The following is a 57,671-nucleotide window of genomic DNA, read 5'->3' on the forward strand; positions in this document are numbered from 1 at the left end:
TTTAAAAGATCGTGGAAAAACTCTTTTTTTCTTGAAGTTTTATCCATATCAAGCTCAGAGAGAAGATTTTCATGATCCTGCAGGATTCCTGTAACCACTTCCCCCATGTTCTGATAACTGCCTGTGGCATTGCCGGAGGAAGATAAAATCCCAAGGATTTCATTAATCGGCTTTCCTTTTTTTACTGCAAGGAGGACAGAAACCAGGCAGCCGGTTAAAATGGCAAAGGTACTTAAACTAAACACCAGATTCCGCAATGCCTCAAATCTTAAAAGCGCAGCTTTTTTAGGCACGGATAGAACATAATCCCATTTGTTCTTATTAGATGTCACACGAATAACGCTCTGCCCTTCCTTTTCAAAATATCCCTGGGCATCAAAAGCATTCTCAATGAGTTGCTGAGCCTTCTGATCTCCATCGGACCAGAGTAAGTTCCTGTCCTGGTCAAAAACCAGTATGGCATAATCTTCCCCTGCATATACTTTTTGAAAATCCAGCAGTTCTTTTAAACTGGAATTCTTCAAACGGTATACAAGGACTCCTTCATTGTCTCCAACCAGATACTGAGAAAATGGCATTCGGTATTCGATGGTATCCCCCTGTCTTCCATATTCCGGAACACGGATATGGGGTGCTACTACTGTTTTCTTCCACTCTTTAAGATTCATACCCCAGTTTTCAAGATAACGTCCAAAGATCTCCGGTCTGTAATATGTTCTGTTATACAAAACCAGATCCACCCCAGGAAAGTACAGATCCCCTTCCTCTAAAAGGTCAATGCTTTGATACTGGGTAATATTATAGAATTCATTCACGCCCTGAAGCGCTGAAATGATGTAGCCTTTGTCATTCTTTTTAAGCCTTCCCATGGACTGGATGGCTGAATTCTGTGCAATCTGCAGTGCCATGCTCTCCATTCGCTCCAGATCATTATCAATGATATTCACACTGTGCTGAAGCATCTTTAAATGAGAATCTTTAATCTCCTCCTCTACAATCTCAAAGGACCTCTGAAATCCATAGCTCAACACAAGAAACGGTACTACCAGAACCAATATGTATGAAATGAGAAATTGTATAATTGAATTTCTCTGATATATATTCCATAATTTCTTCATGATCTTCCATTCCTGTTCTATTCCCCATACGCTCCTCATCGTAATCCGTAAAGGATATTCGTTGGCAATAAAACAGCTTTTCTAAATTTGTTATTATAATTGTATATCCTTTTTGCAATTATTACAACACAAAATAGTTAATATCTATACAAATATCTCTCTCACCTTTTATTACATGGTTACTTTGTACAAATAAAAGCAAAACAAAAAGGAAAATACCAGAGTTTTTTTAGATTAATTTTTCCCTTATTGAATGAAATTTATCAAAAAGCAAATTATACCAACATTTAACAATTATTTAACACAACTGAGGTCATAAATATATTATACTATACTGGGATCAGTTCAGCCACCTGTATACCACTAACCAGAATACACAAAGGAGAAACTATGGAACTAACTACCATACTAGGCGTTATCGTCGGCATTATTGCAGTTGTTGGCGCCATGATTTTTAAACACATTGAATTCACGGTTCTATTAAATCCTGCCGCCTTTTTTGTTATCGTGGTAGGTACGATTGCCACAATATTGATTTCCTTTCCCGGGCAGAATGTCAAAGTCATTGGTTCTCTTTTTGGAGTCCTCTTTACAAAGAAAAAAGGGCTTTCTGAAACAGAAATCATTGAAACAATCTATGAATTGTCAAAGCAGGCACGTACAGACGGATTTTTATCACTGGAATCCAAAGTAGAAGAACTGAAACACCCTTTCTTAAAGAAAGGCGTACGTCTGCTCGTTGACGGAACCAGCGGAGAGTTGATTGAAGATATTTTAGAAACGGAAATCGAGGCAATGGAAAAACGGCATGAAATCAATGCCAGTGTCTTTTCCTCCGCAGGTACTTATGCTCCCACCCTGGGCGTTTTAGGTGCGGTATTCGGTCTGATTGCTGCCATGTCCTCCATTAACGATACGGACAAGATGGCAGAAGCCATCGCAGCGGCGTTTGTTGCTACCATTCTTGGTATTTTTACAGGCTATGTATTATGGAACCCTTTTGCAAAAAAGCTGAAAGTAAAAAGCCAGCAGGAAGTAATGACAATGGAGCTGATCGTAAAAGGAGTGCTTTCCATGCAAAACGGCGACTCTCCTTTCATACTTAGGGAAAAATTACTTGCCTCTCTTCCCAAATCAAGACAAAAGAAACTTTCCGGGCAGTCTAAGTAAGGGATAAGGTGATTGGATATGTCAAAAAAAAGAAAACAGGTACATCAGGAAGAAGAAGCAGGGGAAGCATGGCTGCTCCCGTATTCAGATCTAATGACTCTTCTGCTTGCGGTTTTCATTGTACTTTTTGCAGTTAGTAAAATTGATGCGAAGAAGGCACAGGATATCTCCCAGAAATTCTCTGACACTATGATTAATGAACACTATGCACAGGGACAATCCTCAGGCGGCGGCAAAGGTGGCCCGCTGAATATTGAGACCCAGAGCCAGTTGGAAAGTTTCTTTGGAGAATATGAGCTTAAAAAGCTGGAGCATTTAAAGACAGAGCTGGATACAAAACTGGATGACAATCACATGGAAGATTCCGTATCAACCATGATTGATATGCGTGGCCTTGTAATCAGGCTGAATAATGCAGTACTCTTTGATTCAGGAAGTGCAAAGATCAATAAGCACGCAGACACACTGAATGAGGTTGCCGATATTCTCAATACCACAGATAATTATATCCGTATTGAAGGTCATACTGACAATGTTCCCATCAGCAAGAGTTCCTACTCTTCCAACTGGGAATTATCTACGGCAAGAGCTGTCAGCGTTGTAACTTATTTTATTGATGAATGTAATTTCCCTCCGGACAAACTCATCGCAGTGGGCTACGGGGAATTCAAGCCAGTTGCGGAAAATGACCGCGCGGAGGGAAGATCAAAGAACAGACGTATTGATATCATTGTTCTAAGCGAACAATATAACAATCTGGAAGAACACCTGGTTAAATAAACTTTGATTAACTGTAAGCTGGAAAGCAGCCATAATACGGCGCCTTTCCAGCTTATTTTATATCATGATGCAAGTATTTTGTTGGAAAGCAGCAACAGGGGTCCTCATAAGAAAGGGAAAAGAGTAGCAGAAGTAAAAAGAATTATATGAGGTATTCAGAAAAGCGATTCTTAAAGCTCTCATTGTCCAGTTTATCCGTGTGTAATACTAATTCCATCTTATTGGTTATGGAAGTCATAGAAAAAACTCCAATCAATGATTTTGCATCTGCAGCTTTATTGTAAAAATTTAAATCAGCATCAAATTTATATTGGCTGATAAGCCTTACAAAATCAATAATCTGATCTGCAGTGTGAAAGCGGATTTTAAAACGGTACATGTAGATTCCTTTCAATAAAATTCAACTTTTTTAGCGGGAATTGGAGCTATTGATACAAATAATCATATTATCAGATACCCACCCACTCTGAGTACGATTAGCAATTATATTACGATTCAAAACATATGTCAATAGAGAATCCCGTATTATTTAAACCAGTCCAAAACCCCTCTTAAAGTCTCAGCCAGTTAAAAAGTCCCAGGATGTCAATACTGCCATAACCCCAGACTGGATTTGGATATACCATAGAATTAGAACGGGATGCTCCCCTCACCAAAAGCCGACTCACATCTCTTCCTGTAATGGTGTCATAATTGCCTCTGATTATGCCCCACTCCAACACCATGGCAGCAATTCCGCAAGCATGTGCAGCAGCAGCTCCGGTTCCGGTTCCAGACCCATATCCTCCACCAGGCACGGGACATAATATCTGGTAACCTGGAGCTGCCAGATCAGGAACCGCCGTACGGGATGCGGAAAAGCCTCTGCTGGAATCCAGGAGAATGCTTTTATTCTGTTGATTATAGGCGGTTACTGTCAGGGGATTTATGGTATTACCAGGGGAAGTTACTGTCGTCTCCGGAGACGCTTCCAAAAAGTATGTTTCTTTGGAAATAATCTCACCGGAAGGAAGCCATACATCAAAGTCTGCAGGCCGAAAGTCAATATTGGAAACCTTGATTCTCCAGATTCCCTGCATGGCATTCTGGAACCGCACAACAATGAGCTGAGCACCGGTTTCTTCCTCTAAAATAAAATTGTTAACAAAAACAGTGGTGGGTCCAAAAACAAACTGAAACTTCAGGCACTCATCAAATCTTGGATGAATGACCTTGGTGGTTTCTCTGGTTGGGGTTGAAATGGATATATTCAGCCGATAAGGCTCATAGTTCCATAATTCAAAAAAGAACTCCTGATCTTTTTCCCCCACCCGGAGTTCAAAATCCCCTTCATAGCTTGGAGAAGATATCTTTCCTCGATAATGCCTCCTGTTATTTCCTTCATTGCCTGCTGATATACAGACTGCCGTTCCCGGATAAGTTGCCAGATTATTGATATAGTCTCCAAAAGGACCGCCTCCAATATGACCGCCCTGACTGGAACCTACCCCAATGCAGATCGCCAGGGGGCGTTTTAACTGTACTGCTACTCTGCGCAGATACTGAATTCCCAACATAATATCTGTTTCCAGATAACATTCCACCCCATCTCTGACGCAGAATATCTTCCGGTTGTATTTTTTTGCCTGCTTTAATTTAACCACTATCAGTTCTTGGAGGCAATTCCCCAAAAACCATGTTCCAACTCCTGACTTCCGGCTGCAATTCCTGCCAGCATGGTTCCATGCCCATTGTCATCCCTGCTAGGAACAATGGATGCCGGATCTGCAGATCTAAGGGCAAGATTAATTGATTCTTTTGTATACTCAGTTCCAAAGGAGAATCCTGCAGGCGGTTTTTCTGATTCAATTGTCTGATCCCATATGGAAACAATCCGGCTGCTTCCATCCCGGTTCAAAAAGGCTTTATGCCTGTAATCAATTCCTGTATCCACAAATCCCACTAATACCCCCTGCCCATACAGGGAAAAATTAGGATTACGCTGAATAGAGGGGACCTTTGATGCCTCCAGACTAAGCACCGAATTCAGGGTAAATATAAGTGGGAAAATGGTATATGGGTATTTTCCCATAAAACACATATGAAATTCGCTGACAGGCTCATAGAGGATGGAGTGTCTGTCATTAATTGGAGTCAGATTTCCATCCTCTCTATGATTTTCAGCGAATTCATTGTTAAGCATCAGATCAAAATAATTTTCATCAACAGCTTTCATCATCATCTCCCCTCTTTCATTAGAAAATAGAACTTTCCTTATTCTATGACAGAAGATAATCGGAAATGATAAATCGTCAGAGCCTTCTTTTCTTTTAAGAAATTACTTCTGCCACCTGCTCCATCTCCCCGCACATCAGTAAGAACGCTCCTGTTCCATGAAGGTCATTTTCACTGGTAGGCCGGTTGCAGTAATGTTTGTAATCTCCAACCCCGGTTCCCACACAGATTCCTCCTAAGATCAGATCCTCTCCCCTGTATGCCAGACGGTCTATGACCCCTTCAAAGGCTTTTCGTGCAGTCTTTAAGTGTCTTTTATCTAAAAATCCCATTCGTACACTTTTACAGATTGCCGCAGTAAAGAGACAGGTACAGGACGTTTCCAGCCAGTTATCTGGTAACTGCCCTTTATCAATCACCTGATACCAGAGTCCACTGGCATCCTGATATGACTCCAATGCCTCCAGAAGATTTATTACCAGTTTTTTCAGTTTCTCATATCCTTCATGAGCCTGTGGAATGCAATCCAGTTCTTCCAATACTGCCACAGGCACCCAGCCCATTGCTCTTCCCCAAAATTCCGGCGAACGGCCAGTGGATTGATCTGCCCAGGGTCTCTCCCCTATGCTGTCCCAGGCATGATACCAGAGACCTGTCTTTTCGTCTCTCGTCTTCTCTTCCATTAAAAGTGCCTGGAATACACAAAGATCAAAGCAGGATTCATCATGAAATGTTTTTCCATATAATGCAGTAAAAGGTCCTGCCATGTATAATCCATCTAGCCACATCTGTTCCCGGTTTTTCTTTTTATGCCAGAAACCGCCCTCCCGGTTCTTTGGAAAGTTCTTTACCACTTTCATCAGCGTATGAATGGCTTTTTCGTATCTGTCTGCCCCCGTTTCCTCATACATCCGGTATAAAAGCACTCCAGGCTGTACATCATCCAGTTCATCTGAATCAAAACCAGTAAGATCTCCTTCCGGCGTGATAAGGCTGTTCACCCAGGAATCAATATAGGTTCTATATTTCTTTTCCCTGCTGATCCGGTAAATCATCTCCATACCGGATAAAAATACTCCCTGATGATAATGAAAATGACCTTTGGGAGGCAGATCCTCAGGTTCAAACTTTCGCATCAAGGTATCACATGCCTCCATGGCACAAAAAAGAGGGGAATGCCCTTTATAATTATACTGATTCATTTGTTCCTCCTGGCTAATACGTCATTCCATTGTTCTGGCAGAAACGCCGCTGTATGGGTCAGCATCTGTGTTAATAATTCATGGGCCTGGTTCTTTTCTATCTTTGCCTTTGCATTTGGATCATTCATCAGTGCAGAAAGCGCAGCTTCAAAATCACAGTTCATGGCAGCATTTAAAATGACTTCCTGATTCTCCGCATGAGGAAGAACCAGTGAAAGAATGGATTCCGGAATTTCTCCTGCCAAAACCGGGCGAATATGATCTTTTGAAAATACGGCATTGGTTTCTACCACCGTTTCCTTTGAAAGATTTGGTATCTGCCCTCCAGTGTTTGGTATATTTACATTACTGATCCATCTGGTCAGTCCGCACAACGCCTTGATTAACATAACCCCCTCTTCTCCGGAAGGCTTTAATTCTATTTCTTCCTCTCCCCGGACCAGTCTCCCGCTTCTCTCCAGACGCTCTTTCCACTGATCTTTTCTGGAATCCACGGTGGTCAGGGAAAACATCCACTCTTTTACTGTCTCCGGATCTTTTAAGTACTCATCTCCTGGCATGAATTCTGCCAGATGCCGGTCTCCTGCCGCAGCAATGAAACCATATTTTAAAAAGAGATCAAACTTTACCCGCTGACCGCTGGAAAATGCCTGATTCAGCCAACTGTCATCGCCTTTTTTATATCCGGTCTGATAGTGGGAATCCACATATTTTCTGTATACGGGAAACAGGTCAATTCCTTTATAAGAAGCCTCTGTAAACCAGGTAAAATGATTGATTCCCACCACGTTTACCATGATTTCACTGCGCTTTACTCCGGTTATCGCTTGTTCATCCTGCAAAATATTGGCAAGCATCTTCTGGGTTCCAAATACTTCATGACAACAGCCAAATGCTTTGATCTGGGGAAAAACATGATACAGTGTCTTTATGCACAGACTCATGGGATTGGTGTAATTAATGACCCAGGCATTGGGTGCATATGCTTTAATTCCTCTGGCAATTTCCACATACATTGGAATCGTCCGCAACGCACGGACAATTCCCCCAGGTCCTACCGTATCCCCTACGGACTGCCAGATTCCATATTCCTCCGGCTGGTGTACATCAAAGTGCATCTCCTCCAGAGTTCCCGGAAGAATGGACAGAATAACAAAATCCGCTCCGGTTAATGCCTCCTCCATACCATCTGCCACTTCATAATCCCATTTGCCTGTCACATCCGTTCTGGCTGACAGACGGTTTCCTATGATTTCATTATACCTGGCTGCCGGTTTATCAATGTCATACAAAGAGATTTTTCCAGACAGCGCCGGCTCCATGGCAAGATCCGCCATCAGACGCCATGCCCAGCCTCTTGACCCTCCCCCAATATAGGCAATTTTACAGTCTTTGATGGTTCCTTCATATACGTTCATGGTTTCCTCCTTATTGATAGAAACGGGTCAATATTTTCATATTCCACAGTCCATTCTCCATTATCAGGGAATCCAGGAGTCTTGATATCTTCTCCTTCATATCCGGCTGTCATCAGTGCCGCTGCCAGAAGAAGCGAACCATTCCCGGGAAGATACAGAGGAAGATCACTTCTTGTAATCTGCATATTATTGCCATTTTCCAGATAAGCGTTTTTCGGAGTATCCATTAACAGAATATCCACAGCCAGTTCTGGTTCATGTAGCCGCACCGCAGTCATTGCCATCATGGCAAAATCCCAGCCCCATAAGGTCTCATAATTCCAGCACTCCAACACCTTTAAAAGAGTTCGTTTCATCACCTGACCATCAATCCGGTCACTGTCAATGAGACCGAAAGCACCAACCATGGAAGGATGATCCCGGTTATATTGTGTAAAGGTGTCCGGACAATGCTCGTGGGCAAGATACACTCCTTCCTGCTCCGTCAGACATGCCATATGCTCTGCAATCTCTTTCCATTTAGGGTCTGGAGTCTTATTTAAGCGGTTTGCCCACTCAAGTGCAATGTTAAGGGTAAAACGCCAGTATTCCACTTCAAAAGCCGGATTATGGGTCTTTGTCTCATTATGACATTCCTGAACCGGAATAACCGGGGATACAAGATCATAGCAGCCGGTCTTTGGATTCCAGAGAACAACATCAGCCATAAATACAGCCGTTTCCTCTACCAGCTTCCAGAAACGCTCCAGAAATTCTTTCCCGGGACTGTTTTTGTATGCCAGTTCCAGCATGTAGATCACATGAGGCTGCTGCCAGATCAAAAGAGGCGCCACCGCAGAAGGAGCATCAATCCCTTCTAATCCTATCATCTTTGGCCACCTTGCTCCCTGAAATCCATTTCTGGCTGCATTTTCTCTCGCCTCTTCCAGATGCTCCTCATACCATACCAGGCTTTTTTCCAAAAGATCGCTGTGATTCCAGAGAGGAAGCCAGGCACAGTGCCACAGATACATCTCCAGATGCATCTTTCCATACCAACTGTTACAGGTCAGCCCCGTTTCCTGAGGAGGGGCTGAACCGCTGGAATTCACTGCCATCAGATACTGGGACAGTATAATTCTTCTTTCCAGTTCTACTGCCCGTTTGTCTTTGCTCTGGTTGAGCCTTATGATTCCTCCCTTTTCCCAAAAATCTTCCCAGCCCTGACGGCTGTGATCAAATACCATGGGGGCATCCAGATTCACTTGGGGGCAGTCTTTCGAAAAGCTTAGTGTGAATTCAAGAACTCCTTCCCCTGGAATAATATAGAGCCTGTGATGTTCCAGATCCAGTTCCACGGTTCCATTGGTAACAATTCCGGCATAATAATGATCCTCATCAAGGGTTCGCTTTAATACCAGCCTGCCTTTTTCCAGAATGACACAACTGGTTGTATGTCTTTCTTCATGTTCCCAGTCAGAAGCAGAAATATGGGAAGAACCGTAAGGAAAATCAATCGCTGCCTTTACACTCCCTTTTTCTGCTGCCTGACCGGTTATTCGAAATCCAAGAATCTGATTTCCTTTGTTATCACAAGCGGTTTCTACCATTAACGGCTCTCCATTGATGGTAAATTGACTTTTTAATATTCCCTCATATAACTTCAATTCCTGATGAACAGAACCAATCATGGCCGCTGTAATGCTTTGCCCCTTGTATAAAAGCCTGACTCTGCCCAGATTCAGCCTGTGGGGATTTTCCCGAAGCCAGTCATACACTGCTTCATTACCAGGATACCTTCTTTTGGGATAACTGGTTTTTCTGCCGTGTAGGTCATACTCTGTCATGCTTAAATCTTCCAGGGAGTATTTACTTTTTTCTCCCTTTGACGGTGTTGTATGAAATCCCCACTGAGACATGGTACATAGCGGAACGGTGTTATATTCTTCATATAAGGTCTGCGTTCCTGTAACATCGGCGGTAAATGCCAGTTCTCCATTTCCAACGGTCAGAGGGGAATCAGCGGTTATTTCTGTCAGAACAGGATTATGCCGTTGGATTAATTTTTTTCTGTTAATCTTCAATTAAATTCTCCTTTTATCCTTTTACAGCTCCAAGCATGACACCTTTTTGAAAAAACTTCTGCAAAAACGGGTAAATGCAGATGATTGGAAGGCTGCTGACTACAATCAGTGCATATTTCAAAAGCTGCTGCACCTGAGGGGCTCTTGCTGCACCGATATCCTGCATCATATCTCCCATCTGGCTTTCCACTAAAATATTTCTTAGTACTAATTGCAGGGGATACTTGGATGGCGTCCTTAAATAAATGGATGCACTAAACCAGGAATTCCAGTGGCTTACGGCATAATAGAGCACCATCACCGCCAGAGTTGCTTTTACAAGGGGCAGCATGATCTTTCCAAGGATCTGAATGTGACTGGCTCCATCAATTCTGGCTGCCTCGGAAAGAGACTCCGGAACCGCCATAAAAGCACTTCGCATAATGATTAAATTGGAGGTGCCAATGGCACCAGGCAAAATCAGGGACCAGACGCTGTTTAACATTCCAAGTTCCTTCACATTTAGATAGGTCGGAATCAGTCCGCCGGAAAAATACATGGTTACAATGACCAGTATGGTCAGAAATCTTCGCAGCATCAGTTCCCGGATGGATAAGACGTAAGCTCCCAGCACCGTAAGAATCAGATTAAAGACCAGCCCTACAAACAGAATAAAAAAGGTATTGGCAAACCCGCTCATAACCAGTCGGTTTTTGAATACCATCTGATACCCTGCAAAGGTCAGATCTCCCAGTGGTTTAAGGAGCAATCCCCCATGTCGCATAAACGCATCGGGATCGCTGACTGAGGCGATTAAAACAAAATAAAACGGATACAGGCATGCTATGGCTATGGCAGTCAGAATTATATAATTTACAACGGTGAACATGCGGTATCCTCTGCTTCTTTCTTTCATCTGCCTCTCCCCTCTACCACAGTCCCATATCTGTGACTTTTTTGGTTATTTTGTTGGCGGTTACAACAAGAAACAAGTTAATGACGGAATTAAAGAAGCCTACTGCTGCTGCATAACTCCAATCTGCCTCCTGAAGCCCTTTTCGGTAAACATAGGAAGATATGACATCGGCAGTTTCATAGATTCCAGGATTATATAGCAGAATAATCTTTTCATAGCCTACACTCATTACCGTTCCGATTCTCATAATAAACATCATGATAATGGTCATCATAATGGCTGGCAGTGTAACATGAATGGTCTGTTTCCAACGGTTTGCTCCGTCAATTCTTGCTGCCTCGTACAGTTCCTGGTCCACTCCTGCCAGAGCAGAGATATAGATAATCGCACTCCAGCCAATGGTCTGCCACAATCCGGATAATACATAGATGGGGACGAAATAATTTTTATTTGACAACATGGACAGGTTCCCATCCACCAGTCCCAGACTTGAGAGCATCTGGGTAATGAATCCATTGTGATCCACAAACAACCGGACCATACTGCAGATTACTACCATGGATATAAAGTGGGGCAGATAGGTAAGGGTCTGAAGCATGCTTTTGTATTTCCTGCACCGTACTTCATTTAATAAAAGCGCCAGTATAATGGGAGCCGGAAATGTCACAAGGAGATTGGTGATACTGATGACCAGGGTGTTTTTGATCAGCCTTCCAAAATACACGGAGCTAAAAAAACTGATAAAATGCTTGAAACCAAAATCAGCCGCCCAAGGACTGTCTAAAATCCCTTTATAGGGTGTAAAATCCTTAAAGGCAATAATAAGACCATACATGGGTTTATAGCAGAATATCAGATAAAATGCTAAAACCGGCAGAAAGAGAACATATGCTGACCGGTTCTTTACCAGATCTTTTTTTAATCTGCTCATATAGGAACCTTTGGAATCCAGGGGTAACCGTTTTTTTCTTCTTATTAAGCTCTGCATGAAGTCCTCCATTCTTTCCTGTTTTACCTGGAATTGTATTCATCAACGGCCTTCTGGACAATCTCTCTGGCTCTTTCCACTCCCATGGAATTTAAATTATTTAAATAGAGATCAAAATGATCAAGGGATTCTTCCCCTCTGATAAACTTGATGACCATTTCATCCCGGTATGTCTGCAGCTCACTGATCAGACTGGAATATTCTCCTGACTGTTCCGCATTGATTGTAATTCTTGGAAGTTTGTATTTTTTCGCATCATTTTCTCCCCAGATCTCCAGCGCTTTTTTCTGGGCATCTTCTTTGTAATACTGGAGAAGATAGTCTTTATCCTGTACAAACGGACCATTGCCATATGCCAGTTCATATTCCGACAGCGCCTGCTGAATGGTCAGACCATCCGGGTTATCTAAAATCAGATCCGTAAATGTGGGGGCTCCGTCTTTCATCTCATAACTCTCGCCTTCGATTCCAAAGTTATAAAGCATATGCCCTTCATCCGTATAACCATAGTTAATAAACCTGGCGATCTTTTCCGGATCTTTACAAGCTGTGGTAATGACCGCAACACTGCCTACAACATCAGTATTGTAATGGCCATACATCGGGGTTTCTCCCTTTTTTGCAACCAGATTCTTTGTTCCTGCCAGAGAGAAGTTCTCTACATCTTTATTGGTGGTAAGCCATGTTCCGAGTACGCTTCCGCAGGCACCAGAGGAGGCACCGGACTTCCCGGTTAGCATATTGGCTGTAATGGTATCCTTGTCAAGGGTGGCAAAATTAGGGTCTAACAGCCCTTCGGAATAAAGTTTATTAAGCCACTCCAAAACCTTCTTAAATTCGGGCTGTGCATAGCCAATTTTCACCTGATCCTGATTCACATACATATCCATGGTTACAAGACCAAAGGGGGAAGTAATGATTCCTCGGTTCAGCAGACTGCCTAAAAAATCTGTATTGATACAAAGAGGAATCTCTGCACCTTTCTTTTCTTTGAATAATTTTAACATCTCATAATATTCATCTGCGGTCTCCGGCAGATCAATCCCCAGTTCCTTACACCAGTCGTCCCGGACGATCAGACCATACCCTCCTTTTAAAATCTCATCTCCAAGAATAAAGGCAAATCCATAGATATCTCCCTCCGGGGTCTTTACCTGCTTTAAGATCTCAGGGTCTGCACTGATAACCTTCCAGTAATCCGGTGCATTTTCTTTTACAAACTCTTCACTCATTGGGAAAATCAAACCGTCCTGAATGGCTTTTGCATCTCCGCCTGTATAATTTGCCAGGAAATTATAACTGATTACATCCGGCAGTTCCCCTGATGCCAGCAACAGATTCATTGCCTGTTTGTTTTCTACATGAATCATCTCCATGTCGAAGCCGGTTCTTTTTTCCAGCTCTTTCCCCAAAGGTATCTCATCAAAGGCATTGTACCTGTCACTCCATGCAGTGGAAAGGGTCATTCCAAACGTAAAGGAACCTGCATCTGGAACCGGGTAAGTGACCGGACCCCCATTTCCAGCCTGTACGGAACCACTTTGCGGCGTTTCTTTTCCTCCTGTCTGCACGGATCCCCCACCGCAGCCAGATAATACTGAAACAGCCAGTGCGCCTGCTGTTAACAGCGAAACTCCCTTTTTAAAACTCATCTTTCTTCTCATACAAAATACTCCTCCTATCTGTTTTTGCTGCTTATATTTCCAATATAGAGCAGAGGCAGTGTCTGTGGAAGTGGCAAAAAGAAAAAAGAACGGTCAGTATGTGGAATTTCCCTTTTTATCCGGCGTCCAGCACCGTCATTAGGTGTTTTTATAGTTCATGGCGGTCACTTTTGCTGCCTTCTGGAAGTTTCTTCGAAATGTCCGGGAATTGGCAAATCCTGTTTCTGCTGCGATCTCATCTACGGTTTTTGCTGTTGTTTTTAAAAGGACCTTTGCCCGCTCAATTCTCACGTCATTAATATAATTAAGGAGGTTCATTCCTGTCTGCTCTTTAAAAATCCTTGACATATATCTTGGTGTAATGCCAATGTGTTCTGCAATCGCAGAAATATTTACATTACAGTCGGTATAATGCTCCCGGACATACTGTTTGATGTCTTCTGAAAGCTGTCTGGAATTCTGGTTATCCTGATCCGCTCCCCTGCAGATCAGACGAAGGAATTGAGAAAAGGAATGGTGGAGGGCGCTGACCGATTCGGTCACTCTCATCTGCCCAAGTGCCATATCCAGTGCCTCTTCTCTTACTGTCTTGCTCTGTACCAGGCCAGACGACTCAAGGAGTACATGATTCACAATGGAAAGAACGTAATAAAGCGTGGTGTTAAAAGGTTTCTGACTGTGGTTTAATTCCTCAAACAGTTCCTTACTCAGCTTCTTTCCTTCATCCAGATCTCCTTCCGACACAATCGTCCCAAAGCGTTTTCCATAATATGAGAGTCTGCCAGAAGATGAAAAATCTACGGTACTCACCTCTTCTGCCCTTACCACTCCATCCGGCTGGGTATAATACCGCTGTTCGTTGATCTCTCCTATTTCTGCATAGGCAGATTCCACATATTCGAAATCAACAAATATTTTTCCAATTGTAATGGAAAGATCGGATTCCAGGCGATTTTGGAAAAACTCATTAAGCCACTGGAACTTTTCCATGCTGACTGTCTCCCAGGTTTCCATCGAGTCTTTAGGAATCAGAAATAAATAGACCAAAAGACCTCCATCTAGCGTCTTGATATAAGAATATTCCTCTCCTAAAATATCCATGGTGACATTGTTAATCAAAAAACATACAAGGCCTGTATCCATGGACACACCAAAAACAGAGGACCCGTCTTCCCCATCCACCCGGACCGTTACAAAGGCAAATCCTTTTTTCTGGTAATCCACACCGAGAAGCTCTTCTGTTCCCAGTTTACGAAAAAAATTATTGCTTCCTTTGATGGCAGAAAGCAGCCCAAGTTCCCGGTCATACTGCCGCCTGCTTTCAATGGAATCCTGCATGGACTGATTATCCTCATATAACTGTTTCAGCTTTTTTTCCAATAGTATGAATTCATCTCCCTGACTGCTGTCCGGCTCCGGCAGAATATTGACCAGACGGCGGACCGACCGGTAGTTTCTGCGCTGTAGAATAATCACCGCAGCCATGCCAATGACTGCTCCGCCAAACACAATGATCATGTTTACATCCCGGTTCTGATTGACTTCTTTCATGAACACCCGTTTGGGCATACACACCACATATCTCCAGTCGGTTACATTTGATTTTGTAAACGCTCCCACATATTCTTCTCCATGAACATAAAAAGCCAGTTTCTCCTTGCCTGGTTCCAGATCCAGCTTTCTGCCATCCAGATCCAGCTTTACACCATACTGACCTATCACCCGGTTTTCTTTGTCCACAATAAAAATGGTGTTTCCCATGTTTGTCTCTTTCTGCATCAACTGATCCAGGAATTCTGTTGATATGGATGCAATGAAATAACCAGCTTCTTTCGGACCAGAATACTGCATGGGGGTAACGTAAACCAGACTTTCTTTTCCATAATTTCCATAGCTCATATCCCTTGATATCATAAATCCGCTTTTCCCGCTGCCCGTCAGCTTTTTCTTCCATTCTTCCAAAGGAAGTGTGATGCTGCCTCTGGCTCTTAAGCTTCTGTATATGGAATCAATTTTATTGGCGGTTCGGGAACTTAACAGATATTCCTTTTCCCTGAGGTAAAGAATCAGTTCAATATCTGGATTGGAACCTTCCGTTAAACGCATTCTGTGATAACAGTTCAGCACCAGAGACTGAAAACGCTTTTCGTCCTTTGCGTTGAGAGCCGGAAGGGTGAAGTCCTTATCCAGCATATGATATCTGGTAGTCTCTAAAATATCACCCAGATTCTCATCAATGTTATACCGGATGGTTTCCAGCATAAACTGATTTACCTGATTGATCTTTCGTTCAACCAGACTTTTATTAATAAAATAATTGATGACCGCACATCCAATGGGTATCATAAGTGCAATGCAGCCTAACAGAATCCATTTGTAAAGCGTATGATGTTTCTTTATCCTAAACTTCTCTTTCATTTTCCACACCTTCACATCATTCCTGTTTTATTGGATTTCTTCCACTGCCTCATATTGGAACTCTTTTTCTGCTCCCAGGACTTCAACGTTTTGAAGGATCAGTTTCTTTACGTTTCGGACAAAGATTCCCTGTCTCCTGGTGGGGCTGCACTCCCTCATCATCGCAGCCTTTCCTTCTTTCGCATCCTGATGGTATGTAATTAAAATATTTTTCATGGAAACCGATTCAATCTTTTTCTCTGGAAGCCCATAAATACTGATTCCTGTATGATGGGCATTTTTACAGGTGATTTCAGAAAAAGACAGATTACGGATCTCAGGTGTCCGTTCATCAACCGCAACAGGTTCCTGAGTTGCCACATAATCAGACTTTCCATCGGGATCACAATAATAAAAGGAATTAACTACAAAAGGAGACTTTACTCCATCCATCGTAATTCTGCTGAAGTTTATTTCATCCACAATGGAATCTTTTCCTCTTCCCCTCCTTGTCTTAATCCGTAATCCCCGGTCCGTATTGGAAAATACACACTGAGATACCATTACCTGGCGGACACCTCCTGCAATCTCGCTTCCTATGGTAACCGCACCATGCCCCCGTTCCATGAGGCATTGGCGGATCACAATATTTTCAGAAGGCTGTCTGTATCTTTTCCCCATATAGATTTTTCCAGATTTTATGGCAATACAGTCATCTCCTACACTAAAATGCACCCCTGCAATCTCCACATTGCTGCAGGATTCCGGATCTATGCCATCTGTATTGTGTGAATTGTCCGGACTTTTAAGCGTAATTCCATAAATCCGGATATTCTCACTGAAATAGGGGTGAATATTCCAGGAAGGGGAATTCTGAATTGTAATTCCCTGAATCACAACATTCCGGCAGCGGTTTAAGAATATAACTCTGGGCCGGTAAGGGGGAATCCGGTTTATGTTACTGACCCACCATGTTTCAAAATCTCCACCGCCGTCAATGGTTCCTTCTCCGCATATCAGCACATGTTCAAGAGAAATTCCGGTAAGAATGGAGGCCATGGTATCAAGAGGATTGCCTTCCCATGAACCCAGGTTATAATCTTCTTTCTTATCATAGCTCTGAATAATTCCTGGAAGAACCGGATAATCTTCTCTTCCCTGAAATGCCTGTAACACAGCCCCTTTTCCCAGGTCCAATACCAGATTGCTCTTTAAAAAAAGATTTCGGATCCGATAGATCCCCGCAGGAACAAACACACGTCCATATTCCGGGCAACAGAGAATCGCTGCCTGTATCGAACCTGTGTCGTCTGTCTTTCCATCTCCTCTGGCTCCAAACTTCTTTACATTTAGTGTGACATATTCCGGTTTTGTATGAATATTTACTTCTGCCTCATCCCCATCCTTCCACTGAAACAGGATCTGATAACTGGTATCCGGTTTTAATCCGTTTATAATGGTAACCATCTTCTGGTCTTCTCTGAGAAATCTTCCATTGACCCATAACTCATAAGCCCTGGTTTCATACCGATCTTCTCCCACCAGTTCCAGTACCGCACTTCTTGCATTCTGCTGTAAAACTCTACACTCCATCATAAAGCCCCCACATCTCCTTCATTTTGTTCCAGTTAACTTCCGCTAAATCACAGAACGTATCCTCTCTGAATTCCCTGGCTTTTTTTAATCTTACATACCCGATCTCCCCATAATGATCTGCCAAAACCACATCCAGATTGCAGGCTTTTAAGATGGCAAGTGCCCCCAGTCCATCACAACTGTCATCTTTCTCCAGATAACTGTCTAACCTTTCCTGAAACAAATCCTGTAATGTTCGGTAATGTTCATAAATCATTCTTGTCATCTGTTCCAGAGTATCTGCCAGTGCTAATAATACCCAGCCCTCTGTATCCCCATCATAAGACTGCCATATTCGAGCAATTTCGGCATAAGCCTCTTTCTTCCCATAGATGGTATCCTTCATGGCGAGAAAAGGCAGCCTTAAAATAGATTCAAATCCGGCACACCCCATACATGCTTCCAAAGTCATTTCATTTGGAAGTTCTTTTTCTGCTCTTTTCCTGATTTCTTCGTACTCCAGTAAAATTGCTTCCATTTTGTCCCTGTCTTTCATTCTAATCCCTCCCAGTCTATTCCATTTCTATTTTAAAGAAAAGAAGAACATGCGTAAAGAGACAAAACAATCATCCTGCGGACAAAAAGGAAACAATAATGGGCAAGAACCATACAAAATGTCCTTGCCCATAAATTTATGAAATATTTACTGCACGTTCTTTTTGCCCCATCTTCTTTTTGACGGAAATGCAAAAAGAAAACAATCGTTCAAAAATAATACTTATGGCTGCGATGCAGAAAAATAACAGCCATGTTTCCTTTGTTGGAAGTTCTGCCTTTATGATCTCATGGAAGATCAGAACCGCTCCGTAATATCCGGCGGTCATGGTTGCAAAAACAAAAGTCCTCACTGCATCATAGGGGAGACATGCTTTAAATACCGCCTCAATGCTGACCGTTCCGATCATCAGATACTGGAGAATCGCTTCCTGTCCCCCTGTCAGACCAAAGGACGGTGCCAGAAGCCGGATTATGAGAAAGCATGCCACAATGGATAGGGCATTGGGAAGCGCTCTGCTGATAACTTCACGAAGGAAATGTCCCGGCACTTTTCTATGATCCGGCTGAAAGGACATGATAAAGGATGGATAACCTTCAATGGCAAGATCAATCAGGGTAATCTGAATCGGTACAAGGGGAAATGGATAATTTCCCAAAATACAGATTACAGACAGAATGATGGAATAAATGGTTTTAATAAAGAAAATACCGGCAGTTCTGGTTACATTATTAACAACTCTGCGTCCCTCTTTCATGACATCCGGAAGAACCCCAAAATCCGAATTGATCAACACCAGTCTGGATATCTGTCTTGCCGCATCACTTCCGTCTCCCATGGCAATGCTTAAATCTGCTTCTTTTAATGCCATTAAATCATTCACCCCGTCACCGGTCATGGCAACGGTATGTCCCTCTTTTTTCAAAGCCTGAACCAGTTGTTTTTTCTGTATCGGGGATACCCTTCCAAATACAGAACAGGTACGGGCTGCCTGTTTAATCTCTTCCTCTGTTTGAACCGTACTCATATCAATATACGTTCCGTTCTCCAGAAGCCCCGCTTTTTTTGCAACCGCAGCAACCGTTGCCGGATTATCCCCAGAGATCACCTTGATTTTAACCCCTTGTTCTTTAAAAAACTCCAGTGTTTCCGACGCATTCTCCCGAATTGGATCTGTGACACAGATCATTCCCAGAATCTGCAATCGGGGAAGAGGCTGTTTTAACCCCACTTCCTCTTTGGTGATTCCCACTAATAGAACCCGGTTTCCTTCTTCCATCTCCTCTTTTGCTTCGGCTGGAATCTCTTTTGTAAGACGTTCTGGGGCACCAACCACCAAAGTTCCAATCTGATCAAACGTTATGGCACTCCACTTCCGTTCCGACGAGAAAGGAATCTTTTCTATTACGGGAGCGAGGGTATTAGGAGTTACATACTCTTTTAAAGACTGGAACGTTGCATTGTTATCTTCCGAAGCCTGAACAAAACCTCCCAGAAGATCCATAAAAGGCAGCTCAGTCTGTTCCAGTTCTTTCATGTACTTTACTTTCATCCTTCCCTGGGTAATGGTGCCGGTTTTATCCAGGCAGAGAACATCCACATGGGACAAGGTCTCGAGAGCGAACAATTCCTGAACCAGAACCATTTTTTTGGAAAGAGCCACCGCTCCTGCTGCCAGACTGATACTGATTAATAAAACCAGCCCTTTGGGAAGCATTCCAAGAAGTGCTGCGGCTGTGGTAGTTACAGAGATAAAATTACCGGAATCCCGGAAAAAGAATGCCTGAATAAATAAAATCACTCCAAGAGGGGGGATTAAATATCCGGTAAACCGGGTAACCTTTGCCATGGAGTCCAAAAGTTCAGAATGAACCTTTTTCAGCTTCCCTGCTTCTTTTGTGAGATTTGCCACATAACTGTCTTCCCCCACATGGGTGACACTCGCCTGGCACTGACCGCTTATGACACTGCTTCCAGACATCAGCATATCTCCTGGCTGCTTCAGCACTGCATCTGATTCCCCTGTTAAAAGGGCTTCGTTGACTTCTACTCGTCCGCTTTCCACCTTTGCATCGGCGCAGATCTGCATTCCGCTCTTTAATACCATAATATCATCAAGAACCAGACCATCGGCTGGCATCTGCTTTGCCTGGCCATCCCGAATCACTTCTGCAACAGGCGCGGACAATATGGACAATCCCTCAATGAGCTTCTTTGCCCGGAATTCCTGTATGATTCCAATCAACGCATTTGATACAATAATCAGGAAAAACACCATATTGGACCAGGCACCCACAAAGGCAAGCGCAAGCGCAATCAGAACGTTATATAAATTAAATCTGGTGCATATGTTATCCTTTAAAATATCTCCCGTACTTTTTGTACTCCGCTCCGGCATTTTATTGCACTTTCCCTGGCGGATACGATCTTCCACCTGCTCCTGGGTCAGGCCTTCCTTTAAACTGACCGGGATTCCTTCTTTTTCTTTCATCCAAATTCCCTTCCTTTACTTTCGTACTGAATTTCATTGGGCCTTTAAAGATCAAGGGATATTTTTATCATTCCCAAATAAGACAATGTTATATCCTTAATTTATTTCTTTCATATGAATCATGACTGAAACAACAAGAACCGCTGCTGTTCATTATAGCATGGATCTTTATTTTCTCAACCAAAAATAGAATAAAATAAAAGAAATGTAAGAAAAAAACACCGCCGCACCACAGAGCATTTTCTGTGATACCACGGTATTGTTTTTCTACTTTCCAACCAGAAAAGGATGGGAAATATTTTAATTTAAAATATAATTTTTCAAGATTTCTTTCAGTTCCAGATCATTCTCCTGCATCCAGCTATTAAAGTCTTTTTTATATCTGGAAAGGCTTAAAGCAACATCATATAGAAAGGAAGGAACATCTTTTCTTAATATATCTCCACAGGAATCAGCCAGCTTTGCACTTCCTGCGCCAAGTCTTCCTCCTAAATGCAGTTCAAAAGCGTCTTTTGCTTCCCCCTGCACCTGCACCCGCTTTCCACAGAAACCGATTTTTCCAATCTGATGAGCACTGCAGGAATTGGTGCATCCGGAAATATGAATCTCAGGCAGTACATCTTCCTTAAAATCCTTTTCCTTGAAATAACGTATCACTTCTCTTAAAGTCTCCTGGCTGTCCAGCAGTCCCATCTGACAGACGGGCACTCCAATGCAGGCAACGGACTGTTCCAGACAGGTATCTCCCCCAATATGGGCAGTCTTTTCTAAAAGGTCTTCTGCTTCTTTTCCATCTAAATTCCTTATGTACAGACCTTCTGTCATTGCCAGACGAATCTGGGAATCTTTGATTTTTGATGTCTCGTCAAGAATCATCTTTAAATCAGCTAATGGGAGCTGTCCTCCAACAGGGTGAACATAGACACTGTACAGCCCCTCCTGCTTCTGTTCCGTTAAACGACTGCTTGAAATCTCTGTCTTTGATCCCGATTTGGTGTACTGTTCTTTGCAGACAGACAGTTTTAAGTCCTGGCTTTCTTTTGCCTTTTTTAAATGTTCCCGGTAACAGGATAAAAACGCTTCCGCTCCCATACGTTCTACAATATATCGCATGCGGGCTTTGTTTTTATTCTGGTAGTCTCCCTCACTGATAAAAAGCTGGGTTGCTGCTTCCACATGATAAAGAACGTCCTCTGGCTCCACAGGTTCCGGGAATTCGACTCCAAGTCTTGCATTTCTACCCATGCCGCCTGCTATGTATACCTTAAAATATTCCTTTTCCCCTTCCCTCATTGCCACAAATCCCAGATCCACCGCACCTGCATGAGGCTGATCCTTTGCACTGTTGGAAAATGCAACTTTTAATTTTCTGGGAAGCTTGTAGGTATATATCTTTTGAAGAAAATAATCTCCGATTGCCAGTGCATAGGGAGATACGTCAAATGCCTCTCCTTTTTCCACTCCTGATAAGGGGGATATGGCAACATTTCTCGGAAAATTTCCGCCTGCCCCTCTTGAGTATATTCCATTTTTAATTCCTGCTTCCATGACTTCACAGACCTGGTCTATGCTGATTCCATGAAGCTGAATTGCCTGGCGGGTCGTTAAGTGAATGGTGTCTGCACCGTATTTCTCTGCATAATCATAAATAAACCGGAGTGCTTTTTCCTGTGCAATCCCCGATGGAATGCGGAACCGGATCATGAAATCGGTTTTATTGCGATGGGCATAAACTCCCATCCCCCCGGAGGCGCCTTTAAAATCCATCTTGCTCACTTCACCGCTTAAAAACTTATGTCCAAGTTCCTTAAAACCCTCAATCTCACTTAATAACACTTCTTCTAATGTTCTCACTTCTGACCGCTCCTTATTCTTATTGAATAACTTTCCCGAATATAGTATACTTTGTTCAAACCAATAAGTAAAATACTATTTTTATATTATACCTATCAGAATTTCTGATGTGTATTAATAGGGAATATAGGAGGTCATCCTTTTGATTGAAGAATTAAAAACCTTTATTGCTGTCGTTAACAAGAAAAGTTTTACCAAAGCTGCCCTGTCCATCAACATGTCACAGCCAAGCGTTAGTCTGCATATCTCAAACCTGGAAACCTACTTCCATACAAAGCTGATTGAACGTTCCAATAAGCAGCGGAATATTTTTATTACTCCCCAGGGAGTTCTGCTTTATAAACGGGCAAAACAGATCTTATCCGTCCTGGAAGAAACAAAAGAGGAACTTCTGCAATCAGACCACTCCCCGAGCGGCACGCTGCGGGTTGGTGCCAGTATGACCATCGGAGAATTTCTTCTTCCTTCTATATTAAGTGATTTTATGAAAGCTTATCCCAACATAAAATTAGATATCACCATTGAGAATACAGAACACATTTATGAGAAATTCAAAAACTATGATATTGACGTTGCCCTCATCGAAGGCACCGTACCAGTCGAACACGATATCTACCGCAATTTCTATAAAGATACCATGGTCATTGTTGCTCCTGTCTCTTTTCAATGTAAAAAAGGAAGCCGGTTATCGGACTGTTTATCAGGACAAACCTGGATTCATCGGGAAAAAGGATCCGGAACAGGAGAAAACCTGAATATCTTTTTAAACAGCTATGGAATCTCACCCAAAAATCTGATTACGCTGGGAAGCAACTATTCCATTAAAGAAGCGGTGAGAAACAATATGGGAATCAGTTTTATCTCTTCCATGGTGGTTTCCGATGCAGTAAAAAATGGGGAAATTAAAATCCTCCCCATGGAGCGTCAGTATTACCGGTATTTTTCTTACCTCATTCATGAAAATAATTTACCAAAAGCAGCGGAATTATTTTTAAAAGAGCTTCCTCCATTGGAAGAAGCTCTCTAATCCTATATTATTCCAGTTCCAGCCCTCCTGTTGCAAGCTGATAATAGGTTCCTTTTTGAGAAACCAGTTCTTCATGGTTTCCACGTTCAATAATGCGCCCATGATCCAGTACCATAATTACATCGGAATTCTGTACCGTAGAAAGTCTGTGGGCAATAACAAATACCGTTCTTCCTTCCATAAGGGCATCCATTCCTCTCTGGACAATCTCTTCTGTTCTGGTATCAATAGAGGAAGTGGCTTCATCTAAAATCATAACAGGCGGGTCTGCCACCGCTGCCCTGGCAATGGAAATCAACTGCCGCTGCCCCTGGGAAAGACCGCTTCCATCTCCTTCCAGCACTGTGTCATATCCTTTTGGAAGCATCTGGATAAACTCATGGGCATTGGCACGCTTTGCCGCATTTATGCACTCTTCGTCTGTTGCATCTAATTTTCCGTAACGAAGATTTTCCATTACGGTTCCCGTAAACAGATTGACATCCTGGAGTACAATTCCAAGAGATCTTCTAAGATCGGACTTTTTAATCTTATTAATATTAATGCCATCATAGCGGATCTTTCCATCTGCAATATCATAAAAACGGTTGATCAGATTGGTGATGGTAGTCTTTCCTGCACCAGTGGCGCCTACAAATGCAACCTTCTGTCCAGGCTCTGCGTAAAGAGTAATATCATGAAGCACAATATGATCTTCGTTGTAGCCAAAGTCCACATCATGAAACCGGATGTCTCCCTGGAGCGGCGTGTAGGTTACCGTTCCATCACTGTGAGGATGTCTCCATGCCCATGTATGGTTATGCTCCGTACATTCCACCATCTGTCCATTTTCTTCTTTTACATTAACAAGAGTTACATACCCCTGATCCGTTTCCTCGGTCTCATCCAGTAATTCAAAGATACGGGATGCTCCTGATAAAGCAAGAATGATCATGTTGATCTGCATGGATATCTGCCCAATGGGATTGACAAATGCCCGGGAAAGGGTTAAAAAGGAAGCGATTACACCAATGGTAAGAGGCTGAGTTCCTGTAAGGGTAATATTGGGAATCCCGATAATTCCGGCAGCTCCTCCCAAAACAGCAAGCAGTGCATAAAGCACATAACCCATGTTAATAACCACTGGCATGGTAAGATTGCCGTACCGGCTTGCCTCAGAAGCGGTCTGAAACAGCCCGTTATTTTTTTGTTCAAAATCTTCCAGGACTTTTTCTTCATGGCAAAACACCTTTATGACTTTTTGTCCATGGATCATCTCTTCAATATAGCCATTGACTTCTCCAATCGCCTGCTGCTGTCTCATAAAATAAGAAGAGCCTCTTCCTACAATCATTTTTACGGCACACAACAGAACCACTGCAAACACCAGAACCACAACGGTCAGGTTGACACTTAAAAACAACATGGAAATGAGGGCTACTGCCGTAGTAAAACCAGAAGACAGCATCTGGGGAAAACTTTGTGAGATAGCCTGACGCAAAGCATCGGTATCATTGGTATAACGGCTCATCAGATCCCCGTGAGAATGGGTGTCAAAATACTTAATGGGAAGTTTCTGCATATGGTCAAACATATCATCACGGATCTTTTTCAAAGCTCCCTGTTCAATGGTTACCATCAGCCAGTTATAAAACAAAGCTGAGGCAGTACCAATCAAAAAAACAGAAGCCATCATAAGAATCATGCGCAAAAGCCCGGACAGGTCCGGATTCGCACTTCCAAGAAGAGGAACAATGTACTGATCAATTAAAATTCCCACAAACAGAGACATGGAAGCCGTCGTTGCCGCTCCAATGAGAATGAATAAAACCACCAGAACCATTCTCCCTCTGTATGCTCCCATGTAGGAAAGGAGCCTTTTTAATGTACCTGGCTTAAAATGTCCTGCTGCCGGTGCTTTCTTTGTGTTTTTACTAATACTTGTGCTGCTTTTACTCACTGATCGCACCTCCTTTGTTTTGTGATTCATAGACTTCTCTATAAATGGAACAGGTCTCAAGCAGTTCCTCATGAGTTCCCACCGCATTTACCATTCCATCATCCAAAACAACAATCTGATCCGCATCCTCAATGGAAGCAGTCCTCTGAGCAATGATAATCTTTGTAATATCTGGAATATTTTCCTTAAATGCCTTTCGAATCAATTGATCGGTTTTGGTATCCACTGCACTTGTGGAATCATCAAGAATCAGAATCTTTGGCTTTTTTAACAACGCACGGGCAATACAGAGTCTCTGCTTTTGTCCTCCGGATACATTGCTTCCGCCTTGTTCAATATAAGTATCATACTGATCCGGAAAACTGCGTATAAAGTCATCTGCCTGTGCAAGCTGGCAGGCATGAACCAATTCTTCATCGGTTGCATTCTCATTTCCCCAACGGAGATTTTCTTTAATGGTGCCGGAAAACAAAACATTCTTTTGTAAAACCATAGCGACCTGATCCCGCAGGCTGGAAATGTCATAATCCAGTACATCCACACCCCCAACCGTGACTCTTCCTCCGGTAACATCATAAAGTCTTGGAATTAACTGTACCAGACTGGATTTTGAGGAACCGGTACCACCTAAAATCCCTACTGTCTGTCCGGAAGCAATGGATAGATTAATGTTATTTAAAACCGGCTTGTCTGCCCTGGCTGAATAAGAGAACCGGACATTTTCAAAAGTAATGGAACCGTCTTTTACGGTATGAACCGGATTTTCCGGATTATGAATATCACTTTTCTCCAAAAGCACTTCTACAATACGCTGCGCGGAAGCTCTTGAAAATAGCATCATGGTGAAAACCATGGAAATCATCATGAGACTCATTAAGATCTGTGTCGCATAGAGAATCAAAGTGGTCAGACCTCCCGTAGAAAGCCCGATGGCAGCATCATTTCCACTGGCTAAAATCTCTTTTGCACCAAACCAGGAGAGCAGTGTTATGCAGACATACATACAAAGCTGCATAATTGGCATATTAAGGGCGGTTCTTCTGCCTCCTTTGGAATAATTCTGAAAGATTGCCTCTGAAATAGCAGCGAATTTATTCCTTTCATGATCTTCCCGGTTATAGGATTTAACAACCCGGATACCAAGAAGATTCTCCTGGACCACGTTGTTCAGTTCATCGTACTTCCGAAAAACCTTCATAAAGATGGGATGAATCTGCCGGACAATGAGCCATAATGCAAATACCAGTATGGGCATGGTAACAACAAAGATAATAGACAGACGTGCATCAATCCGGAATGAAAAGATCAAGGCAAACAGAATCAGCATGGGAGAACGCATTCCCAAACGGACTGCCATCATGTAAGAATTCTGAATGTTGGTTACGTCTGTCGTCAAACGGGTAATCAGACTGGCTGTTGAAAACCGGTCTATATTCAAAAACGAAAACTTCTGTATGTTAGAAAACATATCGTAACGGAGATTTTTTGCAAGACCTGTAGAAGCCGTTGCACTTGCCCGTGCTGCCTGCAAACCGATCCACAAGCAGAACAAAGCTGCAAGAACCAGAACCAGACCTGGAAGAAGTACATTCTTCATATTCCCTGCATTAATTCCGTAGTCAATAATAAATGCCATAACTGTAGGAATACTGATTTCTACAATGGACTCAATGGCAAGATAGATAAGAGCCTTGATTGTGTCTCTTTTATATTCCCGCAAACTGGATAATAACGTATGAATCATATAATAACGCTCCTTAGTGATTTAATATGTGAAAAGTAAGTCTGTGATTATGTCATATTAACCCGCATCCGCTCCAGAAACTCCCGGAGCATCTTCAATTCCTCTTTTGTAAAATCTTTCGTCAAAGTCTTCTCCAGATTCTCTACCGTCTCATTCATAATATTCCGGGTCTTTTCTGCCTGATCCGTGAGAATAATCTGTTTTAACCTGCCATCGTATGGTACGGGCTGACGTTTAATCAAATCCTTTTCTTCCATTAAACGAAGCACCTTGGAGGCAGTCGAACGGGCAATATTAAAATGGGTTTCAATATCCTTCTGGTAAACCGGTTTCCCTTTATTCTCAGCTAAAAAATGTATGATAAGCCTATTATTTCCTGTCGCATTCTGAATCTCTTCCCTATTAGATGAAAATTCAAAAAAACGGCGGATAGAATTGTTCAAGGCACGCAGGTCAGGCCAAATCTGAATATCTTCCATATTATAACTCCTTTCTAAAAAAATACAGAGCAAATTGTTCTATATAGAACAGTTCGCTCTGCAACATTATAAACGACAAAAATACATCTGTCAATATTTATGATTCTTAAATTTTCAGATCTTCAAACCTTACCACTCTGTTACAAACCCGCTGTGCAAGTTCCTGGCTATGTGTTACAACCAATAGCCCCAGTTCTCTTTCTTTTACAATTTTCAACATTAACTGCCAGATTTGTGCCTGGGTTATCACGTCCAGCATGGTACTCATTTCATCTGCAATCACAAATTCTGTCTCAGGACCCAGTGCTCTTGCCACACAAAAGCGCTGCAGTTCTCCACCGGATAATTCACTGGGATAACGGGTAAGCCACTGAGTTTCAATTCCAATATCTCTTAGAAGGTTTACATCCGGAGTCCATGCTTCATTCAGGGTCTTCTTCATCTTCCATCTGGGATTAACAGCTCTCTCCGGATGCTGGTAAATTAACTGGACAGGGCTGTATCCTTTTTTAGGAAGAGGTTTACCCTTAAACTCAACCTTTCCGGAAAATGGAGTTAAATAACCTGCAAGAATCTGGGATAATGTGCTTTTTCCGCAGCCCGAGGGTCCTACCAGTGCCACCCGTTCTCCAGGTTCTATTGCAAGGCTTATCTGGTCTAAGATCAGATTGTTTTTTGTATATCCGTAACTGATATCTTTTGCTTCAAGTAGCATAATTGCAGCGCACCTCCCCTCCCCGCAATGACCGCATGGCGATCTTTTTCTCACACTCACTGGTTTTGTTTGCACATCTTGGAGCAAACAGACACCCCTGTGAGACATCTCCTGCATAAGGCTGGGTACCTTTTATCGGCTGAAATCCATTTTGAGGCATGGCTCTCCACAATGCTTTGGTATAGGGATGACGCAGTGTCTCCTCTCCCTTTACAAAGTCTTTTGCAGAAGTGATCTCTACAGTGGTTCCGGCATAAAAGACCGCAATCCGGTCTGCATAAGGAAGTGCCAGATCAAGATCATGGGTAATCAGCATAACCCCATTTCCCTCATCGGCAAGGGAACGGAAATGTCCCATGGCTGTCTGTGCCACCTCCCTGCTCAATCCTGGAGTAGGCTCATCAGCAATAATCAGTTTGGCATCCCCGATCACAGCCGTCGAAACCAGAATCCGTCTTGCCATACCTCCGGAAAGCTGAAAGGGATACATCTTTTTCACCTGATCTTCCAGCCCATATTTTTTAAAAACTGCTTCCTGCTTCTCTCTGGTACCGGAAATGCCCATTACCTGATTTCCTACTTTCATCAGCGGGTCCAGATAATCTACAGACTGGGGAACCAGAGCTATTTCTTTTCCCCGCAGCTTCTGCTGCCGGGAGGGACTAAGCACCTGTCCGTCATATACGATCTCACCGCTGACCTGTGCATTGCCTGGCAGAATTCCCAGTATGGCGTGTGCCAAAAGGCTTTTGCCGGAACCAGAAGAACCTGCAACGGCAAGGATCTCCCCTTTTTTTACAGTCAGACTCAAATCCCTGATCGCCTTCATTTCCTTTCGCTCCATTCCCCGTCCGTACATGGTAAACGATACGGACAGATCCCTGACCTCAAGTATTATCCTTTGATCCATCTTATCCTCCTTATTCCTGGGCACTGCCCGGGTCTAAAAGCAGTCTGACCTGTTCTCCAAGTTTATCAAACAGCATGACCACCATAACCAGCATAATTCCAGGGAAAAACACCAGCCACCACATTCCAGTGGCAATGTGTTTTAATGCCTCTGATAAAATAATGCCAATTGCAGGCGTATCCAGGGAAAGCCCAAATCCAAGGAAGGTCAATCCGGCTTCATGAAGTACTGCATGAGGAAAAAGCAGAATCAATCCCACAAGAAACTGAGGCAGAACGTGGGGAACGATGTGGTACAATCCCACTTTTATTTTACTGGTGCCAAATTTAAGAGAGGTCTTCACATACTGGGAATTTCTGACCTGCATTACCTCTGCCCGGATCACCCGGGTCAGATTGGGCCAGTGTGTAAGAGCAATGCCAATGACCACTCCTTTCAGTCCTCCTCCTAACAAAAAAGAAATCAGCATGAGAAGAACCATATGGGGGATTCCCATAAAAAGATCAACGAAATAGGAAACAATCTGGTCAACAAAACCGCCCAGGGTTGCTGCAAGAAGACCAAATACAAGAGCCATAAGCGCACTGACTCCTGCAGCCAGTGTTCCAATAAGAATACTGGTGGAAAGCCCTTTCACGGAACGGAAAAACATATCTCGTCCCAGATAATCCGTACCAAAAGGATGAGCAAAGGAAGGAACCAGCTTTTTTGCCGAATAATCCGGTGCATAAAGCTCCGGGTTCATTACAATTCCGGCGACAGCAATTACTATGAGCAGCAAAAGAATCACCGCTGCCAAAATCACCGTCCCTCTTCTCCGGTTTCCTTTCTGTTTTATAAAAATATTTTTCATAGAAAGGTACCTCCCTCTCCCATCTGGGGATTGAGGATTCCATAAAGCAGATTTGCAATCAGATTTCCCACAAATACAAACAGCACAGAACACATTGCAATTCCAAGAAGAAGGGGAACATCCCCCTTTAATCCTGCCGCGCTTGCGGCACTGCCCAGCCCGGGATAGGAAAAAACATTTTCTGCCAGAACACTTCCGCCGAATAATTCACTGAATGATGCAAACTGCAACGTTATTGCCGGAATTGCTACATTGCGCAAACCATGTCTTATGATGATGGTCCATTTTCTTTCTCCCCTTGCCTTTGCAAATAATACATAGTCTGTTTTCATCACATCAATGATCTTCTGCCTGGTGTGCAGGGCAATGTTGGAGATTCCTGTGATGCTTAAAGTCAGAGCAGGAAGAATCAGGTGATGAATCCGTTCCAGCAAGGTTACTTCTCCGGAGAGTTTTCCAATTGGCACGGAAAGCCCAAGGGGAAACCAGCCCAGTTTTACAGAAAAAAGCATGAGCAAAAGCAGACCTACCCAGAAAGCCGGGGTAGAGGAAAGAACAAAACATAATGTTTTGACACAACGATCAAAAAAACTGCCCTGCATGGCACCGGATAGTATTCCCAGAATAAATCCCAATGCACCAGATAAGACCCAGGCAGTCATCATCAAAGCAATGGAAGCGCCAAAACGGCTTCCTATAATCTCTGTTACCGGTTTCTGATAAGTAATAGACGTTCCCATATCCCCATGCAAAAGATGGTTTATCCATGTCAGATACCGAATGAAAGGGGGCTGATCAAGCCCCCAGTGTTCCGCTACATTCTCCCGCTGTTCCTGGGATATATTGGACTCCGCTCCCACATAGGCATCAACCGGGTCCACCGGAGAAGAAATTACCAGAAAAAAGCTGGCAATGCTCACTCCCGCCAGCAGCAGAAGCATGCGGAATAAGGTTTTAAATAAAGGTTTCCATCGTAAATTCATTCCATTTTCTCCATCAGACTCTGTTATTTGGTAAAGGTCCATTCATTCAGATTCTGAATGACAGGCGCTCCATGACCATGGGGATGGATTCTCTGGGTTTTAAGATCCAGTCCGTCCCGTACAAAATAGGTATGGTCAATATTCACCAGCCAGATATATGGAAAATCTACATTGGCACCTGTATTGCCGTCATACTGCGCCTTTTTACAAGATTCAATTGCCTCCTCCTCGGAAGTTGCCTCAATCATCTTATTGAGATATTCATCTACTTTCGGATTGGTATACATGGCGGCATTGCTTAAATCTACGATGTCAGCTCCTGCAAAGGAAGAATGAAACGCATTGTAAACATCAACGAAACTATAGTCACCTGTACCAATACAGGTCGGAACATTTCTTGCAGTCTTTTTGCAGGTGTTCCAGTCCGCTGCCTCTGCGATAATATGGATGCCTAAGGGTTTGGCACTCTCACTCAGTGCAACTGCAAGGTTGTAACGCTGTAAATCATCGGTGCGTCCTGTGATTTTAAACTCACACTTTATCCCGTTTTTTTCACGGACTCCATCTCCATCGGTATCAATCCAGCCAGCCTTTTCTAACATTGCTTTTGCTTCTTCCAACTGACCGTCCTGGAAGCCCGGCTCTTCATTTGCCCATGGCAGTCCTTCAAAACGCACCCAGCTTGCCGTACCAATTCCATTTAACGCATTGTCAATGATCTCCTGGCGGCTGATGCCGATATTCAGTGCTTTTCTAACCACTGGATCTGCGGTCACATTATTCCCAACAGTTTCTCCGGAAGCATTGACTGTCTCTTTCACACATGGCAGATTAAATCCCCTGTTATCAGAGGTTTTAATGGTTTCTAAATGCATCCCTGCCACCTTTTCTCCTGCATATTCCGGATTGACCATAACCAGGTCCAACTGTCCGGACTGCGCGGCAGCAAGAGCCGTTTCTTCATCAATGTTTAAGAATGTAATCTGTTTAAAACGAGATTTTGTTCCGTAATAATATTCATTGGGCTCCACAATTAACTGCTGGCCGGCATCAAGCTGTTTTACTTTAAATGGTCCAGTTCCTACAGGATTCTTCCCATAGTCATCTCCATAAGCGTGCTCCGGCACAATACCAAGTAACGCAACTGTGCGTGTAAACGGGGAATACGGTCTGTTCAGAATAAAGCGCACCTGATTGTTCTCAACTGCCTCCACTGTTTCAAGCATGGTAAGATCCACACTGGAACCGCTGTTTTTCGCTGTCTGAAAGGTAAACACCACATCCTCCGGTGTCAGAGGCCTGCCGTCTGAGAATTTAATATCATCCCTTAATGTAAAGGTATAAATCAGTCCGTCACTGCTTACCTGATAATCACTGGCAAGATCCCCCTCTGCCTTCACCTCTGTGTTGATCTTCAAAAGCCCGGTATGAAACAGGCCGTAGCCATAGGTACCATAACCAGTGCATGGATCATAATTCCCATCCACAAGACTGCTTCCCACTGATACCGTAAGAGAATCCTGTTCCTTTACAGAGGTCTCAGACTGTGAGGTCTGAGAAGTAACACTTTCACTGGTTTTCTGCCCACATCCGGATAGAACGGCAACAGCCAGAACGGTTAAAGCAATTGATGCAAACTTTTTTTTGAACATTCCTGTATCCCCCTGTATTTTCATGTTATCTTCCCTTTTTATCTGGAAAGATCCAAACATTTTTATGGTATCTTACATTTTCATCCAATACAAGCCCTACGGGGGGATTTTTAATCGCTTTTTCTGACACATAATTACAAACAGGCACTCTTTTGTCTTCCAACAAAAAAGTGCCTGCAGCAATATAACCTGGTATTTTTAAAGAATGTATTCATAAAGAAGAAAATCTGTCATTCCTGTGTCTTTATAAAACATCTTAATGGTATCCCTGTACTTAAAACCCATCTTTTCATATAACTTCTGGGCAGGAATGGTACTTCCAAGCACATCCAGACGCAGAGCCTTCCCACCTGCCTGCGCGGCGATAGAAATCGCCTGCTCTATCAGGTATTTTCCAATTCCCATGCCCTGGTATCTGGGGTTGATTCCAAGAACATGAACCACCATAACCTGATCTTTTAGCGCATCAATTCCCCAGCTTACTTTCTGGTATCCTTCATTGCACTCATGGTTCATAACCATGACTCCTGCATATGGTGGTCCATCCATGTCTGCTATATAAAGCTGCTGATTCTTAATTGATTCCATCAGATAATCATCCGCGGGATATACTCCTTTTTTCCAGCCGGGTTTAAATTCCGACTGTTTCATCCCATCAATCAGATCATCATAAAACTTTCTTACAGCCTGGTATTCCTCTATCTCTGCACGATGTAACGCTGGCATTTTATATCTCTCCAATCTTATGTATCATTCCATCCTCTGCAATGTAACTCTCTTTGCAGGAACATAAATCTATTATCCCACAGCAGCGATAGGAAGTCCAGACCCTATTTAAAGCCTGGAAAGATACTCATGCCACAGGGCACTTACATTCATGGCACCACGAAATCCCATGAAAGGAGGATCATAAGGGTTGATATCACAAGATAAAGTACTTCTTCGTATTTCTATCTGATGTTTTCCGGGCTTTTCTTTTAATTCTGTCTGGTCCGCCATATGAATCCCGCCTTCTGAAAGAACAAAACCAAGCTCTTCTTTCGCAAAACGCTTCATACCATCTGATAGTTCATCCTCTCCGCTTACCCATACCTTTGCCAGGTCCTTTGCATAGCCTGTCCACATCCTGCAATGACTGATGACCGCCTGAGTCTCTTTCTGTTCCTTTTCCAGGAAAGATTTATCGGCTTCTTTATGAAGAACTTCTTCTACCTGATGGATCCAGTCTGTTGTCCCGGAAAGACCGTATGGGGTTCCGTAAACAAAAGGAATACCAAATTCTTTTTCAAGTAATTTTGCCCCCTTTATCCCTTCTTTTCTAGTGACAAGAGATATATCTGCATGTATCATGCTTTTGAGGGAATCAAAATCAGAACCGGAACCAAACACGGCTCCTTCCTCCATGGAAAATGCCCCTTTCAGGATTCTGCTGACCTCTCTGTTATCCGACTGGAATCTGGACCAGTCACAGGCGGAGCCAAATAGATTAAAAGTACTTTCTTTCTTTTCCTTGTCTGCAGTCAGCCGTAATTCTTCTTTATCCATCATCATTTTTACCAGTTCATAAAATGCTTCTTCCATTCCCTGTTCTTTGGAAGCTTTAAAATTACCTGCCCTGAATGTTAAAACAGGAATCTGTGGATATAGTTCCTGCAGTTCCTCACCAATGGCTCTTAAATCCGTACCAATCATCTCCGGCACACTGGAGGGAAGGAGAAATACCGCTTTTGCCTGCCCTTTTTTAACCACCTCTTTGACGGATTCTTCCAGCCTTTTTGTAATTTCAAGGGCAATATCCTTTTCTGCAAGATGGGTGGTGATTAATTCTGCGTGCTGTGTCAATCCTGTATACTGCATCCACTTTTTCGCATAAATCATATGCCCCATAGAACCAAATTCAATGATTGCAGTGTCATAAACAGGAGCTAATGACCACAGCAGACCCATTCTTCCAGAGGGTTTTGGAGTTGTCTTATAAAGCGGCATGGCGGCTCTCCTTCCATAGCTGCTTTAACCTTTCTAACAGCTCATAAGTTCGTTGGAAGCCCAGAACAGAAGGTAAAAAGGAACGCTGTGCGGGAATAACTGCTTCCCCTCTTCCCGTATTAAAGCCAATGGAAAATCGAAAATCATCCCGACTTAAAAAACCGGCTTCTTCAAGCACTTCCTCCTTTATCTCTCTCCGGACAATATAAGTGACAAGGGGATTCCCCCCGTTTTTTACAATCTCTTCTTTCCATTTCTTCATCCACACCTGATATTCCTCTACATGAAGAAGGCAGGGAATCATGGTTAAGGAAGTTAAATATTTTGTTAACAGAAGTACATCTTCAATTCCTCCGTTTACAATAAAACGGCTGTTTTTGTATTGCTGCTTTATTGCCTGTTCTAACCGTTCTGCAAGAGACAGAAAGGCAAAGTCCGGTTCCCTGGATAATTGCAGGATGGTCTGAATGTCTTTATAACACTGTTTTAACTCTCCCACCCCATAAGCCTCTCCTAAGAAAACAAAAGGAACCTGATATAATTCTTCTAATTTCCTGGCGAAAGAAAGAAAGTGAATATGGGTCACAATATTTAACGTGGAATCCGGAACCTTTGCAAAATCTTCCAAAGCAAACGCTGCCTCAATCTCCAGCACCTCATAAGAATCCTCTCTCAACCATTGTTTTAACTCATCCGCTTCTGTTCCCTTTGACGGACCGAGAACAGCCACCTGACGGCTTATTCCCTTTTTCCTGCCTGTCACCTGCAAAAGAGAGGCATAGGTTTCATAAAAGCCGGCTTCATATCCATTTCTTCTATAGTGGGCGAGGTCAATACAAACTGCTTTTGTTTCATTGTCTGCAGAAAAAGTTTCTGCCGCTTCCGCAATATCCTCTCCAATCAGCGCCGGAATGCAGGTCATAATCATCACAATTGCCTTTGCCCCATCCTGCTGCATCTCTTCCAGGGCATCAAGAACCCCCTGGCGGCATCCAAATACCACCTCATTGGAATCCAGAACATAAGTATAATGCAGTTCTCCGTTTTGCAAAACCGGACGCTCCATCACATATCTGCTGTAAAAACTGCATTCCGGCATTCCAATTACAAGACTGGACAGACCCTTTATATTCCTTATAGAAGCAAGAGCTGTGTGCATGGGACAGTGATGTCCTGGCGTGGCTCCTGGATGGGAAAAACGGATTCCCTGGTTGCTTTCTATTTCAGAAAGGCGATAAGGCATATCGTTCTTACTCATGTGGTTCTCCCTTCCTTTTAAAGCATTTTTGCAAGTTCCATGTAATTTTTTGTCATTTCACTGTCTGGAAATGCACTTACTACGGTTTTTCCAAGTGCTTCTGCCTGCTGAACTATGGGATTGCGTCTGATGCGGTAAACAACATCCGTCTCAATCTCATTTGCTGCCTGGTCTACCAGCTGGTCTTCATTCTCAATGTTTTTACTGTTTAAAATAATGCCTTTTAAGGACGCATATTTTCTTTTTCCAAACATTTTCACTGCAGATGAAATATTATAAGCCGCATATAAAGACATCATCTCACCAGAGGATACAATATAGACCTCTTCTGCATAGCCACCTCTGATGGGCATGGCAAATCCACCGCAGACCACATCGCCTAATACATCATAAATCACCACATCCGGCTGATAGGTCTCAAAAGCCTCCAGTTCCTCTAACTTTTCAAATGCTGTAATAATTCCTCTTCCGGCACAGCCAACTCCCGGTACAGGACCTCCTGCCTCCACACACAATACCCCTTCGTCCCCAATAAAAACCAGATCTTCCAGCTTTATATTTTCTTTGTCCCGGAGTAATTCCAGTACGGTTGGAATCTTTTTACCTCCGGTTAAATTCCTTGTGGAATCTGCTTTGGGGTCACATCCGATCTGCATGACTGTCAAACCGCTGACCGCAAGCGCCGCTGACAGGTTGGACACTGTGGTTGACTTTCCAATTCCGCCTTTTCCATAGATTGCTATCTTCTTCATTCCATCACCTTTCTTCTCTCCCATAAATTCGTTTTATATTGATGCAGCAATATCACTTTTCTTTGTTTTATTCAGCAGACGATAGGAGATACAGACCGGTTTTTTGCTGATTTTCTCCTGTATAATATCCGATTCAATCTGATATACCTCTTTGAGCATGTCCTTTGTTATTACCTGTTGGGGAGTTCCTTCTTTTACAATACTTCCCTTCTTTAATGCAATGAGATAATCTGCATAACGGGATGCCAGATTAATGTCATGAAGAACCATAACAATGGTGCATCCATGCTTTTTGTTTAAATCCTCTAAAAGCTCTAATACTTCCAACTGGTATGCCACATCCAAATAGGTTGTAGGCTCATCTAATAAAATCACATCCGTCTGCTGTGCCAATGCCATTGCAATCCATACACGCTGCCTCTGACCGCCAGACATATGATCTACATTACGGGTTCCAAACGTTGATAATCCTGTCACTTCCAATGCCCATGCCACAACCTCTTTGTCCCTGGCACTGAGTTTCCCAAAGCCTCTTTGATGGGCATAGCGGCCATATGATACCAGTTCCTCAGCAGTAAGACCCTCTGGAGCAACAGGCATCTGGGGAAGAATTGCCAGTTTTTTTGCAAATTCCCTGCTGGAAAGCGTATGAATATCTTTTCCGTCCAGATAAACAGCTCCTTTTCTGGCTTTCATAATCCTTCCGATTGTTTTTAGCAAGGTTGACTTTCCACAGCCATTTGGTCCGATAATGGACGTAATTTTTCCAACAGGAATCTCAAAACTCAAGTCCTGAATGATGGTGGTTTCTCCATAAGCGACTCCCACATGCTCCGTTTTAAATTCTTTCATTTCCATTTACCCTTCTTTGTATGCTGCTTTCCGGTTACGAATCAATAAAAAGATAAAATAAGGTGCTCCTAACATTGCTGCTATAATTCCTGCCGGTATCTCATAAGGTTCTACAATCGTCCGTCCAATGGTATCTGCCAAAAGGACTAAAATAGCACCGGTAATTGCACAAAAGGGTAATAACAGCCGGTGTCTTGTCCCAACGATTCTTCTTGCCAGATGGGGTCCCAGAAGTCCTACAAAATGAAGACTTCCGCTTACGGTTACTGAGGCCGCTGCCAGTGCAACTGCTGCAAACAGCAACCCTCTTTTTTCTTTTGATACTGCAACACCAAGACCAGAAGACAACTCATCTCCCACCATTAAAAGATCCAGTTCCCTTGATTTATAAAAAAGATACGCCATGCCTGCCACAATCCACGGAATCAGGCTGATGACCAGTTTCCAATTGGAATTCCAGATGCTTCCTGCCTGCCACACTGCAAGAAAATCATACTGGGTATTATCAAGCTGGAGGACAATGATTGTCATCATTGCATTGATTCCTGCCTGAATTGCGATTCCATTTAAAATCAGGCGGGTTGGTCTTAAAACTCTCTCTTTATCCAAAGATATCCGATATAGCAAAACGCTGGTGAGCATTGCTCCCAGAAAAGAGAAGAAGGGCAATGACATGGCACCTCCTATGGTGATGCTTCCTGACAAGGTTAAAAAAATCACTACAACGATACCTGCCCCGGAATTGATTCCCATCAGCCCCGGATCAGTCAGAGGATTTCTTGTAATTCCCTGTAACACACAGCCAGATAAGGAAAAGCCCATTCCCACTAAAATTGCAATTACAATCCGGGGTAGTCTGAAATCAAAGAGGATCATATTTTCTTTGGCACTGCCTCCGCCTCTGAGAATCCTGAACATATCTGCCAGTTTTATTGGCGTATAGCCTGCATTCATGCTGATAAAGAATAAAAGAAGCAATAAAAAGATTCCGCTTCCTAAAACCAGAGGAAAACGATACTCTTCCAACCATCTTTTCATATCATTCCTTCCCCCTTTCTTTTCCGGCATAATAGAGGAATATGGGAACTCCTATGACTGATATCACAGCACCAAGAGGAATTTCAGAAGGCGGATTGATGATTTTAGACAGGATATCAGACACCATAACAAGGGCCGCTCCCTGTATGGCACTGACCGGTATAATCAGCCGGTAATCCTGACCAACTAAAAACCGGGCAAAATGCGGAACCATCATTCCAACAAATGTAATACTGCCGCATAAAGCAAAGGAAGTTCCGGAGAGCATTACAACGAGTATGGTTACTATAACTCTGGTCTGTGTAACATGGACTCCCACTCCTTTTGCGATTTCTTCTCCCATATTTAAGATGGAGATTCTTCTGGATAATGCAATTGCCAGCAGAATGGAGATTAAAATCACCGGTGCTCCCGCCTTTAATTGAAGCCAGTTCGTGCCAGATATATTTCCCATTGTCCAAAACATCATGCTTTGGGAAGTGCCGGAATAAATGGCAAGTGCCTGACTGACTGCTGAAAATAAGGTGGTTACGGTTGCTCCTGCTAAAACCAGTTTCATCGGATGATTGCCTCCTGGCACCAGAGTACTGATCACATGAACACAGCCTGCTCCAAAAGCTGCTCCTGCAAAGGTCATACCAATAATTCCCGGATAGCTCATTCCCTTTATAACGATAAGAGATACTGCCAGAAACAGCCCTGCTCCCGCACTCAGTCCCATCAGCCCGGAATCCGCCAGAGGATTCTTTGTAACACCCTGCATCATGGCACCCGCCACAGCCAGCGCCGCTCCAATCAGCGCACCTGCCAGCGCACGGGGAACCCGCATCTCACGGACTAATAAGTGGCTGGAATTGTCTCCTTCAAAAGAACGAAAAGCCTTCCAGACATCCGCAGCGGATATGGCAGCAGCCCCTGTCATGACCGAAAAAAGCATTGCGGCTGTAAGTGCAAGGATACTGCCTGCTATAACAAGAATACCGATTCGAATCTTCATCTTTTCTCCTTTTCCAGTCTGGTAAAGCTCATGGAAACAGGCAGATACAATCTGTAAAAGCACTGTACCTGCCCGCTTAAATGACAAACCAATTGGATATGACCCCTGCAGGATTATTCTGCAGTAAGTGCATCTGTAATAAAATCAACGGTATATAAGGTCGCCAATGCACTGGGAGCATGACCGCTGCCATCCAGACGGTATACATGCCCTGCCTGTACTGCCTTTAAAGACTTCCAGACTGAATTCTGCTCCAGTGCTTCCATGAGTGCTTCATCTCCATCAAAAACATTCATAAATATGTAATCCGGATTCATCTGGACTATGGACTCCATGGAAATCTGTTCATAATTCCGGGCTTTGGTAAAGCCTTCCGGAAGATTCAGTCCCAGACCTGTTTCTTTGTCATATAAATCAGGGCGGTATGCCACAAAATATTTATCCTCTCCCATGACAGAAAACTGAACCACAGTTTGTCCTTTATACTTTTCCGCTAACCGTTCACGGCTTTTTGTTAATTTCTCATTCACCTGGGTAATAACTTCTTCGGCTTTCGCTTCTTTATTAAGAACCTTGGCAACTTCTCTTAAACTTAATCTCCAGTCCATCTTTGTATCACTTCCAAAAACAGCTACCGGTGCTATCTTTTCCAGATTTTCAATGTCTAAATTAGTCATATCAGAACCCTGATGTAAGATCATATCCGGCTCTAATTCAGCCAGTAATTCCAGATTTACTTCCTTTGCACCAAGATCTTTTACACCACTTAAATCATACCCTTCAAAGGCATCCCAGGTCGCAATGTAATTCTCAGCACCAGAAGCCGCAATGGGGACAACATCAAGCAAAAGCATGGTTTCCCAAAGAGGCAGATAGTCTGTTACAACCGCCTGAGGCTGTTTTTCAATGGTTATTTCTCTGCCGGAAGCGTCTGTATACACATAAGGATACGTGATTCCTGCCTCACCATTTTCCTGACCTTTTCCACTTTCCTGTGTCTCTATGGAAGCCTCTGCCTTAGAATCGGTCTGTGCAGAAGTAACGGCTGTCTGGCTGTTGTTACAGCCTGTAAGCAAAGATAGGGACAGCAATCCTGCTGCCGCCACTGTAATTGTTTTTTTCATGGTACACTCCTTCTGATTATGAAATCCATTTTCATATATAACATCAAAGAAAATATAGCATAATCCACCCGGTTTTAAAATAGATTTTTTTCCATTTTACATGGATCTTTTTCGAGGTTTTTCCGGTATTGACTTGGAGAAATACCTATATTGTTTTTAAAAATACGGCTGAAATGAAGGGCATCTCCATAACCTACCTGACCCGCTATTTCTGTGACATTTAAATCGCTGTCGGCAAGCAGTTCCTTCGCCCTTTTCATCTGTGTATTCATCATATAACGCTTGGGAGATACTCCCGTTTTCTTCTGAAACAGATAATGGAACTGCTTTGCCGTCCATTGGAAACGCTCCGCCACTTCTGCTACAGATAAATTTTCTTCCAGATGTTCCTGAATATAGACACGCGCCTGATCAATCCGGTCTTCTGGTTCCAGATTCTGCCTTACCTCAGAAAATGTAAACAATTTTGCAATAAACTCATAAAGCAATACCTTTGTCATTAAAATATGTTTTGCTCCCAATTGCCTCTGCAGCGCAATGGTCCGTTCCAGTAAATCCATAATTGCCAGGCTCTGGTCAGAATAAACCTTTACAGCATAATGAGTCTCCAAAAGAGACTCACTATACTTTTCTTCCTGTAAAACTTTATAATGAAGTAAAATAAATTCCCAGTTGTCATCTCCTATTACTTCTTTACTTAAATCCATATAAGAACCAGCGTGCAATATGGTTCCTTTTTTTAATTGATATGTTTTTTCACCTAACGTAAACTTTGCTTTTCCGCTAACCGGAATCACAAATCCACATACCCCTTTCATGGTATTTTGCGCAATGACTTTGCTGCCTGGAGGGATGGAGAGGTGATGGATCTCATCTATTTCAAGATTTGCTTTCGCATATTGTAACATTAAATTATTCTGTTTCATCTTACTTTCCTCTTATAATCATGTTATGAAATAAGTTAGTTATGCCTAACTTATACTATATCATATTTATTTTTTGAAAGCAAATCTTTTCCTTAAACAATCAGGCATGCAAACCACCTGATTGTTTCCTTCTCCAATGAAGCAGCCGTGAAGACAAAAGAATCACCGCCACCGAACCTGCATTATGTACCAATGCGCCTAAAACCGGATTTAAAAAGCCTGTAATTGCCAGTGCAATGGCAATGAAATTCAAGGTCATAGAGGCAATTAAATTGAATCGAATGGTTTTCATGGTCATCTTAGAAAGCTTCAAAAGATGCACAATCTCCTTAATATCATCTCCTACCAGGGCAATGTCAGCAGCTTCAATGGCAATATCACTTCCGATCCCACCCATGGCAATGCTGACATAAGCTGCTTTTAAGGCAGGAGCGTCATTAATTCCGTCTCCCACCATACACACCAGTTCTCCTTTGTTCTGATAATCCTGGATTTTCTGGAGCTTGGTTTCTGGAAGACACTGGGCTTTTATCTCTGTTATTTTCGCAATCTGTGCCATATGACTGGCGGATTCAAGAGAATCTCCGGTCAATAAAACCGTTTGTATTCCAGTTTGACGGATTGCCTCAATGGTTTCGGGTGCATCTGGACGCAGAGTGTCAGATAAGGCGATAATTCCCACTGCCGACTGATCCTGTGCCAGATAAATAACCGTACTTCCAGTTGACTTTTCCTGATTGGCAGCGCTTAATAATTCATCGGAAAGACCGATACCATGCTCTTTAAAAAGGGCTTCATTCCCTGCATAAAATTTCTTACCTTCTATCTGTGCCTCCACTCCCCTGCCTGCTTCCATGGTAAATTCCTCCGGCTGTTCGGGAACTCTGTTAAAACGTTCCTTATATGCTGAGACAATGGCTTTTCCCAAGGGGTGTTCTGAGTAAAGTTCAGCGCTCGCAGCCAATTCCAGAAGCAGGGAATCTTCTATATTATGGGAAGGTTCTCTGTGAATTGCAGTGACAGAAGGCTTTCCAAACGTCAAAGTTCCTGTTTTATCAAAGGCAATCCGCTTTACTTTTGCCAGACGCTCCAGCGCATCCCCTTCCCGGATCAGAATGCCATATCGGGCGGCATTTCCAATTCCAGCCATAATCGCAGTGGGAGTTGCAAGAACAAGGGCGCAGGGGCAGAACACAACTAAAATAGTTACGGAACGAAGGATCTCATGGGTTGCCAGCCATGTAAGTACGGAGGCAAGAAGAGCAATCACAACAATCCAGGCAGCCCAACGATCGGCAATACCTACAATTCTTGCTTTTCCCGCATCGGCAGATGCCACCAGACGGATCATCCGCTGAATCGAACTGTCCTCTCCAACCTTTTGAGCCACCATATCAAAGGTTCCAAATTGATTCACCGTTCCGCTGAATACTTCATCGCCTTCTTCTTTATCCACCGGCAGGGATTCTCCTGTCATGACCGATTGATCAATCGAGGTTCTGCCCTTTTTAATCATTCCATCTACGGCAATGGTTTCTCCTGCCAGTACACGGAGCGTATCTCCTTTTCTGACCTGATCTGCCGGAAGCACAATCTCCTCCATTTCCCTGATCACTCTTGCCGTTGCCGGAGTCAGATGAACCAGTTTTTCAATTCCGGCACGTGCCCTGGCTACAGTTCGTTCTTCCAGATAACCGCCCAGTGCCATAATAAAAGCCACCTCACCAGCCGCAAATACTTCTCCAATCAGCACAGAAGCAATCAGTGCAATGGACACCAGAACATCCGCTTTTATATCAAATTCCGTTACCAGACCAACAATGGCACCTTTTACAATTGGTACTCCGCATAAAATTATGGCAATCCACGCCGGATCCACCGGCAGATCACCAATGTGAAAAAAGCTGCTCAGCAGAGCTGGCAGGGAAATGATAAGAGAAATAACGATCCTTTTTTCTTCATCTTTTAAATATTTTATCATATCATGCTCTCCTTTTATACCCATAGGGGTATGCCCATATTATACCTATAGGGGTATATGATGTCAATAAAAAAAAAGAAGCTGTTTTCTTCTGCAGCTTCTTTTTTTGATACCTCTTAACTCATTCTGGAGAAATGCTCCACCGCTTTGGCAAAATCCGCAATGGTCTTATCCGCATCTCCATGTTCAATGCCTTCTCTGACACAGTGATTTAAATGACCTTCCAATACAACCTGACCAACTTTATGCAGGGCGTTTTTAGCAGCATTAATCTGAATCAGAACATCTTCACAGGGAATGTCTTCATCCACCATGTGATCAATCGCTCTGATCTGTCCCATAATCTTATTTAATCGTCTATGCAGATTCGCACTGTCCATACATTGGCGCATTTTTGTACCTCCTTTTATACCCATAGGGGTACTTACACTATATCATTCATTTGTGAACGCGTCAATTAATGGGAAGAAGGTTCTTCTAACTTCATAAACTGTTCATGATAATAATCCACGATCTTATCCAGAACATAAAGAGATTTTCTGTCATAATCTCTGGAATAGGTAATAACCTGATTGTTTTTCACCGCCTCTATACTGTTCCATACCTGATTGTCTTTTAATAAATCCGGCTGTGACAGAGACTCTTCTCCAATCTGTATATAGTCTGCATTCAGATAGTCTCCAGCCACTTCCCAGGAAACTTCTTTGAAGCCTTCTCCAGAATCAATCATCTCCTTTTGGACCTTGTCTGTCACTTGAAATCCCAGAAGATTATACAAAACCTGTCCCCCGAATCCATAATCATCTCCATAAATATAGGGGGCAGATTCATTGTAAAACATGATGACGATTGATTTTCCGTAAATGCCCTTGTCCTTAAAATCCTGGGTATATCTTTCTACCTTGCTATGAAACGAATCAAGAACCTCAGATGCCTTTTCCTCCACACCGAATACCTCTCCAAAAAACCGGATTCGCTCTTCTAAAGGTGTATTATATTCTACAAGCAGTGTCGGCGCAATCTTGCTATAGCTTTCGTATTTATCCTTGTCACGGATAATAATTAAGTCCGGGTCAGCTGCCATAATCTCTTCCGGGTCATTGAACCAGGACATCTCGGTACCGGATAATGCTTCCTCCATAATGGGCAGTTCCACATCATTGCTGATTACCGGAGTAATGCCAAGTGCCAAAAGATCACCTGCCCAGGTGTAGCATGCCACTCTCTTTGGATTGGCAGGAACCTCCACATCGCCCATAACCGTACTGATGGTCCTGGTTTCTTTGTCGGCCTGCTCCTCTGCCTGACTGGCTGCAGCGGTTGCTTTTTCTGTGACATTTGTACTGGCTGGTGCTTTACCACAGGCGGACAGCAACAGCATCAGGGACAGCGCTGCTGCAAATACCGCTTTATTCCGTATCTCTTTGAACATGTAAGTTGCTCCTTTTCCTTTGATTTCCTCAAAACTAATGAGATCTTCCTCATTATAGGGAAAAGTGATTTGATTGACTACGGTTTCACCTCTCACACGAAGCGGTGTATTCTCTCTGTACGCATTGGGAGACACCCCGTTATATTTAAAAAATAAGCGCTGGAAATTTCTCTCATCCTGAAATCCACAGTATCCTGCTACCTCTCTGATGGTAAGTCCGGGATCTGCCAGAAATCGCTGTGCCGCTAATAAGCGGGTCTGTATTAAATATTCCTGAGGACTTTTTCCAGTCTGTTTTTTAAAACTCCGATGGAAATGGCTGTAGCTGATTCCCAGCCCTTCACACATATCCTGTATGGAAACATCTTCCCCATAATGTTCATTTAAATACCGTACCGCCATAGCAATCACATCCGGTTCCAATATACTGATATTCCCTTGCTCCAGTTCTTCATATACTTCATATACAAAGCGGTAAAAAGCAGCTTTTCCATAAAAGAGATTAAGGGGATCTGGTCCCTTCCATCTTTCATACATCTTCCGAAGCTCTTCTGAAAAAAACACAGGATTTACTGGCGCAAATCCGTATTGCTGGCGAAAGGGATTGACCAGGTCCAGCAACCGGAGATATTCCGCCCTGGAACTGGTGGGTTCCACTGCCTTATAAAGTATAATGTAATATTCCAGCCAGTCACATTCCGGCATAATGGTCAGCTTGGCTTCCTTCCCTGCGTGGAACAGACCAAAACGTTCCACACGGTATGCCGTATCGTTTAGCCGTATCTCTGCTTTGCCACCGCTGGTATAGAGAAAGGCGGCTGCAGGAAGACGGTAGCGTTTAAGCGCTTGTTCTGGTGAAATCAAATTATGGCGTATGTCCAGAAGAGAAACAGCCGCCCGGTTCCAGACCTGGAGCGCGGAAGCGATTTCCCTCTGGTTCATTGTTAAAGGGGAATTGTGTATGTACATGTATGCACCTCTGGGTTTAATAGTAGTTAGATTAGACTAACTACTATTGTATCATAGAAATTTAAAGCTGTATACCTGACTAACTTTGAGCGATTATTAGTATCAATGAAAAACTCCAGCAACATAAAACCGACCTTGGAGAAGGTCACATTTCAAATCAGAAATATCCGAAAAGGCGATCTTGATCTCATCAATTTCCAAAATTCGGCCTGCATGATCAATTCGTGTTACCTTCCCCTCTTTTTTCACATATTCTCTTTCCTTAAAATATTCTGCGGTAATCCTATCTCCTTTTTGAACCTGCCGCAACTGCCCATCCAGTTCTTCCTGTCTCTCCTCCGATAAGTCCCGCCTGGAAACAATGAGCCGCTCTTTCTCTGCCATGGCTTCCCGGAATCCTTTTAATGCGTCAAACGGCATAAACTGTTTTGCCCGGTTTTTCTGGTCCATTTTCCCTCTTCTACTCCCCACTTTTATGACCTCCAATCTGGGTGTTGCGTTCTCTTGCAGTGCCGTACTCCTGTAAATCCATTCCCCGGATAAGGGCATTTTTACCGAACCTCTCTTTGATCTCTAACGTGGCTTTCTGCATCCTTTTTTCTTTTTCCACTTCTCTCTGATCCGAAAATAAACTGTATTGTTCATACACTTCACAAACCACATGATTGCAGGAAATACTCAAACGCCGGATGGGCGTATCCCGTTCTACAATGCGTTCATAAAGCTTCATTACATCCGGAATTATCGTACGATAAGAATTCGTTGGAACAGAGATGGAGATGGTTCCCGTGGCTGGTTTTTTCTCCAATTCGTTTGAATACCCAACCATCAGGGACACAGAAGCAGTCACCAAATTTTTATCTGCCATCTCCAGACATAAGACATCCACCATCTCTTTTACAATCAGCCGGCATTCCTCAAAATCGTAATCTCTGAAAAGCACCTGGCTATTAGACATAGAACTGTTTTGGGGCTTATATTCTTTAATGTCAGCAATGGTAGTTGTCTCCCGTCCCCAGGCATGGTCTATCAAAAGCTCTGCATCAATCCCAAATAGGCGGTATAGCAGATCTTCGTTGGTACGGGTAATATCTCCCATAGTAAGAATTCCCATATGATTCAGTCTGCCTGCAATTCCCTTCCCGATTCTCCAGAAATCTGTCAGCGGCTTATGGTTCCATAACGTCTTTTGATAAAGTTTCTCGTCCAGATAGCCGATGTTGTCTCTGGCATGTTTTGCCATAATATCCAACGCAATCTTTGCCAGGTACAGGTTTGTTCCGATACCCGCAGTAGCAGTAATTCCTGTGGTATTTTTAACATCTTCCATCATCCGCAATGCCAGCTCCCTTGCACTCATATGATACATGGACAGATAGGGAGTTACATCTATAAATGATTCATCAATGGAATATACATGAATGTCTTCTTTTGAAATATAGTTCAAATAGATGCCATAAATATCCGCAGAATATTCAATGTAGCGTTTCATTCTTGGCGGTGCCATCATGTATTCTATCCCTTTTGGTATCTGGAACACCCTGCACCGGTTCTTGATTCCCAGCGCTTTCATAGCTGGTGTAATCGCAAGACATATGGTTTTCTCCCCTCTCTCGGGATCCGCCACCACAAGATTGGTTGTCAGAGGATCAAGTCCCCGATCCACACATTCTGCAGAAGCATAAAAGGATTTAAGATCAATACATACATAAATGCGCTCTTCCACCAAAGAAACACCTCCTATCTTTCTATAACCATAATTAGACTCTAATCTGATTATATAACCAGAACATATGTTTGTATATATGATTTTTCTGGAAATTCGCAAATGATTCCCCACAGTTATGAAACCAGAGCCAATTTCTGCATATTTATATTATGAAACCTTCTTTATCAAACACGTTGTAAATATATTATAAAAGGAGACATGTCGTGATATGAGTAATATTGCCCTGCAAATAGAGCGTACTGCCGACGGATCTGTTGCGAATGGTTCCAATGTTCTTTTTGATACTACTGTATATTCTAACGGAAATATAACCTACGATGCCTTAACTGGCACGATTACTATCAATACATCTGGACGATATTACATCAATTGGTGGATTGCCAGTCAATCTTCTTCTTCCTCAAATGGTGTGGTCTTTGCTTTATCTTCATCTCAGGGAGATTTTCTGCAAGGCAATTCGCCCATTAAGACCACAGAAGTTGTAGGAATTGGAATCATTGAGGCAACAGCTCCGATAACATTGTCATTGCTAAATGCCAGTACTAATACCGTTTATTACTCACCAATTGTACCTGTTAAAGCAACACTTGTAATCATCGAAGATGATATTGCCGGGCCTGCAGGAGAGACTGGGCCTACTGGCGATACCGGTCCGACTGGAGACACCGGTCCGACTGGTGACATCGGTCCTACTGGCAACACCGGTCCCACCGGTGACATTGGTCCTACTGGCGACATTGGTCCTACTGGCGACACGGGTCCCACCGGCGACGCGGGTCCTACTGGAGACACCGGTTCTACTGGTCCTACTGGCGACATCGGTCCCACCGGCGACATTGGTCCTACTGGCGATACGGGTGCCACCGGCGATGCAGGTCCGACTGGTGACACGGGTCCTATTGGCGATATCGGTCCTACCGGCGACGCTGGTCCTACTGGCGACACCGGTCCTACTGGCGACACCGGTCCGACTGGAGACATCGGTCCTACTGGCGACATCGGTCCCACCGGCGACATTGGTCCTACTGGCGACGCAGGTCCTACTGGCGACACCGGTCCTATCGGCGATACGGGTCCTACTGGCGATGCAGGTCCTACTGGCGACACCGGTCCCACCGGCGACATTGGTCCTACTGGCGCCACCGGTTCTACTGGTCCTACTGGAGACATCGGTCCTACTGGCAACACCGGTCCCACCGGGGACATTGGTCCTACTGGCGACATTGGTCCTACTGGCGACACCGGCCCCACCGGCGACATTGGTCCTACTGGCGACGCAGGTCCTACTGGCGACACCGGTCCTACCGGCGATACGGGTCCTACCGGCGACATCGGTCCTACTGGCGACACCGGTCCGGCAGTGGACATTTCAACCATTGAATTAATTCCTACAGCAAACCGATATTTCTATTTTCCACCTGCAAACATTGATTTATCTTCCCCTGTTACAATTCCTGCAAGTGATTTCACTGATGATAGCGAAAACAACATTACTGAATTTTCCGGGCTTGGACCAAACAGTTTCAATAATCTATATATAAACGGCATGATGCAGGCAAGCTCTTCATACAGTCTAAGCTCCAGCGCACTGTCCTTCCCCCCGCAAAGCGGAACTATATTTGCCGGAACGCCAATTATTATTGAGACTGTGGAATTCACGATTCTATAGTACAGAAATCAGGTTCACAAAAAAGACGCAGGATCATTTCCTTGCGTCTTTTTGCAGGATCTGAAATCCCAACTATAAATGAGAAAAGGAATAGATACGGTCTGCCAATACAATTGTGGAAGGTCTATGGGCGATCATGATGACTGTTTTATGCTGTTTTATGCTTTTTCATGGATTTTAATGCATCATTGAAAAGCCGTTCCGACTCATTATCCAGTGCGGAAGTTGCTTCATCGAAAAGAATCACAGGCGCATCCTTTAAAATGGCTCTTGCAATGGCAATTCTCTGTCTCTGTCCCCCGGAAAGCTGGTTCCCCCTCTCCCCAACAAACGTGTCATAACCATTTTCCAGCGATTCGATAAAGGTGTGGGCATGAGCAATTTTTGCCGCCCGTATTACCTCTTCATGAGACGCATCGGGGCGTCCTATACGAATATTATCCCCAATAGATTGGTTAAAAAGATAGGGTTCCTGAGGAACATACGCAATCTGTTTTCGAATTTCGGCATTTATAAGTTCATGATAGGACACACCCTTTATGCGGATATCTCCGGCTGCCAGCGGATATAGTCCCAGTAATAATTTGGAAAGTGTGGTTTTACCACAGCCGGACGGACCTGTTATGGCAACACATTCCCCTTCTCTGACCGATAGGGAATAATTCCGCAAGATCACCTTTTCTTCCCGGTATTGAAAGGAAATACGGTTAATATCAAGAATATTTCCCTCTTGCATTTCTAAATTTTCACCTTCCTCCAGGAGGTTTTTGTACCAAGAGTCGGACTCTTCTGCTTCTTCTATAAAATCAAAAACATTTTGCGCATTAATCAGGCACCCAATCAGCTCCGGAATATATCTCCCCATCTGCAAAAATTGATAAGAAAATTTTCCATAAAGGGCATAAATGGCTGCAAGGGAACCTAAGGAAGTATGATTGTTTTGAACAAAATATATTCCCAGCAAAAGGAATGCCAATGCACATAGTAAATCAAATCCATGATTGCAGCTATCCAAACATGCGATATAGAAATTTTTATATCTGCTTTGTTTTGCATAAGTCTCATTTTCTATGGTAAATTCCTTAACCGTATTACTTCCCGCAGAATACATCCTTGCCTGCTCCATTCCCTGCAACAGATTGGACAGCTTTTCCGTCATTTTACTGTTGATTCGGGATAGTACTCCTGTTGCATTTCTTATGGGTTTAATAAAGACTGCATTGACAAGAAGCATAATCAGATTCACTCCCATAAGGCATAAAGTAATCTGCCATATTGCCACAAGTTCAGAATTCATATTAATGGTGCAAAATGGCTATAAAGTAGAAAGAAGTTTAATATACAGAAAATTCCATAAAATTTGATTTGATTAATAAAAAGCAAAAATATAGCATTGAATAATCATACCTGCTCATTCAATGCTATATCTCAAAAATTTTATTGCTAAGATATAAAACTTATATCTATAAATCAGAATCAATTTTCCTCTTTTTTTAATATGCGGACTGTTTTATATAAAAAGCCAAAGGTCAGAATCATACACAGCCCTCCCGCTCCAATATAAAAATATGGAAAATACAGTGATCTGAACATATGCAGAAAAAACAACAGTACAGCAGCAGCCCCCATATAATGGCCGAAAAGAATGCCTATCTTTTCTTCCCGGGGAGATAACTCCTGTTCACCAGCCACCATTTGCTGAAGACCGGGAACAGAAAAAATTACTGATATAATTGCAAATATCACAATTCCAAATATCATGATATCAATCCATTCTCCACTAAAAATTCATGGGCAACTTCAGCCGGAGTCTGCTGCAGTTCATCCACTTTATAATTCAGTTCCATCATGACTTCATCCGTCAACACCAATCCCAGTTCTTCCAATAGAGCCGGTATCTCGGGGTAATTTTGCAATGCTTCATCACGAATGATCGGTATTGCATAATAAGGCGGGAAAAAAATCTTATCATCAGTAAGAGTTTTTAAGTTGAATTTCTTTAAAAGCCCGTCGGTCGCAAAAGCATCTATCATATCAACCTCACCTTTTTCCAGAGCCAGATAACGCGGCGCACTGTCCAAAGTGAGACTATTCCCTACCTGGAACCCATAAGCTTTCTGAAGACCGGGAAGTCCGTCTTCACGATTACTAAATTCAAATGTTGTACCAGAAGTCATACTTCCGGCTGTTTTTGCCAAATCACTGATCGTTTCAATCCCATAGTGCTCTGCTGTCTCCTGAGTGACTGCCAGCGTATAAGTATTATTAAAATTCATCTGTTTTAATACATCAATGTTGTATTGCTCTTTAAATTCATCCTTTACCGTCTGATAAACCTTTTCCATATCACTGTCAGGGGAATGCTTTAACATATCCGTATAAGCAGTTCCAGTGTATTCAATATACAGATCAATATCGCCACCTTTGAGTGCACCGAAGCAAACCTGGGTTCCTCCCAGATTCACCCTTCTGTTGACTGAAATATCGGTTCGGTCTTCAATGAAGTCCGCCATCATATTTCCAAGAATCTCCTGCTCTGTAAAATCTTTAGAACCGATGGTAATGGTTCTGGAATTTTCCATCTTGCCGCCTATGGAGGTAAATATAAAAACTCCAACCAGGAAAAGCGCTGCCACGCTGAGTCCAGCCTTCTGGACCGTACGTGTCTTTTTCTTTAAGACACCATCTCCCTTTTGAAGACTCACAGGTGTCACCAGCTTCTCAACAATGCCCAGCAAAAAATCTACCGACAATGCCAATATACAGGCAGGTATGGCTCCAGCCAGAATCTGGTTATTATTAACCGTCTTTATACCGGAAAACACAAGATAACCCAGACCGCCGGCACCAATAAATGCTGCCATCGTCATAAGTCCCACTGCTGTTACGGAAGCGATACGCACGCCTGCCATGATGACCGGAAGTGCCAGAGGAATCTGCACCTTTGTCAGGACCTGAAAAGGAGTCAGTCCGATTCCCTTGGCAGCCTCCAGCGTCTGTGGATTAATATTTTCAATTCCCGTATAAGTATTCTTAATGATGGGAAGCAGAGAATAAAGTACCACTGCAACGATTGCAGGAACCGTACCAATTCCAAACAGTGGAATCATAAAACCTAAAAGTGCCATACTGGGAATTGCCTGAATGATGTTGGCAAGGGATAAAACCGGTTTTCCGGCTTTTGATGTATAGGAAATGAAAATACCAAGAGGAACCCCAATCAGAATCGCCAGACCTACTGAGATAGCAGTCAGCTTCAGATGTTCGATGACCAAAGAAAGGACTTGCGGATAATTACCTCCTAAATAATTCAAAAAACTCATTAAGCCTCTCCTCCTTCATAATCAAAATACTGTTCACTTAACGTGGTTACCAGACTGCTTCGTGTAATCAAACCAACCAGACGCTTCTCTTCATCTACCACAGGAACTGTTGATATGTGGTTTTCCGTCACTATTTTCAGTGCATCCAAAATACATTGTTCCGGTAACAGAGATGGGAAATCTTCATACATATATTCTTCTGCAAGTCTTGCTCTGTCTTCCACTCCCCGCAATTTGCCTGCCTTCACAATTCCGGTCAGCCGTCGGTTCTCCCGCTCCACGATCAGGAGGCTGTCAACTTTATTCTGACGCATCTTGTCAATACATTTCAAAACAGAAAGATCTCTGAATGCAGTAACCGGATTCTCAATCATGATATCAGACACCTTAATATATTCCGGTGAAGACCAGATTCTGTTTTTCCCCACGAAACTGGATACAAAATCATCCTTGGGATTATTTAAAATATTCTCCGGCGTATCGTACTGAAGTACATTGCCATCTTTCATAATGCAAATCATATCTGCAATTTTGATCGCTTCATCCATATCATGGGTCACGAAGACAATGGTTTTTTTCAGTTTCGACTGGAGCTGCACCAGTTCATCCTGGAGATCAGCCCTGGTCATGGGATCCAAAGCAGAAAACGGTTCATCCATCAGTATCACATCCGGATCCGTAGCAAAAGCCCTGGCAACTCCCACTCTCTGCTGCTGCCCCCCACTAAGTTCCGTGGGATAGCGGTGCAAAAACTCTTCGCAGTCAAGCCCCACCATTTGCATCATCTTTTCTGTGTTTTTTTCAATGTCCTCAACAGACCTTTTTTCAAGCTTTGGGATCAGCTCAATATTTTCCTTCACTGTCATGTGGGGAAACAGTCCTGTCTGCTGGATTACATAACCGATACTCCGTCGCAAAGCCACCTCATCCATGCTGGAGATGCTTTTGTCATCAATGTAAATCATGCCCGATGTGGGCTTAATCAGACGATTAATCATTTTTAAGAGAGTTGTCTTTCCACATCCGCTCTCACCGATCACAGCCACCAGGCTGCCGCTTTTTATCGTAAATGTGACTTCATTTAGAACTTGTTTTGTCTTATAACGTTTTGAAATTCGTTCAAATCGTATCATTTTTATCCCTCCTTCTCAACAAAGTAACAACTTAATTATATTAGAAAGTTGTCACTTTGTCAAATCGGGGGATAAAAACAGCCTGAAGCACCATGGCTTCAGGCCTTATCAAATACCCATTATTTCGAAGGATATAAAAAATCTTTTACCTTATCTAACGTATCATCCTGAGTTACAAAATAGATGGTATCATCTTCCGAAAGAGCAACGTATGGTCCCGGTGACTTCATCAGTACATCCTTCCTGCCGACTCCAATAACAGTTGCCCCTGTGCGCTGCCAGAATTGTATTTCCTCGAATGTTTGATTCAGATAGGCACAGTCTTTGTCAATTCTGATCTCAAAGGGCATAAACGGATTCATAGACCGGAAATGTATGGAAGCTTCTATAAGGTCCTTTAGACACTCATTTAAATATTCCATTTCCTGCTTCTGGCGGCTCACACTCTTTAAAACGTTTTCCTTGATGGTATCAATGGTCTGCCGCTTGCCATTCTGCTGGTTATACTCCGCTGCCTTTTTCTGGGATCTGATAATAACTCCATTGCCCTTTTCAGAAGTAACAATTCCAAGGTCACTGAGAATGCAGATCGCCCGACGGGCGGTTTCCGGGGAAACACCATACTGACTGGCAAGGGAAGAACGGGCATAAATTTTCTCTCCTTCCTGATATTCCCCATTGGCAATCCGTGCTGCCAATTCCACAGCTATCTGCTGATAGCGGGGAATAACTGTTTTACTTTTTAACTCTATGTCCATACGATTCACATTTCCTTTTCTCTTATATTGATGTTAAAGCAGAATCAGTATAGCCCAAAATCAGATATAAGGCAAGTTGAGAAGAAAAATAATACAAAAAGAACCCCTAGTTCCTCTTATGAATGAGGGGCTAGGGGAGTTAAAGTGTCAAAGACACTTAATCATCATCATCATTATCAAAATATTCAGGATCTTCCAGATGCAGACTGACTTCAATCCGAACCAGAGAACGGCGCAGCAATACTTGAGAGCCATGAATCTTCAATTCCTTTGAATCGTCCAGAAGTGTAGCTTCCGCTTCCTTACGGTCTGACTCTGCGCGTCCTAAGTCAATTTCTCCGGGTGACTGGGCAATGGTGGTGAAAATATTTACCGTTGTTTTTCCTATTTCAGCGATACCACCGAATACAGCAAGCTTCTTTTCAGCACCATCATTTAAAATACGGAGAATTCCATCTCCCAATATCGTTGAAACCGGTGTGTGCCCCGAAAGCGCTCCCAGATTTCCGTCAATGCAGCGCATAATAATCATGTCTGCTTTTTCGGCAAATTTAAGTCCGCGGGGGGTGATGATATTCAGATTTATCTTTTTATCTTTCAGGGTATTTGTCTGTTCTTCCGCCATAAAATCCCCCTTATGCATTCTTGTATTTTTCTACAACTTCATCAATGGTACCTGCATTGAGGAAGTAACCTTCCGGTATCTCATCATGAACTCCTTCGATAATTTCCCGAAAGCCCCTGACCGTTTCTTCCACAGGGACATGGCGTCCCGGTATGGCGGTGAATTTTTCAGCCACGTGGAAAGGCTGCGATAAAAAGCGCTGAACCTTTCTGGCTCTGTTGACAATCCGTTTATCTTCCTCAGATAATTCGTCCATACCCAGAATTGCAACAATATCCTGTAAGTCTTTATAGCGCTGTAATATACTCTGAACGGCACGGGATACCCGGTAGTGTTCAGCCCCCACAATGTTTGCCTCTAAGATTCGGGAAGAGGAACCCAGAGGATCTACAGCAGGATAGATTCCCTGCTCAACGATTGCTCTGGATAGTACAGTCACCGCATCCAAATGGGCAAAAGTAGTTGCAGTTGCCGGATCTGTAAAGTCATCAGCAGGCACATAGATGGCCTGTACCGAAGTGATGGAACCGGACTTTGTGGAGGTAATACGCTCCTGTAAGGAGCCAATCTCTGTTGCAAGGGTTGGCTGGTAGCCTACGGCGCTGGGGGTACGTCCCAACAACGCAGACACTTCAGAACCCGCCTGTACAAAGCGGAATATATTATCAATGAAAAGCAGCACATCCTGCTGTTCTTTATCACGGAAGTATTCTGCCATGGTCAGACCGGTAAGCCCTACCCTCATTCTGACACCGGGCGGTTCGTTCATCTGCCCGAATATCAGCGCAGTTTTATCAATAACCCCGGAATTCTTCATATCGTGATACAGGTCATTTCCCTCACGGGTACGTTCTCCTACACCTACAAAGACCGAGTAACCGCCATGTTCTTTTGCAATGCTGTTAATAAGTTCCATAATAAGAACTGTCTTTCCTACTCCTGCACCGCCAAACAGGCCAATCTTACCACCTTTGGCAAAAGGGCAGAGTAAGTCAATTGCCTTTATGCCTGTTTCCAGCATCTCTGGCTGGGCAATCTGTTCTGAAAGGCTGGGCGGCTCTCGATGAATCGCCCAGCGTTCTTTTGATTCTATGGGCGGTTGGTTGTCTATGGGATCTCCTAAGACATTTACCATTCGCCCAAGAACATGTTCTCCTACGGGTACAGTAATGGGGGCCCCTGTATCAATTGCCTCCATACCTCTTTTTAAACCATCAGTGGGATGCATGGAAATACAGCGTACTGCGTGATTTCCAAGATGCTGCATAACTTCCAGTACAACTGTTTCCTGATCAAATTGTACTTCAATGGCATTATATAAAGAAGGTAATCCACTTTCAAAGCGAATATCAATAACTGCACCGATTATCTGCGTTATCTTACCTGTATTTTTAACTGTCATGTGGTCCACCTTTATTCAAAATATTTGCACTGCCAACAATTTCACTGAGTTCCTGTGTGATATCTGCCTGACGTTTACGGTTATACATACGGGTTAAATCCTCCGTCATTTCCGAAGCATTTTTCCCTGCTGCATCCATATTGACCATACGTGCTGCCTGTTCACTGGTGTTGGCTTCTGAAAATGCTCTGAATAAATTCATATGCAGATACAAAGGAATCATATGGTCAATAAATGTGTTGATATCCGGTTCATATTTCCTATCACTATGCCCCTCATGTTCTGTCACTTCTGTGGCTGCCGGAAGGAGCTTTTCCACAATGGGTTTATAGCTTAAAACCGTATCAAAACGGGTATAAGCTATATATACTTCATCCACTTCACCGGACAAATAATAGTCCATTAGCCATTTGGCAAGTTTTTCAGCGTTAAAATACACCTGTGCATCTTCCATATCAATGATCGTATGAATAATATTCTTATTTTTTTTCTTAAAATATTCCTTCCCTTTTGCTCCCACAACCAGTATTTTTTCATTTTTCCCCTGATTCATGTGGTCCAGAGCTTTGGATGAAATATTGATATTATAGCCACCGGAAAGCCCGCTGTCACTGGTCACTATAACGTATAAAGAATTCTTTATTTCACGTTCTTCATAGAATGGATGTGTTTTTGCATCACTATGTCTTCCCGCATCTTCTACTACCTGTTTTAACCCATGGTAAATAGGGCGGACTCCTTCCAATCGTGTTCTTGCTTTAATCAGCTTTGTGGAGGCAACCATGTCCATAGCTTTAATAATCTGTTCTACGGAACTAATGTTTGATATTCTTTGTTTGATATTTCTCATCGAACTCACATCAGTACCTCCTTAGCTGTAATCGTGCTGTTCTTTCACCTGAATAATCGCGTTATCAATATCCTCCACCAATTTTTCTGAAATTTTACCACTGCTTCTGATTTCATTTTTTATGTGAGGAATATGTTCTTCCACATAGTGAATAAGGTCTTTTTGAAACTTCTGGATACG

General features: G+C 43.1%; 49 protein-coding genes (2 of these 49 running past the window's edge). 4 read left to right on the top strand and 45 right to left on the bottom strand.

The window, feature by feature from the left end:
- Positions 1-1,118 carry the 5' portion of a helix-turn-helix domain-containing protein gene (locus FAY33_RS13440; RefSeq protein WP_185967631.1) on the bottom strand. Its footprint begins 1,111 nt before the window's first position, so the window shows 1,118 of its 2,229 coding nt (coding positions 1-1,118); it begins with the start codon at positions 1,116-1,118; its stop codon lies off the left edge, out of view.
- A gap of 390 nt (positions 1,119-1,508) precedes the next feature.
- On the opposite strand from FAY33_RS13440, the gene motA reads away from it, so the two are divergent.
- On the top strand, positions 1,509-2,288 hold the full coding sequence (motA, locus tag FAY33_RS13445; RefSeq protein WP_143321746.1) for a flagellar motor stator protein MotA: 780 nt from the start codon (positions 1,509-1,511) through the stop codon (positions 2,286-2,288).
- An 18-nt stretch (positions 2,289-2,306) separates the two neighbouring features.
- Entirely contained in the window at positions 2,307-3,068 is a 762-nt protein-coding gene (locus FAY33_RS13450; RefSeq protein ID WP_143321747.1) for a flagellar motor protein MotB, read from the top strand.
- Between the two features lie 142 nt (positions 3,069-3,210).
- Here the strand turns inward: FAY33_RS13450 and FAY33_RS13455 are convergent, their stop codons facing one another.
- The 14 genes from FAY33_RS13455 to FAY33_RS13515 form a co-directional block, all read right to left on the bottom strand.
- The gene (locus FAY33_RS13455; RefSeq protein WP_143321748.1) at positions 3,211-3,447 is read right to left on the bottom strand and encodes an HPr family phosphocarrier protein; all 237 of its coding nucleotides are present in this window, start codon (positions 3,445-3,447) and stop codon (positions 3,211-3,213) included.
- A 172-nt stretch (positions 3,448-3,619) separates the two neighbouring features.
- Entirely contained in the window at positions 3,620-4,711 is a 1,092-nt protein-coding gene (locus FAY33_RS13460) for a S8 family peptidase (protein ID WP_279231871.1), read from the bottom strand.
- Positions 4,712-4,713: 2 nt separating this feature from the next.
- A complete protein-coding gene (locus FAY33_RS20095) occupies positions 4,714-5,289 on the bottom strand; it encodes a S8 family serine peptidase (protein WP_279231872.1) in 576 nt (191 codons plus the stop codon).
- A gap of 88 nt (positions 5,290-5,377) precedes the next feature.
- Entirely contained in the window at positions 5,378-6,484 is a 1,107-nt protein-coding gene (locus FAY33_RS13465; protein WP_143321749.1) for a glycoside hydrolase family 88 protein, read from the bottom strand.
- Entirely contained in the window at positions 6,481-7,902 is a 1,422-nt protein-coding gene (locus FAY33_RS13470; RefSeq protein WP_143321750.1) for an alpha-glucosidase/alpha-galactosidase, read from the bottom strand. Before FAY33_RS13470 ends, FAY33_RS13465 begins: the two co-directional genes overlap by 4 nt.
- Complete coding sequence (locus FAY33_RS13475; RefSeq protein WP_143321751.1) at positions 7,899-9,965, bottom strand: glycoside hydrolase family 65; 2,067 nt, start codon at positions 9,963-9,965, stop codon at positions 7,899-7,901. Before FAY33_RS13475 ends, FAY33_RS13470 begins: the two co-directional genes overlap by 4 nt.
- Before the next feature lie 13 nt (positions 9,966-9,978).
- Positions 9,979-10,860, bottom strand: coding sequence for a carbohydrate ABC transporter permease (locus FAY33_RS13480; protein ID WP_143321752.1), 882 nt, complete (start codon positions 10,858-10,860; stop codon positions 9,979-9,981).
- Between the two features lie 13 nt (positions 10,861-10,873).
- On the bottom strand, positions 10,874-11,848 hold the full coding sequence (locus tag FAY33_RS13485) for an ABC transporter permease subunit (protein ID WP_143321753.1): 975 nt from the start codon (positions 11,846-11,848) through the stop codon (positions 10,874-10,876).
- Between the two features lie 23 nt (positions 11,849-11,871).
- Positions 11,872-13,512 carry an extracellular solute-binding protein gene (locus FAY33_RS13490; RefSeq protein WP_143321754.1) on the bottom strand — a complete coding sequence of 547 codons (1,641 nt, stop codon included), beginning with the start codon at positions 13,510-13,512 and terminating at the stop codon, positions 11,872-11,874.
- Positions 13,513-13,650: 138 nt separating this feature from the next.
- Positions 13,651-15,930, bottom strand: coding sequence for a helix-turn-helix domain-containing protein (locus tag FAY33_RS13495; protein ID WP_143321755.1), 2,280 nt, complete (start codon positions 15,928-15,930; stop codon positions 13,651-13,653).
- A gap of 27 nt (positions 15,931-15,957) precedes the next feature.
- Positions 15,958-17,505 (bottom strand): glycoside hydrolase family 28 protein, encoded by a 1,548-nt coding sequence (locus FAY33_RS13500; protein ID WP_347562700.1) that lies wholly within the window; start codon positions 17,503-17,505, stop codon positions 15,958-15,960.
- On the bottom strand, positions 17,492-18,040 hold the full coding sequence (locus tag FAY33_RS13505) for a hypothetical protein (RefSeq protein ID WP_143321756.1): 549 nt from the start codon (positions 18,038-18,040) through the stop codon (positions 17,492-17,494). The genes FAY33_RS13500 and FAY33_RS13505 overlap by 14 nt, the downstream gene beginning before the upstream one ends.
- A gap of 136 nt (positions 18,041-18,176) precedes the next feature.
- Entirely contained in the window at positions 18,177-20,531 is a 2,355-nt protein-coding gene (locus FAY33_RS13510; RefSeq protein ID WP_143321757.1) for a cation-translocating P-type ATPase, read from the bottom strand.
- 300 nt (positions 20,532-20,831) lie between these two features.
- Positions 20,832-22,385: a nitrite/sulfite reductase gene (locus FAY33_RS13515; protein ID WP_143321758.1), complete on the bottom strand. Its 1,554-nt coding sequence runs from the start codon at positions 22,383-22,385 to the stop codon at positions 20,832-20,834.
- A 142-nt stretch (positions 22,386-22,527) separates the two neighbouring features.
- Between FAY33_RS13515 and FAY33_RS13520 the strand changes: the two genes are divergently transcribed.
- Positions 22,528-23,412: a LysR substrate-binding domain-containing protein gene (locus tag FAY33_RS13520; protein WP_143321759.1), complete on the top strand. Its 885-nt coding sequence runs from the start codon at positions 22,528-22,530 to the stop codon at positions 23,410-23,412.
- Between the two features lie 7 nt (positions 23,413-23,419).
- On the opposite strand, the gene FAY33_RS13525 is transcribed toward FAY33_RS13520, so the two are convergent.
- The 22 genes from FAY33_RS13525 to FAY33_RS13630 all read right to left on the bottom strand — a co-directional run bounded on the left by FAY33_RS13525 (position 23,420) and on the right by FAY33_RS13630 (position 47,728).
- A complete protein-coding gene (locus FAY33_RS13525) occupies positions 23,420-25,255 on the bottom strand; it encodes an ABC transporter ATP-binding protein (RefSeq protein WP_243126748.1) in 1,836 nt (611 codons plus the stop codon).
- A gap of 88 nt (positions 25,256-25,343) precedes the next feature.
- The gene (locus tag FAY33_RS13530; RefSeq protein ID WP_143321761.1) at positions 25,344-27,095 is read right to left on the bottom strand and encodes an ABC transporter ATP-binding protein; all 1,752 of its coding nucleotides are present in this window, start codon (positions 27,093-27,095) and stop codon (positions 25,344-25,346) included.
- Between the two features lie 47 nt (positions 27,096-27,142).
- Positions 27,143-27,574: a MarR family winged helix-turn-helix transcriptional regulator gene (locus FAY33_RS13535; RefSeq protein WP_143321762.1), complete on the bottom strand. Its 432-nt coding sequence runs from the start codon at positions 27,572-27,574 to the stop codon at positions 27,143-27,145.
- Positions 27,575-27,680: 106 nt separating this feature from the next.
- Positions 27,681-28,289, bottom strand: coding sequence for an ATP-binding cassette domain-containing protein (locus FAY33_RS13540; RefSeq protein WP_143321763.1), 609 nt, complete (start codon positions 28,287-28,289; stop codon positions 27,681-27,683).
- Positions 28,279-29,199, bottom strand: a complete 921-nt coding sequence (locus FAY33_RS13545) for an ABC transporter ATP-binding protein (RefSeq protein ID WP_143321764.1) — start codon at positions 29,197-29,199, stop codon at positions 28,279-28,281. Before FAY33_RS13545 ends, FAY33_RS13540 begins: the two co-directional genes overlap by 11 nt.
- A 10-nt stretch (positions 29,200-29,209) precedes the next feature.
- Positions 29,210-30,052 carry an ABC transporter permease gene (locus FAY33_RS13550; RefSeq protein WP_143321765.1) on the bottom strand — a complete coding sequence of 281 codons (843 nt, stop codon included), beginning with the start codon at positions 30,050-30,052 and terminating at the stop codon, positions 29,210-29,212.
- Complete coding sequence (locus tag FAY33_RS13555) at positions 30,049-31,035, bottom strand: ABC transporter permease (RefSeq protein ID WP_143321766.1); 987 nt, start codon at positions 31,033-31,035, stop codon at positions 30,049-30,051. The genes FAY33_RS13550 and FAY33_RS13555 overlap by 4 nt, the downstream gene beginning before the upstream one ends.
- Positions 31,036-31,058: 23 nt before the next feature.
- Positions 31,059-32,687, bottom strand: a complete 1,629-nt coding sequence (locus tag FAY33_RS13560) for an ABC transporter substrate-binding protein (RefSeq protein ID WP_143321767.1) — start codon at positions 32,685-32,687, stop codon at positions 31,059-31,061.
- Positions 32,688-32,885: 198 nt separating this feature from the next.
- The gene (locus FAY33_RS13565) at positions 32,886-33,413 is read right to left on the bottom strand and encodes a GNAT family N-acetyltransferase (protein ID WP_143321768.1); all 528 of its coding nucleotides are present in this window, start codon (positions 33,411-33,413) and stop codon (positions 32,886-32,888) included.
- A 108-nt stretch (positions 33,414-33,521) separates the two neighbouring features.
- Positions 33,522-34,673, bottom strand: a complete 1,152-nt coding sequence (locus FAY33_RS13570; RefSeq protein ID WP_143321769.1) for a nitrogenase component 1 — start codon at positions 34,671-34,673, stop codon at positions 33,522-33,524.
- Positions 34,660-35,931 (bottom strand): nitrogenase component 1, encoded by a 1,272-nt coding sequence (locus tag FAY33_RS13575; RefSeq protein WP_143321770.1) that lies wholly within the window; start codon positions 35,929-35,931, stop codon positions 34,660-34,662. The genes FAY33_RS13570 and FAY33_RS13575 overlap by 14 nt, the downstream gene beginning before the upstream one ends.
- Positions 35,932-35,948: 17 nt before the next feature.
- Positions 35,949-36,683, bottom strand: coding sequence for a nitrogenase iron protein NifH (locus FAY33_RS13580; protein ID WP_143321771.1), 735 nt, complete (start codon positions 36,681-36,683; stop codon positions 35,949-35,951).
- 33 nt (positions 36,684-36,716) lie between these two features.
- Positions 36,717-37,535, bottom strand: coding sequence for an ABC transporter ATP-binding protein (locus tag FAY33_RS13585; protein ID WP_143321772.1), 819 nt, complete (start codon positions 37,533-37,535; stop codon positions 36,717-36,719).
- A 6-nt stretch (positions 37,536-37,541) separates the two neighbouring features.
- Entirely contained in the window at positions 37,542-38,573 is a 1,032-nt protein-coding gene (locus tag FAY33_RS13590; RefSeq protein ID WP_143321773.1) for an iron ABC transporter permease, read from the bottom strand.
- A gap of 1 nt (position 38,574) precedes the next feature.
- Positions 38,575-39,633 carry an iron ABC transporter permease gene (locus FAY33_RS13595; RefSeq protein ID WP_143321774.1) on the bottom strand — a complete coding sequence of 353 codons (1,059 nt, stop codon included), beginning with the start codon at positions 39,631-39,633 and terminating at the stop codon, positions 38,575-38,577.
- A gap of 50 nt (positions 39,634-39,683) precedes the next feature.
- Positions 39,684-40,694 carry an ABC transporter substrate-binding protein gene (locus FAY33_RS13600; protein ID WP_143321775.1) on the bottom strand — a complete coding sequence of 337 codons (1,011 nt, stop codon included), beginning with the start codon at positions 40,692-40,694 and terminating at the stop codon, positions 39,684-39,686.
- Between the two features lie 74 nt (positions 40,695-40,768).
- Complete coding sequence (locus FAY33_RS13605) at positions 40,769-41,620, bottom strand: AraC family transcriptional regulator (protein ID WP_143321776.1); 852 nt, start codon at positions 41,618-41,620, stop codon at positions 40,769-40,771.
- Positions 41,621-41,720: 100 nt separating this feature from the next.
- Positions 41,721-43,601: a cation-translocating P-type ATPase gene (locus tag FAY33_RS13610; protein WP_143321777.1), complete on the bottom strand. Its 1,881-nt coding sequence runs from the start codon at positions 43,599-43,601 to the stop codon at positions 41,721-41,723.
- Between the two features lie 116 nt (positions 43,602-43,717).
- Positions 43,718-43,993 (bottom strand): metal-sensing transcriptional repressor, encoded by a 276-nt coding sequence (locus FAY33_RS13615; protein ID WP_143321778.1) that lies wholly within the window; start codon positions 43,991-43,993, stop codon positions 43,718-43,720.
- 65 nt (positions 43,994-44,058) lie between these two features.
- Positions 44,059-46,002, bottom strand: coding sequence for an AraC family transcriptional regulator (locus FAY33_RS13620; RefSeq protein WP_143321779.1), 1,944 nt, complete (start codon positions 46,000-46,002; stop codon positions 44,059-44,061).
- A 102-nt stretch (positions 46,003-46,104) separates the two neighbouring features.
- The gene (locus FAY33_RS13625; RefSeq protein ID WP_243126745.1) at positions 46,105-46,473 is read right to left on the bottom strand and encodes a YolD-like family protein; all 369 of its coding nucleotides are present in this window, start codon (positions 46,471-46,473) and stop codon (positions 46,105-46,107) included.
- Complete coding sequence (locus FAY33_RS13630; protein WP_185967633.1) at positions 46,463-47,728, bottom strand: DNA repair protein; 1,266 nt, start codon at positions 47,726-47,728, stop codon at positions 46,463-46,465. Before FAY33_RS13630 ends, FAY33_RS13625 begins: the two co-directional genes overlap by 11 nt.
- Before the next feature lie 211 nt (positions 47,729-47,939).
- Here FAY33_RS13630 and FAY33_RS20150 point away from each other — a divergent pair, with 211 nt between their 5' ends.
- Entirely contained in the window at positions 47,940-49,400 is a 1,461-nt protein-coding gene (locus FAY33_RS20150; RefSeq protein WP_207706022.1) for a DUF4183 domain-containing protein, read from the top strand.
- A gap of 148 nt (positions 49,401-49,548) precedes the next feature.
- Here FAY33_RS20150 and FAY33_RS13645 read toward each other — a convergent pair whose 3' ends face one another.
- From FAY33_RS13645 to atpA, 8 genes are all read right to left on the bottom strand, one after another.
- Positions 49,549-50,697, bottom strand: a complete 1,149-nt coding sequence (locus FAY33_RS13645; protein WP_143321782.1) for an ABC transporter ATP-binding protein — start codon at positions 50,695-50,697, stop codon at positions 49,549-49,551.
- Positions 50,698-51,157: 460 nt separating this feature from the next.
- Positions 51,158-52,723, bottom strand: coding sequence for a glycine betaine ABC transporter substrate-binding protein (locus FAY33_RS13650; RefSeq protein WP_143321783.1), 1,566 nt, complete (start codon positions 52,721-52,723; stop codon positions 51,158-51,160).
- Complete coding sequence (locus FAY33_RS13655) at positions 52,723-53,856, bottom strand: ABC transporter ATP-binding protein (RefSeq protein ID WP_143321784.1); 1,134 nt, start codon at positions 53,854-53,856, stop codon at positions 52,723-52,725. Before FAY33_RS13655 ends, FAY33_RS13650 begins: the two co-directional genes overlap by 1 nt.
- Positions 53,857-53,975: 119 nt before the next feature.
- On the bottom strand, positions 53,976-54,614 hold the full coding sequence (locus tag FAY33_RS13660) for a GntR family transcriptional regulator (RefSeq protein ID WP_143321785.1): 639 nt from the start codon (positions 54,612-54,614) through the stop codon (positions 53,976-53,978).
- Between the two features lie 157 nt (positions 54,615-54,771).
- Complete coding sequence (locus FAY33_RS13665; protein ID WP_185967635.1) at positions 54,772-55,239, bottom strand: hypothetical protein; 468 nt, start codon at positions 55,237-55,239, stop codon at positions 54,772-54,774.
- Positions 55,240-55,249: 10 nt separating this feature from the next.
- Positions 55,250-56,641, bottom strand: a complete 1,392-nt coding sequence (gene atpD / locus FAY33_RS13670; protein WP_143321787.1) for a F0F1 ATP synthase subunit beta — start codon at positions 56,639-56,641, stop codon at positions 55,250-55,252.
- Positions 56,631-57,491 (bottom strand): ATP synthase F1 subunit gamma, encoded by an 861-nt coding sequence (gene atpG / locus FAY33_RS13675; protein WP_243126751.1) that lies wholly within the window; start codon positions 57,489-57,491, stop codon positions 56,631-56,633. Before atpG ends, atpD begins: the two co-directional genes overlap by 11 nt.
- Positions 57,492-57,512: 21 nt before the next feature.
- Positions 57,513-57,671 carry the final stretch of a F0F1 ATP synthase subunit alpha gene (atpA, locus tag FAY33_RS13680; RefSeq protein ID WP_143321789.1) on the bottom strand. 1,353 nt of this gene lie beyond the right edge of the window, so 159 of the gene's 1,512 nt are visible here — the last part of the coding sequence; its start codon lies beyond the right edge, outside the window — the gene reads right to left on this strand; its stop codon occupies positions 57,513-57,515.

It is taken from the genome of Clostridium sp. HBUAS56010, assembly GCF_007115105.1.
Classification (GTDB): domain Bacteria; phylum Bacillota; class Clostridia; order Lachnospirales; family Lachnospiraceae; genus Lacrimispora.

Bases quoted from the DNA above. Each gene is read 5' to 3' on its own strand.
- motA (WP_143321746.1), top strand. From the start codon at position 1,509: ATGGAACTAACTACCATACTAGGCGTTATCGTCGGCATTATTGCAGTT.
- FAY33_RS13450 (WP_143321747.1), top strand. From the start codon at position 2,307: ATGTCAAAAAAAAGAAAACAGGTACATCAGGAAGAAGAAGCAGGGGAA.
- FAY33_RS13455 (WP_143321748.1), bottom strand. From the start codon at position 3,447: ATGTACCGTTTTAAAATCCGCTTTCACACTGCAGATCAGATTATTGAT.
- FAY33_RS20095 (WP_279231872.1), bottom strand. From the start codon at position 5,289: ATGATGATGAAAGCTGTTGATGAAAATTATTTTGATCTGATGCTTAAC.
- FAY33_RS13465 (WP_143321749.1), bottom strand. From the start codon at position 6,484: ATGAATCAGTATAATTATAAAGGGCATTCCCCTCTTTTTTGTGCCATG.
- FAY33_RS13470 (WP_143321750.1), bottom strand. From the start codon at position 7,902: ATGAACGTATATGAAGGAACCATCAAAGACTGTAAAATTGCCTATATT.
- FAY33_RS13480 (WP_143321752.1), bottom strand. From the start codon at position 10,860: ATGAAAGAAAGAAGCAGAGGATACCGCATGTTCACCGTTGTAAATTAT.
- FAY33_RS13485 (WP_143321753.1), bottom strand. From the start codon at position 11,848: ATGCAGAGCTTAATAAGAAGAAAAAAACGGTTACCCCTGGATTCCAAA.
- FAY33_RS13490 (WP_143321754.1), bottom strand. From the start codon at position 13,512: ATGAGAAGAAAGATGAGTTTTAAAAAGGGAGTTTCGCTGTTAACAGCA.
- FAY33_RS13495 (WP_143321755.1), bottom strand. From the start codon at position 15,930: ATGAAAGAGAAGTTTAGGATAAAGAAACATCATACGCTTTACAAATGG.
- FAY33_RS13500 (WP_347562700.1), bottom strand. From the start codon at position 17,505: ATGATGGAGTGTAGAGTTTTACAGCAGAATGCAAGAAGTGCGGTACTG.
- FAY33_RS13505 (WP_143321756.1), bottom strand. From the start codon at position 18,040: ATGAAAGACAGGGACAAAATGGAAGCAATTTTACTGGAGTACGAAGAA.
- FAY33_RS13510 (WP_143321757.1), bottom strand. From the start codon at position 20,531: ATGAAAGAAAAAGAAGGAATCCCGGTCAGTTTAAAGGAAGGCCTGACC.
- FAY33_RS13525 (WP_243126748.1), bottom strand. From the start codon at position 25,255: ATGGGAGCATACAGAGGGAGAATGGTTCTGGTGGTTTTATTCATTCTC.
- FAY33_RS13530 (WP_143321761.1), bottom strand. From the start codon at position 27,095: ATGATTCATACGTTATTATCCAGTTTGCGGGAATATAAAAGAGACACA.
- FAY33_RS13535 (WP_143321762.1), bottom strand. From the start codon at position 27,574: ATGGAAGATATTCAGATTTGGCCTGACCTGCGTGCCTTGAACAATTCT.
- FAY33_RS13540 (WP_143321763.1), bottom strand. From the start codon at position 28,289: ATGCTACTTGAAGCAAAAGATATCAGTTACGGATATACAAAAAACAAT.
- FAY33_RS13545 (WP_143321764.1), bottom strand. From the start codon at position 29,199: ATGGATCAAAGGATAATACTTGAGGTCAGGGATCTGTCCGTATCGTTT.
- FAY33_RS13550 (WP_143321765.1), bottom strand. From the start codon at position 30,052: ATGAAAAATATTTTTATAAAACAGAAAGGAAACCGGAGAAGAGGGACG.
- FAY33_RS13555 (WP_143321766.1), bottom strand. From the start codon at position 31,035: ATGAATTTACGATGGAAACCTTTATTTAAAACCTTATTCCGCATGCTT.
- FAY33_RS13560 (WP_143321767.1), bottom strand. From the start codon at position 32,687: ATGTTCAAAAAAAAGTTTGCATCAATTGCTTTAACCGTTCTGGCTGTT.
- FAY33_RS13565 (WP_143321768.1), bottom strand. From the start codon at position 33,413: ATGCCAGCGTTACATCGTGCAGAGATAGAGGAATACCAGGCTGTAAGA.
- FAY33_RS13570 (WP_143321769.1), bottom strand. From the start codon at position 34,673: ATGCCGCTTTATAAGACAACTCCAAAACCCTCTGGAAGAATGGGTCTG.
- FAY33_RS13575 (WP_143321770.1), bottom strand. From the start codon at position 35,931: ATGAGTAAGAACGATATGCCTTATCGCCTTTCTGAAATAGAAAGCAAC.
- FAY33_RS13580 (WP_143321771.1), bottom strand. From the start codon at position 36,683: ATGAAGAAGATAGCAATCTATGGAAAAGGCGGAATTGGAAAGTCAACC.
- FAY33_RS13585 (WP_143321772.1), bottom strand. From the start codon at position 37,535: ATGAAAGAATTTAAAACGGAGCATGTGGGAGTCGCTTATGGAGAAACC.
- FAY33_RS13590 (WP_143321773.1), bottom strand. From the start codon at position 38,573: ATGAAAAGATGGTTGGAAGAGTATCGTTTTCCTCTGGTTTTAGGAAGC.
- FAY33_RS13600 (WP_143321775.1), bottom strand. From the start codon at position 40,694: ATGAAAAAAACAATTACAGTGGCGGCAGCAGGATTGCTGTCCCTATCT.
- FAY33_RS13605 (WP_143321776.1), bottom strand. From the start codon at position 41,620: ATGAAACAGAATAATTTAATGTTACAATATGCGAAAGCAAATCTTGAA.
- FAY33_RS13610 (WP_143321777.1), bottom strand. From the start codon at position 43,601: ATGATAAAATATTTAAAAGATGAAGAAAAAAGGATCGTTATTTCTCTT.
- FAY33_RS13615 (WP_143321778.1), bottom strand. From the start codon at position 43,993: ATGCGCCAATGTATGGACAGTGCGAATCTGCATAGACGATTAAATAAG.
- FAY33_RS13620 (WP_143321779.1), bottom strand. From the start codon at position 46,002: ATGTACATACACAATTCCCCTTTAACAATGAACCAGAGGGAAATCGCT.
- FAY33_RS20150 (WP_207706022.1), top strand. From the start codon at position 47,940: ATGAGTAATATTGCCCTGCAAATAGAGCGTACTGCCGACGGATCTGTT.
- FAY33_RS13645 (WP_143321782.1), bottom strand. From the start codon at position 50,697: ATGAATTCTGAACTTGTGGCAATATGGCAGATTACTTTATGCCTTATG.
- FAY33_RS13650 (WP_143321783.1), bottom strand. From the start codon at position 52,723: ATGAGTTTTTTGAATTATTTAGGAGGTAATTATCCGCAAGTCCTTTCT.
- FAY33_RS13655 (WP_143321784.1), bottom strand. From the start codon at position 53,856: ATGATACGATTTGAACGAATTTCAAAACGTTATAAGACAAAACAAGTT.
- FAY33_RS13660 (WP_143321785.1), bottom strand. From the start codon at position 54,614: ATGGACATAGAGTTAAAAAGTAAAACAGTTATTCCCCGCTATCAGCAG.
- FAY33_RS13665 (WP_185967635.1), bottom strand. From the start codon at position 55,239: ATGGCGGAAGAACAGACAAATACCCTGAAAGATAAAAAGATAAATCTG.
- atpD (WP_143321787.1), bottom strand. From the start codon at position 56,641: ATGACAGTTAAAAATACAGGTAAGATAACGCAGATAATCGGTGCAGTT.
- atpG (WP_243126751.1), bottom strand. From the start codon at position 57,491: ATGAGAAATATCAAACAAAGAATATCAAACATTAGTTCCGTAGAACAG.